The sequence below is a fragment of the Comamonas sp. UBA7840 genome (assembly GCF_002501455.1).
Lineage (GTDB): Bacteria > Pseudomonadota > Gammaproteobacteria > Burkholderiales > Burkholderiaceae_C > Comamonas > Comamonas jiangduensis.
Map to the genome: position 1 here is coordinate 111,757 of NZ_DLTI01000012.1, position 57,671 is coordinate 169,427.

The following is a 57,671-nucleotide window of genomic DNA, read 5'->3' on the forward strand; positions in this document are numbered from 1 at the left end:
ACGTTCTTGGCCACTTCCATGATGCGCACCTTCTCGCCATGCTGGATGGCGGGCTGGCAGCGCTCGATCAGCTTCACGTCCAGCGCCTTGTCCAGCAGGTGGTCCTGCTTGTCGACGTGGAAGCGCGCCACATCGGCCGGCACGACCGGCTGGGCGAACAGGCGGCTGAAGTCCAGGCCCTGGGCCTTCCAGTGCTCCACGCCCTTGCGGGTGTCCAGCAGGTCGGTGCGGCCGATCAGCTCGTCGAACTTGCGGATGCCCAGCTGGGCCATGATCTGACGGACTTCTTCAGCGATGAAGAAGAAGTAGTTCACGACATGCTCGGGCTTGCCGGTGAACTTCTTGCGCAGCACGGGGTCCTGCGTGGCCACGCCCACGGGGCAGGTGTTCAGATGGCACTTGCGCATCATGATGCAGCCCTCGACCACCAGCGGTGCGGTCGCAAAGCCGAATTCGTCCGCGCCCAGCAGCGCGCCGATCACCACGTCACGGCCGGTCTTCATCTGGCCGTCGGCCTGCACGCGGATACGGCCGCGCAGGCGGTTCAGCACCAGGGTCTGCTGGGTTTCGGCCAGGCCGATTTCCCAGGGACCGCCGGCATGCTTGATGGACGACAGGGGCGAAGCGCCCGTGCCGCCGTCATGGCCGGCGATCACCACGTGGTCGCTCTTGCACTTGGCCACGCCGGCCGCAATCGTACCCACACCGACTTCGGACACCAGCTTCACCGAGATGTCGGCGTGCGGGGCCACGTTCTTCAGGTCGTGGATCAGCTGGGCCAGGTCCTCGATCGAGTAGATGTCGTGGTGGGGCGGGGGCGAAATCAGACCCACGCCGGGCACCGAGTAACGCTGCATGCCGATGTAGTCGGTCACCTTGCCGCCAGGCAGCTGGCCACCTTCACCGGGCTTGGCGCCCTGGGCCATCTTGATCTGGATCTGGTCGGAGGACACCAGGTACTCGGCGGTCACCCCGAAGCGGCCGGACGCCACCTGCTTGATGCGCGAGCGCAGGCTGTCACCGTCGCGCAGCACGATGTCGGACTCGACCTGCTCCTTGCCGATGATGGAGGCCAGGGACTCTCCCTGCTGGATCGGGATGCCCTTGAGCTCGTTGCGGTAGCGCTTGGGGTCTTCGCCGCCTTCGCCAGTGTTGCTCTTGCCGCCGATGCGGTTCATGGCCACGGCCAGCGTGGCATGGGCTTCGGTGGAGATCGAACCCAGCGACATGGCGCCGGTGGCGAAGCGCCTGACGATCTCGGCCGCGGGCTCCACCTCGTCCACCGAGATGGCAGTGGCCGGGTCGCTCTTGAACTCGAACAGGCCGCGCAGCGTCATGTGCTGCTTGCTCTGGTCGTTGATCAGCTGCGCGTATTCCTTGTAGGTGCTGAAGTTGTTCGAACGGGTCGAGTGCTGCAGCTTGGCGATCGCGTCGGGCGTCCACATGTGGGCTTCGCCACGGGCACGCCAGGCGTATTCGCCGCCGGCGTCCAGCATGGTTTCCAGCACCGGGTCGTCGTTGAAGGCGTTGACGTGGTTGCGGATGGTTTCTTCCGCGATCTCGAACACGCCGATGCCTTCCACGCGGCTGGCGGTGCCAGTGAAGTACTTGTCCACGGTGGCGCTGTTCAGGCCCACGGCCTCGAACAGCTGCGCGCCGCAGTAGGACATGTAGGTGGACACGCCCATCTTGGACATGATCTTGGACAGGCCCTTGCCGATCGCCTTGACGTAGTGGTAGATGGCCTTCTTGGCATCCACACCGCCCACGGGCTGCTGGTACATGTCGGCCAGGGTTTCCATGGCCAAGTAGGGGTGCACGGCTTCGGCGCCGTAACCCGCCAGCACGGCGAAGTGGTGGATTTCACGGGCCGTGCCGGTTTCCACCACCAGGCCGGTGGTGGTGCGCAGGCCTTCGCGCACCAGGTGCTGGTGGATGGCAGACAGGGCCAGCAGCGCGGGGATGGCCACCTGGGTGGCGCTGACGTTGCGGTCGCTGACGATCAGGATGTTGGCGCCGCCCTTGATCTCGTCCACGGCCTGCGCGCACAGCGAGGCCAGCTTGGCTTCCACGCCTTCACGACCCCAGCTCAGCGGGTAGGTGATGTCGATGGTCGCGCTCTTGAACTTGCCGTGGGTGTGCCGCTCAATCTCACGCAGCTTGGCCATGCCCTCGAAGTCGAGGATGGGCTGCTGCAGCTCGAGGCGCATCGGTGGGTTGACCTGGTTGATGTCCAGCAGGTTGGGCTTGGGGCCCACGAAAGACACCAGCGACATCACGATGGCTTCGCGGATGGGGTCGATCGGCGGGTTGGTCACCTGCGCGAACATCTGGCGGAAGTAGTTGTACAGCGGCTTGTTCTTGTCCGACAACACGGCCAGCGGGCTGTCGTTGCCCATGGAACCCACGCCTTCCTCGCCGTTCTTGGCCATCGGCTCCAGGATGAACTTGATGTCTTCCTGGGTGAAGCCGAAGGCCTGCTGGCGCTCCAGCAGGGGCAGCTCGGCCGCCTTCGCGGGGGCCACGAAGTCAGCGGGCACTTCCACCTGATCCAGCTTGATGCGCAGGTTTTCGATCCACTGCTTGTAGGGCTTGGTGTTGACGATGTTGGCCTTGAGCTCATCGTCCTCGATCATGCGACCCTGCTCCAGGTCGATCAGCAGCATCTTGCCGGGCTGCAGGCGCCACTTGCGCACGATCTTGCTGTCCGGCACGGGCAGCACGCCGGCTTCGGAGGCCAGGATCACCAGATCGTCTTCGGTCACGACGTAGCGCGAGGGGCGCAGGCCGTTGCGGTCCAGCGTGGCGCCGATCTGGCGGCCATCGGTGAACACGATGGAGGCGGGACCGTCCCAGGGTTCCATCATCGCGGCGTGGTACTCATAGAAGGCGCGGCGGCGCTCGTCCATGGCCTCGTGCTGCTCCCAGGGCTCGGGGATCATCATCATCACGGCCTGGCTGATGGGGTAGCCCGCCATCGTCAGCAGTTCCAGGCAGTTGTCGAAGGTGGCCGTGTCGGACTGGCCGGCAAAGCTGATGGGGTAGAGCTTCTTCAGGTCGTCGGCCAGCACGGGCGAGGCCATCACGCCTTCGCGCGCCACCATCCAGTTGTAATTGCCGCGCACGGTGTTGATTTCACCGTTGTGGGCCACATAGCGGTAGGGGTGGGCCAGGGGCCACTCGGGGAAGGTGTTGGTGGAGAAGCGCTGGTGCACCAGGCCGATGGCCGAGACGCAGCGCTGGTCGGCCAGATCCTTGTAGTACACGCCCACCTGGTCGGCCAGCAGCAAGCCCTTGTACACCACGGTACGGCTGCTCATGCTGGGCACGTAGTATTCCTTGCTGTGCTTCAGGCCCAGGTTCTGGATGGCCGCGCTGGCGGTCTTGCGGATCACATACAGCTTACGCTCCAGCGCGTCCTGCACGATCACATCGTTGCCACGGCCGATGAACACCTGGCGCAGGATGGGTTCCTTTTCGCGCACGGTGGGCGACATGGGCATATCGCGGTTCACGGGCACATCGCGCCAGCCCAGCAGCACCTGGCCTTCGGCCTTGATGGCGCGCTCCATCTCCTGCTGGCAGGCCAGACGGGAGGCGTGTTCCTTGGGCAGGAACACCATGCCCACGCCGTATTCGCCGGCGGGGGGCAGCTCCACACCCTGCTTGGCCATCTCTTCGCGGTAGAGCTGGTCGGGAATCTGGATCAGGATGCCTGCGCCATCGCCCATCAGCGGGTCGGCACCCACGGCGCCACGGTGGTCGATGTTCTCGAGGATCTTCAGCGCGCCCAGCACGATGTCGTGGCGCTTTTCACCCTTGATGTGGGCGACAAAGCCCAAACCGCAGGCATCGTGTTCATTGCTCTTGGCGTACAAGCCGTGTTCTTGGAGATGTGCAATTTCTGCAGCCGTAGTCATGGCGCTCATCCTCTAATTTCTATCGCAGGGACTCGCAGATTACGATCAAGCATCAACCTATGCAAGAAAATTTAATTAGGGTCAGATACTTAATTATTTGCACCAAATTTAATCAAACCATTAATTGGGGACATATATAAAAACACTAATAAAATCAAATAACTTTAAAAATCAACCAAAAATAAGCACCAAATCGGTGCTGGAGTCCTGGAGCTTTATTCGGCTTTTTCGCCCTGCGCGCGTGCAGGGCGCCCGGCTTTTTGGCGTTGCAAACGGCGCTCGGTACCGCTTTTCAGCCCTTCGATAAAGCCCTCCGAGCCCAGCACCCACCCTTTGAGTGCGGCCCCCAGCACCACTTCTTGCAGGTCGGCGCTGGCACCACGGTCTAGCATCGTGGCGTAAGCCGCTTCCCGCGCAAAAGGGGTGTCGCCCAAACGCCAGTACGCCGGGTGCAGGCGCACCATGCCATCCACCTGTGCGCCCGCGTTGTGGCGTGCGCTGCTCCAGCCGTAATCTACGGCACGCCCTGTCAGGCCGTGCACTACGGCCTGGTGCTCCAGCACCACCATCGCAGGCAGCAGCCAGGCTTGCGCCTCCAGCACCGTGGCGCGATAGCGCCCTTCCCACAGCGTGCCGCTGCGCCCGTGGCGGTTGTTAAAGGTGCGCACATAGGTGCGCCCGACCGACTGCATGAACTGTGGCAGGCTCTGTGCCGTCTGCGGTGTCAGCAACAGATGCACCTGGTTGGGCAACAAGATAAAAGCGTGAATCTCTACGCCAAAGCGCCGCCCCATTTCGCGCAGCAAATCTTTCATGGTGGCGTAGTCCTGCCCATCCACAAAAATGGCTTGCAAGTTGTTGCCACGCTGCACCACATAGTGCGGCTGGCCGGGAATGGTCAAGCGGGGAAGGCGGGCCATGGAGACATGTTCAAGGGCGGAATGCGCAATTATCGGCGCGCCGTGCGCAGCAGTTGCGACACCCCCTGCGCTGTGCGCAGCAAGGGCGGCACAATGCGCGCCTGCATTTCTTCGGCATTGGTGCGGTTGGCTTGGCCAGACACATTGATGGCCGCCACCACCTGCCCTTGCGCGTTAAACAGCGGCGCTGCCACTGAGATCAAGCCCTCTTCCAGCTCTTGGTTGATCAGCGCCCAGCCTTGGCTGCGCACCTGCGCAATCGCTTGCAGCAGCGCCTCGTCTTCCAGCAGGGTGTAGCGCGTGAAAGCCTCACGCGGGCACATGGCCATCAGCGCCTGCAATTTATCGTCCGGTAACCCTGCCAGCAGCACCCGGCCCATGGAGGTCCAGAACGCGGGCAAACGCGAACCTAAACCCAAGTTGGTGCTCATGATTTTGTGCGTATGCACACGGGCCACATACACCACATCCAAGCCGTCCAGCACCGCCGCAGAGCACGACTCCTGCACCGAATCGGCCAGCGTTTCCATCAGCGGGGTGGCCAGATTCCACAGGGGCTGCGAGCTCAGATAGGCAAAGCCCAAATCCAGAATACGCGGCGTCAGCGCAAAGTATTTGCCATCCCCTTCCACATAGCCCAGCGTTTGCAGCGTCAACAAAATGCGCCGTGCCCCCGCGCGGGTCAGTCCGGTGCGGCTGGCCACTTCACTCAGCGTTTGCGAGGGAGCATCTGCACTGAAAGATCGAATCACCTCCAAGCCGCGCGCGAATGACTGCACATAACTGTCGCCGGGCTTGTTTTCTGTCGATGGCTGCCCTTCTGCTTCGGGGCTCGGGGTTTTCCCTGATGTGGTTTCTACAGCTGATTTTTTTGCGATCCCATTCATATAATTCTCTCAGCGAACATTTGTTCTTATAGCGAACATTTTAGCAAGGCCTTTTGCTTTGCAACAAGTCCCGCAGGAAAGCAAACGCATGATCAACAAAATCACCGACACGGTTGCACAAGCCTTGTCCGGTATTCAAGACGGCGCCACCGTACTCATCGGTGGCTTTGGCACTTCCGGCAACCCGGTGGAACTCATTGACGGCCTGATCGCCCACGGCGCACGCGACCTGACGATTGTGAACAACAACGCGGGCAATGGCGAATCCGGTCTGGCCGCCTTGCTCAAGAGCGGTCAGGTGCGCAAGATCATCTGCAGCTTCCCACGCCAGGTCGACAGCTGGGTGTTTGACGAGCTGTACCGCAGCGGCAAGATCGAGCTGGAGCTGGTGCCCCAGGGCAATCTGGCCGAGCGCATGCGCGCCGCAGGCGCTGGCATTGGCGCGTTCTTCTGCCCCACGGCCTACGGCACGGAATTGGCGGAAGGCAAGGAAACCCGCGAAATCAACGGCAAGCACTATGTGCTGGAGTACCCCATCTACGGCGACGTGGCCCTCATCAAGGCCGAGCAAGGCGACCGCTGGGGCAACCTGACCTACCGCAAATCGGCGCGCAACTTTGGCCCCGTGATGGCCACCGCGGCCAAGTTCACCGTAGCCACCGTGCACGAAGTGGTGGAACTGGGCCAGCTGGATCCCGAAGCCATCGTCACCCCCGGCATCTATGTCAGCAAGGTGGTGCCGATTGAACGTGTTGCCACGCAAGCTGGCGGCTTTAAGAAATCTGCCTAAAAACAGTTCAAGCGCAGGAGTATCAAGCGTGAGCAGCTATCAAAAGCGTACCAAAGACGAACTGGCACAACGCATTGCCCAAGACATTCCCGACGGCTCCTATGTGAACCTCGGCATTGGCATGCCCACCAAGGTGGCCAACCACATTCCCGCTGACCGCGAAATCGTGCTGCAGTCGGAAAACGGCATTCTGGGCATGGGCCCCGCCCCCGAAGCCGGCCAGGAAGACTACGACCTGACCAACGCCGGCAAGCAGCCCGTGACGCTGCTGCCCGGTGGCAGCTATTTCCACCACGCCGACAGCTTTGCCATGATGCGCGGCGGCCACCTGGACATTTGCGTGCTGGGCGCCTTCCAGGTATCGGCCACGGGCGATCTGGCCAACTGGAGCACGGGTGAGCCCGGCGCCATCCCCGCAGTGGGCGGCGCCATGGACTTGGCCGTGGGCGCCAAGAGCACCTGGGTGATGATGGATTTGATGACCAAGACCGGCGAATGCAAGGTCGTAAAGCAGTGCAGCTACCCGCTGACCGGCTTGGCCTGCGTCAAACGCATCTACACCGAGTTGTGCACCTTGGAGTGCACGCCCCAGGGTCTGCGCCTGATCGACATCGTGGATGGCCTGAGCCATGCCGAGCTGGAAAGCATGGTCGGTCTGCCCATCGCCACCGCACTGTAAATATCAATGAAATATGGCTCTAGCGCTTATGCATGAAGCGCCAGCAGCTCCTCTTTTTAAAACGCTGGGTATCTGCCCAGCGCGACCCGGAGACACACCATGAGCACTGCACCCGAAGCTTTCATCTGCGACGCCATCCGCACCCCCTTTGGCCGCTACGGCGGCGCGCTGTCCAGCGTGCGCGCGGACGACCTGGGCGCGCTGCCCATCAAGGCCCTGATGGAGCGCAACCCCGGCGTGGACTGGGCCGCTGTGGATGATGTGCTGTACGGCAACGCCAACCAAGCCGGTGAAGACAACCGCAACGTGGCCCGCATGTCCAGCCTGCTGGCCGGCCTGCCGATTGACGTGCCCGGTGCCACCATCAACCGCCTGTGCGGCTCGGGTCTGGACGCCGTCGGCTCCGCCGCGCGCGCCATCAAATCCGGTGAAGCGCGCCTGATGATTGCCGGCGGTGTGGAATCCATGAGCCGCGCCCCGTTTGTCATGCCCAAGGCCGAAACCGCCTTCAGCCGCAACAACGCGGTGTACGACACCACCATCGGCTGGCGCTTTGTGAACAAGCTGATGAAGCAGCAGTACGGCGTGGACTCCATGCCCGAAACGGCCGAGAACGTGGCCGACGACTTCAAGATCGAGCGCGAAGCGCAAGACCGCATGGCACTGGCTTCCCAGCAAAAGGCGGCGGCTGCGATTGCGGCCGGTTATTTGGCCAAGGAAATCGTCAACGTCACCATCCCTCAAAAGAAGGGTGACGCGATTGTGGTGAGCCAAGACGAGCACCCCCGTGCCACCACCATCGAGGCACTGGCCAAGCTCAAAGGTGTGGTACGCCCTGACGGCACCGTGACCGCTGGCAATGCTTCTGGCGTGAACGACGGCGCCTGCGCCCTGCTGCTGGCCAATGCCGAAGCCGCCCAGCAGTACAACCTGGTGCCCCGCGCCCGCGTGGTGGGCATGGCGACTGCCGGTGTGGCGCCCCGCATCATGGGCTTTGGCCCGGCACCCGCCGTACGCAAGGTGCTGGCCCAGACCGGCCTGAGCCTGGCCGACATGGACGTGATCGAGCTGAACGAAGCCTTTGCCGCCCAAGGCCTGGCCGTGCTGCGCGACCTGGGCATTGCCGACAACGACCCGCGCGTGAACCAGTGGGGCGGCGCCATCGCTCTGGGCCACCCCTTGGGTGCCTCGGGTGCGCGCCTGGCCACCACGGCCGTGAACCAGCTGCACACGCTGGGTGGCCGCTACGCGCTGTGCACCATGTGCATCGGCGTGGGCCAGGGCATTGCCGTGATCCTCGAAAAGGTCTGAAAACCTTTTCACCAGCAGGTGTAGGGGCCCAGGCCTCTACCTACTTCGCTGCCTCGGATGGCCGTGCCACGCATGCCCGGCCACCAACACACCCCGGACTCCTACAACGCGCACCTGCAGGGTGTGCACGGGTGTGGCTTCACCACCAAACATCTATTTTTAAGGAGACGTTGATGTTGACTCTCAAGACATTCACTCGCCGCACTGGTATCAAAACTTTGGCCGCTGCCGCATTGCTGGCCACCGGCATGGGCGCCGCCGTGGCCCAAGACGGCTACCCCAACAAGCCTTTGACCATGGTGGTGCCCTTCTCTGCAGGAGGCACCACGGACATCCTTGCACGCATCGTGGGCCAAGCACTGGGCCAAGAGCTGGGCCAGACCATCATCATTGAGAACAAGCCCGGTGCAGGCGGCAACATTGGCGCGCAGCAAGCAGCCCGCGCCAAGGCTGATGGCTACACCTTGTTCATGGGCACCGTGGGCACGCACGCCATCAACCAGGCGCTGTACAAAAAGCTGCCTTACGATCCCATCAAGGATTTCACACCACTGAGCCGTGTGGCGAATGTGCCCAACCTGCTGGTGGCGCACCCCAGCCGCCCGTACAAGACCGTCAAGGAGATGATCGAGTACGGCAAGAAGCACCCCAATGAGATCACGTACGGCTCCCCCGGTTCTGGCGCATCGCCCCACGTATCGGGCGCGCTGTTCCAGAGCATGACCGGCGTTGAGCTGACCCACGTGCCTTACAAGGGCAGCGCTCCGGCTATTTCTGACCTGCTGGGCAACCAGATCGCCATCATGTTTGACAACATGCCTTCGGCCATCCAGCACGTGCGCTCGGGCAAGTTGCGCCCGATTGCGGTGACCACGGCCAAGCGCTCGCCCGAGCTGCCCGATGTGCCCACCATCGCAGAAGCGGGTGTTCCCGGTTATGAAGCCACTTCGTGGTTTGGCCTGTGGTCGGTAGCCGGCACGCCCCAACCCGTTCTGGACAAGCTGCACGCCAGCCTGACCAAGGTGCTCAAGGACCCCGCCGTATCCAAGAAGATTGCGGACCAAGGTGGTGAAGTGGTCATCGAAACGCCCGCCCAATTTGACGCTTTCATCAAGTCGGAAGCCGCCAAGTGGGGCAAGGTGGTGAAAGAGTCTGGCGCAGAGGTTTAAGCGCCCGGCCGGCGGCCAGCAGGCCGTCGTTGAATCTCCTCCCTTTTGATCGCCGATGTGCCTTGCGCCATCGGCGTTTTTTATGTGATAGCTGCCAGCGCTTGGCTATTCAGTGTTTCAGATATGAATCCATCTGAAATGCTTTCTGCACCAGCGCCAGCAGCTATCTTTTTACCCAGCCATCACCAGCAAACTAGCGCCCTTGAAGCGCAACCAATCTGCGGCATTGGACGGCACAGCGTCGGTAATCAACACGCTGGCGTGCTGGTCTTGCGCCGTGCTCAGCATGGCTTCGAGCAAATGCCGCCCCCCCATGTTGGCCATGGCTTGCTCCGCAAAAAGCCCGCCCAGCTTCACATACTGCAGCTGTAACTTGGGCAGTTGCACCAGCGCCTTGGGTGCCTGATCCAGGCGGCGCAGCCCCACACCGGCACCGGCCTGGGTGACCACTTCGCAAAATTGCAGTGCCTTGAGCGGGGCCACTTCCAGCGCAAAAGCATCCAACTCCAAAGTCAGCTGCGGCAATACCTCGCACCAACCTTTCGCCTGCAGTTGAGCGCTGAGCCGCTCCAAGAAATCGCCCTGCTCCAGCGACGGCTGTGAAATACGCACCACCAAATGGTGCTTGGGCTGCAATGCCAGCCACTGCAAGCCCAGTTGCACCGCTTTCAAGTCGTATTCCGCCGACAAGCCCAAACGCACCGCCGCAGGCAAGAACAATGCGGCACCCATCGTTTTGCCACCCGCCTCATGCAGCTCCAGCCCCGCTTCATGCAGCACCCGTGTATCCACCAGCGATGCATAGGTCGCAGCCTGCACCGCCACGCTCAACCGATCGGCGTGCTGCAAAGCTTGGCCCAACATCGTTTGCCACTGACCTTCTCCTGGCTGGTAGATGGCGTGGCCCGCTACGCTGGGTTCGGCATATTCCACCTCGCCATGCCCTGCACTTTCGGCCTGCATCAGGCCTTGGTCCAGCCGCGACAGCACATCCCCGATGTGGTCACCATCCGTATAGGCAGTGAGCGAAAAAGCGTTGCGCGACCACTGACCATCGTCAAGACGCAAGCGCAGTGACTGCAGCAGTTGGCGCAGTTGCTGCACCTCTTGCATCACCGACATGCCCGTCATTTGCGAGAACAGCACGGCAAAGTCACTGCCGTTCAAGCGGGCAATTTGCACCTGCTGCAGTCCACGTGTGCGCAGCTGTTCGCACAATTGCTGCGCAATACCGTGCAGCCATTCGTCGACTTGCTCTCTGGGGCGCGTGCTGTTGAGCGCCTGCAGGTCACGCAGCCGCATCAGCAACACATGACCATGCGTCTGCCCGCCCTGTTGCAAGGCTTTTTTCAGCTCGTTCACAAAGTATTTCCGGTTGGGCAACTGGGTGATGGCGTCGGAATTGGTCTCCAACTCCAGGCTTTCAATGCGATCTCGCTGTGCCCTGTCCTTCTGTTGCACACGTGAGCGTGCATCGTGAATCGCCGTAGCAACGCCCGCCAGTTCAGGCACCTGCGGCACTTGCACTGCAGCATCGGCCTCGTCCGCCCCAATGCGCATCACTTCGCTCTCCACGGAGTCTTTGAGCACACGCTTGAACCAACGCAGCAGCAGCCCGACAAAGCAAGCCCACGCCAACCCTGCACCCACGATCAGCGCCGTCATCTTCAAGCTGCTGTGCCACAGCACTTGCTGAGCCACTTGGTTGTCCACCGTGACCGCGACCCGACCCAGCTGGTTCCAACCATTGCTGACCGTGCGCTCCGAATGAGCGCGTGGTACAGGCATAAGGCGCTGAAACCAGCCAGGCACCTGGGCCGCAGCGCTGGATGCGGCCTGCTGGCGTTCAAACACCAGCACGCCCTCTGGCGAGAGCATGCGCACAGACTCAAATTGTCCCGTATCAAACAACGCAGACATCAGCAGCTCCTGCATAGCAGGGTCTTGGCTGGCAGGCTGTGACAAAGACAGTGCCAAGGCAGTGATCGCGTTCTCACTTTGACTTTGCAATTGCTCGCTCAGATAACTCCGTGCACCGCTCAAGTTCAGCGCCAACGTACCCGCCAAAATACCCAGCAAAGCGAGCGACAGGCTGAGCAACAATTGCCGCAGCAACGACATGGACTTCATCTTCATATTTCAAACCCTTCTTGGCGCATGCGCACCAACAGGTTTTGCCAACGGTTGATACGCTCGGAAGAAGCCGAACGCGCGCCGTTGACGTAGACCGCTTCAGCATCAAAACTAAAAACAGGAGTCAGGTCTGTCCGCTGGCTGGCTTTTTGAATGCCAGGCACCAAGTTATCCAGCACCAAGGGATCCGCCTGCGGGGTGGCATAAAAACCGAGCACCATGTGCGCAACGCTTTGCGTGCTACCCAGCCCGCCAACACGTGCACGCACATAAATGAAGCGCATCTGCCGCCCTGGCATCCCCAGCCGAATCAAAGAGAAGTACTTGCCAATGACGAAATCCTCACAGTCACCACTTCCTTTGCCCAAGCTCTCCAGCGGCGTTGCCCAGTAATCGGCTTCATGCCAGATGTTCTGATCCACCCCCGCCAGAACATTCACATTCCAGAAGTCATTGATCGCCACCAACTGCTGGGGCGGGTTTTCTGCTTGCTGCGCCTGCAAGAGCCGCAGCCAGGCTTGCAACCGCCGCACACCAGCCTCGCCATAGCGCGATGCCATCTGGCTGTGCAGCAGGGATTCATCCCAGGCCTGCGCGCCGCGCAATGCCCAACAGCCCACCATCGCTACTGCACATGCAAGCAGCGACCTCCGACGCAGGCTATGGATATTGCTAGAAGAACGCTCAGGCACCATGGAACCTCTTATTTCACGTAGCCGCCATTGTGCATGGCCCGATTGCTCATGAAAAAAGGGCGCGTGCCAAAGCATGCGCCCGGGATGATGAGGAGCGCTTTCGCGCTCCTCACGGTCTACCCGCTTCATTGATGCACAGTCGGCTTACGCTCTGCAATCCAATTGGCGCCTAATCAGCTGTGATCGAGCTTGAGTTTGCCTTGGTCGATCAGATCTTTGATCATGGTGTTTTGGTCATGGCTTGTCCCTGTCAAGTCCACCCCCTCCACCACAATCTGCTGGTTGTAGCCACTACCGTCTGCAGCCAAACTCCCAGAAGTCGAGACCTTGATCACTGTATTCACAGTGCCTGCTGTACCAGCCTGCGTCTCAAAATGCAAGAATTTGCTCAAGTCACTGGTGTGCTCTTCGCCTTGCAACAAATCACCCAATACCAGCTTATCGTTGCCAGCACTGCCGAAACCCTTCACGACATCAACCGAGGCGCTCTGAGTCCCCGAATGCCAGGTGAAAAGATCATCACCCGCGGTGCCCACCAAGGTGTCCAGACCCGTAGATGCAAGAATTTCATGCCCTGGCAGTGGTGTAGGGGTAACGGGTGTTTCTGGTGCGCTTCCAGGCAATACACCTTCCCCGCTGGCGCTCACCGTAATAACCAAATTGGCTGTCGCAGTATCACCATCGGCCTGCTTCAATTGGTACTCAAAGACATCCTTTTGCGTCTCATGGTACGAGTCTCCGCTTGCTGGTGACTTAGTCGTATAGGTGTAGCTGCCGTCGGCATTAAGGTGCAACGTACCATAGCTTCCAACTAGATCCAGGCCTGCCGCGCCCACCTTGGTACTACCCACATACAAACTTGCACCTTCAGAGCCAGGAAGATCATTAGCCAGCACATTCCCCGATGCGTTAGCGACTGACGTAGCAACAATCGAAGTAGTGTCGGCATTTTTCAAGCCGAAATCATCCAAATTGACGTAGTAATTACCACCGCTACTCGTACCGTCGTGCGCCGTCACGACCAAGCGGTAAGTGGCGTCTTGTTCAAGCACCCCTGTCTGGATATTTCCTGTCCCTGTTCCTTGGGCATTGCTAGTAAGCGAAGTGTTCAAAACTGCCTGCTCTACGACAGCCCATGTGGTAACACCACCAACTGTTGTTGCCTTGTAAAGCGCCCAGCTCACTGTATCTGCGGTATTACTGTAGTTCCCGGAAGTCAGGCTGAAGGTGAATTTCTGACCAGCCTGAGTGGTTGTGAACTGCGGCGTAATTAACTGAGCATCTCCGTTGGAGTTGCCATTGTTGTCTGTCAAACGCAAAACACTATTTGAACTCCGTGGCTGAGCATCAAGCGTATTATCGTTATACGAGGTGACCAGCCATTTAGCCCCATTACCGTTCAACGTGGCATCTTGGTTATAAGCATTAATAATGCTTCGATTTTGATCCACCACCCTATTGTTACCACCACTGCTGGTATTGAAGGCCCAAGCGCCATTTGTATTGGTATTAAAACTCTGTGCATAGGGTGTAGTGCCCCCCTCATTAGTCTGCGTGGAGAAAGTCACTGACGCTTGGCCAGTATTTGAGTCATCGGTGGCAGACACCTCACTGCGATCTGTCAAGGTAAAGACCAACTTGGCAGGATTAGAGACAGAGCCATCTACGTCCTTCAGGGTATAGGTGAGTGCAGCAGACAGCGCAGCGTTTACATCCGTAGCGTTGTTTGCTGTAAAGGTATATGTGCCATCCCCTTTGAAGATCACCTTACCAACTGCTCCCAGATCAAAGGTAAAGGTATCAGTTGCACTGGTGAATGTATGGCTTTGCGCACCAAAGGTGACCACACCAACGACAGCACCTCCAGTGGAGTTCCACCCATCACCTGACGTATTACCCCCTTCAACTTTCAGGTCTCCAGTCAATACAGCGCCGGGAGACAGTACCGTCTGCAAAAGCGCATCCTTGAGTGCGGTCACATCGCTGAGGATGACGTGATCATCTTGGGCTGCAGTCGTATTGGTGCCCTGTACTTCACCCGCCTTCCAAGCAATGGGCTCCAAGTTATTGGCGTTTGTAGAAGTCACTCCGCCAAAACCAATTGCGTACGCATCACTAAAGTTTTTGGAGTTAAGCCAATTAATCCATTGGGTTTCTTTGGTAGTTCCAACCGCGCCATTCAAGGGCTCCCCATCGGACATGAAGACAGAAACATTTTTCCCCGCTCCGCCAGGGAAAGCTCCCGCAGCATTTACATAATTCATCACACTGGTTAGTGCGCCATCGTAGTTGGTACCACCATTTGCACTCAGTGCATTCACAGCCAAAATAGCTTGCTGCAACTGTGCAGCGGTGTACCACTGACCGCCATTCAAAGCGTTATTGTTGGTGGCATACCCACTGGATGAAAACGTAGTAATGAATACGGCATTCACGCTGCCGGAATTCAGAAGCTCTGAAACGGCCTCTTTGACCAAGTCAAGCCGAGTCTTACCAGGAACCCCGGATGAGTAATCCATGCTACCGGAAAGATCAATTGTAAGAACCACATTGCTCTTAGTCTCTGTACGACTGCTCTCCGGTGCAGAATGTTCGATGTCATTGACTACGGGCGTTTGGTTCACATCGGCCACGTTGATGGTCAGCGTGGTCGACTTCAGATCGCCGTCCGCATCCTTGACGGTGTACGTGAAGATGTCCTGCACATTGCTCGTGATGGCATCTGCGTTGGCCTTGTAGGTGTAGCTGCCGTCCGCTTGCAGCGTCAACGTGCCGTACTGACCCAGGATCGCTGTGTTCACCCCGGTTTGAGTGTCCACACTGGTATTGCTGCCCTTGACCACGCCCACCACAGCGCCTGTGCTCTCCCATCCGTCCGCTCCCGACTTGTCGTTGCTCAGCACACCTTGTGCCGCAGTCTTCGTCAGCAGCGCACCCTCCGTCACACTGCCCGTATCCACTGCCGCCACCGGCACGTCGTCCACGATGGTGATGGTCACGGTGTTGATCACGGAGTTGCCATTGGCATCCTTGGCCGTATAGCTGAAGCTGTCTGTCTCAACGCCTGCACCGTCTTGGGTACGCTGGGTCAAGGTGTAGCTGTAGGTCCCGTTGGCATTGACCGTGAAGGTGCCATACGTGCCGCTGCCCGTTTGCGCCTGCGCCGTCCAGCCCGCAGCCAAGTTCAGTACCTGCCCCGTTAGCACATTGGTGCCCGTGCCTGTCGCCGTACCATCGAAGGTGCCAGTGGCTGCGTTTGCCGCCAGCCCGCTCTCAGAGACCTGCCCCCCCGTTGTGGGCGTGGGCGTGCCTGTCACGTTCGCCACATCAATGGTCAGCGTGGTCGACTTCNNTCACACTGCCCGTATCCACTGCCGCCACCGGCACGTCGTCCACGATGGTGATCACGATGCTTCCGCTTGCCGTGCTGCCTGAGCTGCCCGTCACTGTGACTTCTACCGGGTCCTCCAGGGTGTTGTTGCCTGCCCCCGGTGCATGCGGCTGTGCCTCATTCAGTGTGTATTCGTAGCTGACCGTGCCTGCTTGGTTGTTGGCCCCCGGGGTGTATCCCGTGATTCGAAGAGTTCCTTCACCCGTATTCACGGATGGCAGCAAACCGACATCTCCCAACAGCTGGGCCAAGGTGAAGCTCACGCCACCAATCGTGATGGAGCTGATGCCATCGCTGGCACTCACGGCGATGCTACCGCTGGTGGTTTCAGTGGTGGCCTCTTGATTCAAACCTGCTTCATAGACAGACTTGGCATCACCACCGACCCCAGCCTGGGGCGCAGGTGCTTCGGGCTCAATCACCCCACCGGAAATGAAATCTGCTGTTTGTGCCGCCACAGAGCGTGGATATTGCAGTGCAAGGGGCGTTGTGTTCTCAATCACACTGGACAGGCGCACATAAGTGCTGCCCGCGCCATCCCCGCCAGCCAGAGTTGCTGCAGTGGGATCCAACTGAGCCAGGGGATCCTGGCCCTGATTCAATGCTGTGATCAATGCATTGACGTCCGCATCCGCAGGATTTGTTAGTGCGGATTCAGTAGGATCTGCGGTTTTAAACAGATCCTCAGTCAATTTCAGCTGCTGGCTTTCAGCGACTTGCAAGGTTCCGTTTTCTCCACCTTGCAAAGCCAGTTTCGCCCCCGCAGCAGTGATGATTTCTGCGTCCATCGGGATACGCATTCCGACCCGCAGAGGCTGCAGATTGCCGTCAGCGTCACGAATCCAAGCTTGCCCTTCCAGCTTGGTGATCAATGCAAAAGTATTGGCCATGACATTTCTCCAAAAATATCGAGATCACTGACGCGGATGCGCCATCCTTGGAGAAATACTAAGAACCAAACACTTGCAAAGCTATTGGCCGTGAAGCCAATACACCATCCGGCTTGATGCCAACGCACACGAGTTCAGGTAGTTTCGGCAGCGCATTCCAAACACTAGCCAATTAAAACCAGCACTTATCCTACAAGTCCATCAAAGTACTAACGGCGAATACCGTGGACCTTGAGTGCCAATTGGAGACGATCATCCACCTGCAGCTTAACAAACACTGCCGACAAATGAGCACGCACGGTTCTCTCGGTGATCAATAGCTTTTGGGCGATTTCCGCGTTGCTGTGCCCCATAGCAGCCAATCGAGCCACTTCTGCCTCTCGAGCGGAAAGTGGTTGTGCCCAATGATTGTCCGTAGCCACTGGCAAGCGTTGGTCAATATCGTGAAGCATCTTCTGCAGCAAGCTGCGCCCTAACCAGATGGCGCCACTCTCCAAGCTGCTAACAATCAGTGCTAAAGACTCCATAGGCGAGTGACTATGGGCATAGCCACTAGCCCCCTTGGCTAGCACCAACTGCCCTTCAGCGTCGCACATATGAGCACTCAGCACCAGCACACAAAGCCCATCAAAGTACGTCGACCATTGTTCCTCCGCGCAGCCTTGCTTCAGGAGCGCCATATCCACAATCACCAGCCGATGCCCTCGATTTTTCCAATTGAGCATGTCTTGCATGCCCACTCCGCGATATGGCGTCTTGCCAGATTGCGCCAATAACTGCCAGCTCTGCCATAAACCAGCGTCCTGTGTCACCACCAAAATAGGCTGTACTTGCATCTTTTCCTCGCGTGCTTGAAGAGCAAGCTCAACGCTCTGTGAAAGCATTTGCTTTGGCCCGCAAAATAGGTTTAAGCAGGTACTGCATCAGGGTGCGCTGCCCTGTCAGGATATGAACTTCCGCCTGCATGCCCGGAATGATCGGCCGCGAGTCGTCACCCACATGGGCACGATCAGTTCGCACCTTCACGATATAAAAAGAGTTGCCTTTCTCGTCGGTGATCGTGTTGGCAGCAATTTGCTCCACTTTGCCTGCCAGCCCCCCGTAAATTGCAAAGTCATAAGCTGTGAACTTGACTTCTGCCTTCTGACCAAAATGCAGAAAACCGATATCTTTCGGATTGATCTGCACTTCCAGCAGCAAGGTGTCATCCATCGGAACAATATCCAGAATATCCTTGCCAGGCTGCACCACCCCACCGACGGTGTTGGCCATCAGGTTGTTGACCGTGCCCCGCACCGGAGAGCGCACTTCCGCCAGCTTGACACGATCCTGCAGCGCCAACTGCCCCTGCTCCAAAGACGAAAGCTTGCCCCGGGTCTCCGAGAGTTCCACTCTGGCGAGGTTGCGTGCGTTTAGCTCTGACTCTTGCACCTTGCGCTCGGCCTCCTGGATCGCTGCTTGGATGCGGCCGATCTGCGCACCTGCAGCCTTGGCCTCACCACAAAAACGTGCGACATCACGCTGCAAGCGCAGCAGATCAACTTCCGACACGGCGCCGCTGCTCAGCAAAGGCTTGGTCACCCGCAACTCTTCAGAAGTCAAGCTGCAGCTGGATGCAGCCTGATCACGGTTGGCCATGGTTTCGCGCAACTCCTGCTGTCGCTGATTGAATTGGTCTCGTGCAATGCTGACTGCAGTCTGCAATTCTTGGTTTTTGCTTTCCCACACCCGCCGTTCCATCTCGACCACATGCGGGGCCTGCTTGAGCACATCGTCAGGGACCTTGAAAGGTTCTCCAGTGGCCAGAGCCTCCAGGCGTGCGGCCTTCGCTTTCAGCGCCAGGGTCTCCGCCCTGTTTTCCCCCAGCGAAGCCGTCGAGCGCGTAGGATCCAACCGGAGCAATACCTGCCCAGCGTCCACCCTTTGACCGGGCCGCACCAGAATTTCCTCTACGACCCCCCCATCTAGGCTTTGCACCACCTGCACTTGCCGCGATGGCACCACCTTACCCTGACCACGCACCACTTCATCGATAGAGCCCAGGCTGGCCCAGATCAACAGCACAAGCACACAAAGCAGGGAGCTCCACAGCAAGATGCGCGACCCCTTGGCCTGCTGCTGGCTGGCGGCCCACTGCGCATCAGCCGCCAGATCAGACGCCGCCAATGTGTCTTTTTTGGCATCGCCTTCCACCAGCCAGTTCTCCCAGCGCTGCTTCCAGCTGTTTGACTTGCTCTCAGGCTGTTTCATGTACGCCCCCCTGCTCGAGCAATCCGACCCGATTTGAGTGCTTGGATCACCTGCTCCTTGGCACCATCTGCCACGATTTTTCCGCAATCGATCACAATCAGACGGTCAACCAACTCCAGCAGCGCGGTTCTGTGCGTGACCAAAATGATCGTCTTGTCTGCACTGGCACGCTGCAAACGTTGTCTTAGCAAGGCTTCGCTTTGGTTGTCCAAATTGCTGCTGGGCTCATCCAGCAACAGGATTGGAGGGTCCTGAATCAATGCACGGGCCACAGCGATCGACTGGCGCTGCCCCCCGGACAACGATTCGCCACGCTCGCCAATCGCCATGTCATAGCCTTTCGGATGCTCGGCAGCGAACTCATCCACGCCGGCGATCTGTGCGGCATGCAGCATGTCACTTTCAGAGGCATAGGGAGCACCCACCAACAGGTTGTGCTTGAGGCTGCCGTAAAAGAGCATCGGGTCCTGAGGCACATGGCCGATGGAACGCCGCAAATCAATTGGATCCATCTGGCGCACATCCACGCCATCAACCAGGATCACGCCCTCCGTGGGTTGGTACAACCCCAGAATGAGCTTTTCCAGAGTGGTTTTTCCGGAGCCTATGCGGCCAATCACCCCTACTTTTTCACCAGGGCGAACCTGAAAGCTCACACCTGTCAGAGCAGGCTGCGCCTGCCCGGGATAGGTAAAGCTGACTTGGCGAAACTCAATCCCACCCTTGATGACGGGACGTGCCACAAACTCTTTGTCGGCACCATGCTCCACGGGCATCTTCATGTAATTGTCGATAGAAGCCAGCGAAGTGCGCGCATTGTGGTACTGCATCATCAAGCCTGCGACCTGCCCCAGTGGAGAAATGCAACGCCCGGCAATCATTGAGGCGGCAATGATCCCACCCATCGACAACTGGGCCCCTTGCACCAGATACACACCGATGACCACGACCGCCACCGTTACCAGTTGCTGCATCACCTGTACGAAATTCACATTAGCAGAGGAAATCAGCTTGATCTTGCCCCCTATCAGGGCAATGTACTGCGATGCACTCTCCCACAGCCGCTGCACGCCGCCTTGGGCATTCAAGGTCTTGACGGCATCCAGATTGGTCAGTGCTTCCACCAGCAGCGCATTCCGTTGTGAAGTGGCCTGGAACGTCTTGACCGTCAAGCTCTCCAAGCTGGATTGCGCAAAGAATGACACCAGCAAAACCAACCCAATCGCCACAACTGGGGGCAGCACCATCCAGGGTGAAATCCAGGCTAATGCCACCAAGAACAGCAGCACAAACGGCAGATCCACCAAGGTGGTGAGGCTGGCTGAGGCGATGAAGTCGCGCACGGATTCAAACGACCGCAAGTTGGCTGCAAAGGAGCCCACCGATGCGGGGCGACTTTCCATGCGCAAATCCAGAACACGCTCCATGATTTGCGCTGAAAGCTGCACGTCGATGCGCTTGCTCGCGGTATCAACCACATAGGCCCGGGCCGTCGCAAGCACAAAGTTGAAGAACAGGATCAAACCCACACCGATGGCCAGCACCCACAGGGTCTCCACCGCATTGTTGGGAACCACGCGGTCATACACATTCATGCTGAACAAGGGAATCGCCAGCGCAAACAGATTAATGAGCACTGCCGCCAACAGTGCATCCCGGTATAGACGCTTGTTGTCCAGCACCGCGGACCAGAACCAGTGCCCTTGCTTTCCTTCCACCACTTGCGACGCCCGCTTTTCAAAGCGGAACTGAGGCCGAACAAAGCAAAGATAGCCGGTGTAGATGGCCTGCAGTTCTTCCGCCGGCATCTCGACCGGGCTGCTGACCTCAGGGAACTGCAGCAGGAACGAACCATCTTCGCGTTCTTCCAGCAAGATGGCGGCGCGGCGGTCATGCAGCAACACAATCGCTGGCAGCAATCCGGTCGGTATGCCCTGCAGCGCTCGCCGCAGAATGCGGGAGCTGAACTTGGCGCGGGCGGCTGCACGCTCCAGCAGAGATGGCGTGAGGCGGTTGTTTTCCAACGGCAAGCCATTGCTCAACGCCTGTGCGGTGTACGGCGCGCCATGAATGCGGGTGACTTCCACCAGGCAATCCAGCAAAGGATCGTCTTGGGTGCTGTGCGGGGGGAGCCGGTCTGCGGCATGTACCGTATCAGGGGCCGACAGGGTCTCTTGGGAGGTATCCATAGGAGGGTATCTGTCGTGTTAAATCAAACCGTCGTCATCGGGCAGTAAGTCCAGCGAATTGCGTAAACGCTCACGCACTTGCTTGCGGCGATTGAGCTTTTCCAGCGCCTGGGGCGGTAGATCCGTCAATCGCAGCGTGCCATTGCTCAGCAAAGCATCCACCAAATCCTCCAACACCCGGATGAAATCATCATCCAGCGCTGAAAAGTCTTGCCGGCCTTTACGAGGCCTATCGTTTACATCTTTTGTTGCCATAGTGCCCTCCCTCGCTTGGGCGCTGTATGCCCCCCTGCAGCGGAGGGGGGCACGTCATCAGTTAGCTGTGCGCGGCGCGGTCGAACCGGTCTGCTGCAGTGCCACGGGGGTCAAATTACTTGTGTCAGGCAGCACATCGGAGCAAGCCATCACAGGATCGTCCGGCAAGACCAGGTTTTGCTGTTCATCTGGCTGCTTGTCGTTGTAGGGCTGTGCCAAGCCCAAGGTCTGCAGCACCTGGCTTGACAGCGTCAACCAGTAGTACTCAGCCTTCTTCAGGTCGTACTCCGCGTTCAGCAGCGCGCGGCGGGCATCAAACAGCTCGTTCTCGGTGTCCAGCAAGTCCAGCAGCGAACGCTGACCAATGCTGAATTGCTGCTGGTAAGCCACGCGCACTTTGGAGGTCGACAACTCATGCTCGCGCAGGAAAGGCAACTGCTGGCGCAAACGCTGGATGTTGTTCCAGGCAATCGAAAGCTCTTGCTGCACATTGCGGCAGGTGTAGTCACGCACATCCCGAGCAGCATAGTTTTGCGCAGCAGTCTGGCGCAGGCGTGCGGAGTCTGCACCACCACGGTACAGGGGATACGTCAGCATCAGCTGCACGCGGGAGCTTTGCACGTCGCGGTACAAGGCACCGGGCTGCTCGCGATCACGGCCGGTGGAAGCGCGCAGATCTACGGTAGGGGCAAACGCAGCTTTGGCGACCTTTTCACCAGCCTCGGCCGCCTGCACCAAGGCCTGCTTGGACAGGATGGTCGGATTGGCGCGCAAGGCATCCTCAAAGTTCTTGGTCTGGCCAACCACCGGCAACCCGGTTACCGCAGCGGGTACGGGCTCCATCTGTGCTGGCGGGTAATCACCGACCAGACGGCGGTAGCGCTGGGTGACGTCATTGAGGTTGTTGCTCTCGGTCATCAGATTGGTTTGCGCCAGCGACAGGCGACCGCTGGCCTGTTCCATGTCTACACCACGCCCGACGCCCGACTGCTGTCGCTCACGCAGTTGGTTGAGTGTCGTCTGGTGCATGGAAAAGTTCTCCTGCGCCAGGGTCTGCATGTTGCGATAACGCTGTACATCGAGGTAAGCCGCCACAGCCTCATTGGCCAAGGCGTTGGTGGTGGAGCGCAGGTCGTAGTACTTGGACAGCTTCTCGAAGCCGAACTGGCGAATGCGGTTGGTGGTAGCCCCTGCATCAAAAATCAGCTGGCGCAACTCGAGATTCCAGCCGGGACGATTCCAGTCGTAGGAAGACACATTTTCAATGTTGCTGCGCCATTCCTTGCCCACCCAGCCCGAAGCGGTCACCTGCGGACGCCAGCCAGCGCGTGCAATGTTCTGATCTTCCAGCGAAGACACAAAATCATGGTACCGGGCCATGATCTCGGGGTGGGATGTGATAGCACGATCCACGATCTGGTTGAGTTGTGGCTGCGCTACAGGTAAAGCTTGTGCCACCGCTGCGGGAGCGGCCTGCTGGGCCCAGGCACCTACGGCCAGGGAGGTTAAGCCCAAGGAAGCTATCAGGCGCGGAAGTTGACGCATTTTCATAAGAGTGCTCTCTAGTGAGTTGCAACGGCCCCGCCTGATTGAAAAAACCAATCAGAAAAAGGCTTAGATTTAAATTTACATAAACTGTAATTTACTTACGAAAAAAAATACATCCATCTCCAAGCCGCTTATCTAGGTCACATCCTTTCTCTTAGGCTGATGCAGGAAAAACCCTACACAAACAAAAAAGCTATCACTACACACAATCGATAGTGAAAATCCCAAGTAAAACATTGCCTTTGTGGTCGAAGAATTTTTATCAAATTCATTTTTGATAGCAAAAAGCGCTTGAATTTAAAGAGATTCAACAATCTTTCATGTTGAAACCCTTTAAATTCAAGCGCTTCTTGCTATTTTTTTAGGAATTAAATAAATTTCCAGCACGCCAGACGAGTGTATGTAAAAAACTACACTTCGACCGGTGCTGCGTTCCTGGGCAACTCCACTTTGAAGCGCTGCTGCGCCAGGGATTCCAGCCCGAACTCAGTCAGGAGCTGTTGCAGGCGCTCGGCTGCGCTGCGTTTCTTGTGGCCGGTGTAGCGCGCCACGATCAGTTCGTTCTTCATGCTGTGCTCCCAGCCCACCAGTTCGGTCACTGTTACTTGGTAGCCACTGGCCTCCAGGTACAGGCAGCGCAGCACGTTGGTGATCTGGCTGCCCATTTCCCGCGTGTGGATGGGGTGGCGCCACAGCTCGGCCAAAGGGGTGCGCGACAGGCTCATGGCCTTGGTCTGGCGCAGGCAGGCGGCAACTTCTGCCTGGCAGCAGGGCACCAGCACCATGGCCTTGGCCTTCTTTTCCAGCCCAAACGCAATCGCATCGTCTGTGGCGGTGTCGCAGGCATGCAGCGCTGTGACCACGTCAAAGCGCTCGGGCATGGCGTCGGCACGCGTGGATTCGGCCACCGACATGTTCAGGAAATGCATGCGGTCAAAGCCCAGCTCGGCCGCCAGCTTCTGCGACGCCTCAACCAAGGGCGCGCGGGTTTCAATACCGTAGATATGGCCCTGCGCCTGGGCCTTGAAGTACAGGTCATACAGGATGAAGCCCAGGTAGGATTTGCCAGCGCCATGGTCCGCCAGTGTGAGGGGCTGGCCGCCCTGCCCCAGGTCCTGCAGGATGGGTTCAATGAATTGGTAGAGGTGATAGACCTGCTTGAGCTTGCGGCGCGAGTCCTGGTTGAGCTTGCCGTCGCGCGTCAGGATGTGCAGCGCCTTGAGCAGTTCAATACTTTGTCCGGGCTTCAAATCCAACTGCGCTGCAATATCTTGCGCCGCTGGTTTGGCTGCTTTGCCTCCGGCTGCAGATCCCGTTCCTTGGGCCATTTTGTGGTTCTTAGCCATTACTTCTTCTCTTGCGCAGCAGCGCCCACATCCCGTGCAGCTATGGGGCAGCGTGCGCCCACATCCAGATCCAGCCAGCCTTCGATACCCATATCTTGCAGCACCTGCATATTGCGCTCGTAAATCATCTCGGCTTCAGGGAAGGCTTCTACAGCCTTGTCGATGCTGTCTTCCCGGATCAGATGCAATGTGGGGTAAGGCGCGCGATTGGTGCAGTTGGTCACATCGTCCACATCGGTGCCTTCAAACTGGAACATGGGGTGGAACGATGCCACCTGCAAAATACCGCCCAAATCCAGCTCTTCGACCAAATCATCCGCCAGCTCGGTGAAGTCATTAAAGTCCAGAAAATCTTGCAACGCATGAGGCAAGATGAGCAAGGTGGTGTCTCGCTTTTCGGGCGAAATTTCAGCCAGCGCCTCCAGCTCGCGGTGCAGATCTATGGCCACACCTTCAGCGTCAGTTGCCTGGCTCACCACGTAGTGGATTTGGCCTTTCACATGCACACTTTTGGCAAAGGGGCACAGGTTCAAGCCAATCACGGCCTTTTCCAGCCAACACACCGTGTCAGCGATCACGATGTCTTCAGGGTAGGAAAGTTCGGTGGTGGTATCGGTCATGTGTCGCCCTTAAAAACAAATGGGGGCACCATGCCCCCTCTTGTGTTATGGCCCGGATTCTAGCCATCCCATGGCTTGGCTGCAGGCCACAGTGTGATTGGCGCTTGCGCCAGCGCAAGCTTGGCTGCAGGCCACAGTGTGATTGGCGCTTGCGCCAGCGCAAGTTCTCTAATTCATCGCAGCAGGCAGCAGTTGCTGCCCGGTGATGCGCGCATGCTCTTTGGCTGCGTAGCGGTCTGTCATGCCAGCCACAAAATCTGCGACTGCACGTGCTCGCGCAGCGGGGCTTGCGGCCTGTTGTGCTCGCCAGGCGAACCGGGGTTTCATCATGGAAGGCTGCGCCATGTACGCATCAAACAGTTCGCGCACCATTTGGCGCGCGGCATCCATGGTGTGCATCACCTGCTCGTGGCGGTACAAATGATGAAATAGAAAGTGCTTGAGCGCTTGGGACTGCGTCTGCATCGCATCGCTAAAGCGCACCAGTCGTTGCCCGTATGCACGCACATCATCCACATGCTGCACACCAGCCTGGGCAATGTGCAGGCGCGTGGTATGAATCACGTCATACACCTGTGCACTCAGCATGCGGCGAATGGTTTCGTAGAGCAGTCGGCGCTGGGCGTGGGGCTGTGCCAGTTGGGGGTATTCAGCCAGCGTCTGCGTATAAAAGTGGGCAAACAAGGGCACCGATTGCAGTTGCTCCAAGCTGATGAGGCCGGAGCGCACACCATCGTCCACGTCGTGGGCGTTGTAGGCGATGGCATCGGCCAAATTCGCCAGTTGCCCTTCCAGAGAAGTTTGCTGTCCTGTCAAAAAGCGTGCAGCTACGCCGTGGGGCTCTTGCGCCTCCAGCTTGAGGGCATTGGCACGCGAGCAGTGCTTCAAGATGCCTTCGCGCGTTTCAAAGGTCAGGTTCAGACCGTCGTATTGCGGATAGCGCTCTTCCAAGTAATCCACCACCCGCAGACTTTGCAGGTTGTGCTCAAACCCACCAAAGTCTTGCATGCAGGCATTGAGTTCATCTTGGCCAGCGTGCCCGAAAGGAGTGTGCCCCAGGTCGTGGGCCAGGCAAATCGCTTCCACCAAGTCTTCGTTCAAACCCAAGGGCCGCGCGATGGAGCGACCCAGCTGCGCAACCTCCAGTGAGTGGGTCAGGCGCGTACGGAACAAGTCACCCTCATGGTTCACAAACACCTGGGTTTTGTACACCAAGCGCCGAAAGGCGCTGGAGTGCACGATGCGATCGCGATCACGTTGGTGCTCTGTGCGCGTGGGGGCAGCGCTGTCTGCATACCTACGCCCCCGTGTGGCTTGCGGCAGACTGGCCCAAGGAGACAACAACGATGCAACCATCCACCCTCCGAATTTCAAGCCAAATCATGCGCTAACGCTTACTGGACGAGCGCTAGCAGCTATCAACTATGCAGTCTGGATACCCACCCCTTGGGCACAGCAGGTATCAATCACTTGCCGCACCAGATGGTCTGGGGCGGAACGCATGGTGGCCTTGCCCGGGCCATCAATCAGCACAAAGCGGATCTCACCAGCTTCTGCTTTTTTGTCCACACGCATGTGCTGCAGGTAGGCGCCCGCGTTGTCTTTGGCATCCAACACAGCGCCGCGGGTAGGCAAGCCGGCGCGTTCAATCAAGCGGGTCAAGCGCGCCACAAAATGCGCGTCCACCAAGCCCAGTTGGAGCGATAAATGGGCGGCCATCACCATGCCAGCCCCCACCCCCTCGCCATGCAGCCAGTTGCCATAGCCCATGCCTGCTTCTATGGCATGCCCAAAGGTGTGACCAAAATTCAAAATAGCCCGCAACCCCGCTTCTTTTTCATCCTGCCCCACCACCCAGGCTTTGATTTCTACGCTGCGCTGCACAGCATGCAGCAGTGCTTGGCGATCGCGCTGGCGCAGCGCATCCATATGCGTCTCCAGCCACTCAAAGAACGCCATGTCCGCAATCGGCCCATATTTGATGATTTCTGCCAGCCCTGCAGACACCTCCCGATCGGGCAAAGTATCCAGCGAGGCCAAGTCACACACCACCAGCTGCGGCTGGTAGAACGCACCAATCATGTTCTTGCCCAGCGGGTGGTTGATGGCGGTTTTACCGCCAACGCTGGAATCCACCTGCGAGAGCAGCGTCGTAGGTACCTGCACAAAGGGCACACCGCGCATATAGCTCGCAGCCGCAAAGCCCGTCATATCGCCGATCACACCGCCGCCCAGTGCGAATAACACCGTTTTACGATCGCAACCATTGGCCAGCAAACCATCAAAAATCACATTCAAGGTTTGCCAGTCTTTGTGTGCCTCTCCATCAGGCAGCACCACCGTATGCACCTTGGCATATTTCGACGCCAAAGCAGCCTGCAGCCGCTGTGCATACAAAGGCTGTACGGTGTCATTGGTCACAATGACTGCTTGCGCAGCAGGCGGACAGTGCGAAAAAGTGGCTGGCGCCCCGATCAGATCGCTGGCAATCACGATGGGGTAGGAGCGGTCTCCCAAATCAATACAAACGGTCTGGCTCTGAGGGGTCACGGCAAGCTTCTTTGTCAACAAACCAAGCCGTATGCGGCCTGGTGAATGGGGGGGTCACTGCTTAAAGCACTAAGCGCTGCGTCTGTTTATACCTTCAATCCGCCACTTCTTCGCTGCAGCCGGGACCGCCCAGCAACCCTGCCAGTTCTGCTTGCATACAAATTTTGCGACTCACTTGCGCGGTATTTTGCCGCGCTGCATCCACCACATAATGCGCGGTTTCCAAGTACAGCGGGCCACGCACCTGCAATAAATCACGCAACCGCTTGAGTGGATCTTCCCCCTGCATCAAAGGCCGCGAGGTATCGGTGCGCAGCCGCCGTGCAATATCTTCGGGCAGCGATTGCAAATAAAACACCGTGCTCAATGCACGCAGCGCCACGCGGTTTTCTGGCCGCAAGACAGCCCCGCCCCCGGTCGAAATCACCGATGCTGTCTTTTCTTGCAAAAGCTCAACCAAAACCTTCGCTTCGACCTCTCGAAACGCGGCCTCGCCTTGGGCAGTAAAAAAGTCTTTGATGCTGCAGCATAGGCGTTGCTCAATCACATGGTCGGTATCAACAAACCGCAGTTTCCATAACCGCGCAAGCTGGCGACCTATGGTGGATTTGCCTGAACCAGGCAAACCGATGAGAGAGATATGCACGAAATTTTCCTGATTCACAGATGCACAAAGACCGCCAGCGGCGGTCTTTGATTGTTACCGATAGCCACAGGCTTCAGTTACGAGCAATCGCATCGGTCACCATTCGGGGGGTGATAAATACCAGCATTTCGCGCTTGGTCGACTCGCGTGTGCGGCTCTTGAACAGATTGCCAACTCCTGGAATATCCCCCAACACCGGCACCTTGTTGACCTGGTTGGTTTCTTCCATTTCAAAGATACCGCCAATTACCACCGTGCCGCCGTTCTCTACCAGCACCTGGGTCTTGATGTGCTTGGTATCAATCGCGACACCCTGCAAGGTGGTTTCACCACGTGAGTCCTTGTTCAAGTCCAAGTCCATGATGATGTTGCCTTCAGGGGTGATTTGCGGCACCACTTCAAGTTTCAGTACCGCCTTCTTGAAAGCCACGGTGGTTGCGCCATTGGGGGCTGTCTGGGTGTAGGGGTACTCCGTACCTTGCTCAATCACGGCTTGCGTCTGATCCGCCGTCAGCAAGCGCGGGCTGGAGATCACCTTACCCACGCCTTCTGCTTCCATGGCTGACAGCTCCAAGGATAAGAAGCGGGTGAGCCCCGAGTTAAAAATACTCAAGGCCAACGTTCCTGCAGTGCCACCGGTCGACAACCCAGCAGGCAAGTTCACAAACGGCGAGTTGGTCGTAGTTCCAAAACTGTCGTAACCACTCCCTATGCTGCCACGACCTGCCCTGTCATAACCACCGCCAAACTTCACACCCAGCGATCGACCAAACGTATCTCGCGCCTCGACAATCCGCGCTTCAATCAGCACTTGTCGCACTGGCACATCCAGCTTTTTCAACAAATTGGTAATTTCTTCCAGCTTGCTGGACGTATCAGTCACAAATAACTGGTTGGTACGTGGCTCGGCAATCGCTGAGCCTCGCGTTGACAAGAATCTCGTGCTGGCCTCGCTATTGCCACTGTTGTCCGCAATTTGCTTTTTCAACTCTTCCGCCTTGGCGTAATTGATCTGGAAACCTTGGGTACGCAAAGGTTCCAGTTGCTCAATATTGCGTGCGGCTTCAAAGTCTCGTTTGGTACGTTCGTCGATCTCATCTTTGGGGGCGATCCACAGCACGTTGCCGTTTTTCTTCATCCCCAAGCCTTTGGCCTCCATGATGATGTTCAAAGCTTGGTCCCAAGGCACATCTTTCAAGCGCAGGGTCAAAGAACCACCTACCGTATCGGAAGTCACGATATTGAAATTCGTGAAATCCGCAATCACTTGCAGCAGCGAGCGCACTTCAATATTTTGAAAGTTCAACGACAGGCGCTCCCCAGTAAAGCCAGGGCCTCTCGTCAGCTTCGTAGGGTCTGTCTTTTTAGGGCGCACTTCCAGCACAAACTGGCTATCACTCTGGTAAGCGCTATGCTCCCACTCACCGGTAGCTTCTACCTGCAGACGCACCCGGTCAGCCTGCTGGCTTGCCGTGATACTTTGTACTGACGTTGCAAAGTCCACGACATCCAAACGGCGGCGCAAGCCTTCCGGCAAACTCGTCTTCAAGAGATCAATGGTGAGGCCTTTACCCTCGGTACGTACATCGGCACTCACCATGGACGAACCCAGGTTGACGATCAATCGCCCCGCCCCATCTGCTCCTCGTCGAAAATCCACGTCTTTCAGCGCAGCCGCCCCATCTTGAGGCGCCGATGGTGCCAATGCACGCCGACTGGACGAGCTAGCTGGCTGTATCGCCGCCGCTTGCTGCACCGGATCCAGAAACACCAAAACCGTGTTTCCGCTCACTTCCGTGCGGTAGGTGGTGGCAGCTTTCAGGTTCAACACAAGACGTGTTCGCCCAGAGGCTTCAACGACATTCGCAGTATTCAAATTTCCCTGTTGAATATCCACCAATGAATGCCCCATCGCATTGCTTGTGTCAGGAAAATCCAGTGCGATCCGCGCTGGAGACTGGATAGAAAAACCAGTTACGGGCTGGGCCAAAGGCTCGGAAAGCTCAATGCGCACCACCTCCCCACCGCCTTGCATGGAGCCAGTTACAGACTGCACACTGGCAGCCCAAGCATGCGCCGTCGCTAAAGCAGTCATAGAGACAACGAACCAGCGGAAAGGTACCAAACTTTTCTTGTGTTGCATTATTTGCTTCCCTCTTGCAGATCAAGCGTTGTCATTCTCTCCACCCAATCACCCGTGGCATCTTGAACGATTTCTCTCAGCTTGATACTGTGCTCCCCGATTTGCAAAATACGACCGTAGTTTTGCCCGAGATAATTACCAGTCTTCACCTGATAAATCAGCTGATTAACGCGCAATAAAGCAGTGTCTTGCCCATCTTTACGCATACTACCAACCATCGACATGCTATCTAACGGATAGCTTTCCAACTCTTCTTTGCGACGATTTTTCTCTGCCAGCAAAAGTGCCATATTAGACGTATTTTGAGCAGATTCTCTGCTTAAAACTTGCGTAAGCTTGAGCATATTAAAGGGATCCATCCCCTGAGATGCCGTATAAGCCTGTGGCGTAAAAACAGAGGGTTCTTTCAGTGGTTGAACCCTTGGCTTGGTCACGGCTTTTTGCGATGCGATCCACTCTCGTAAATCACCATGCTCCTCACCCCAGCACCCCGTTAACAAAAGCAATGCTGCACACTGAGAGATCATGAGTTTTTTATATATCATTTCCCTCAAGCCCCTTTACCCTTTTTCTTTTGAGCCTGCGTCTTACGCTGTGCGCTCACCTCTTCTGCATCTAGATACCTGTAGGTTCTAGCTGTTGCATCCAGCACCAATACACCATCCGCTCCTTTAGGAGCTATAGAAATATTGTTTAGCGTCACAATACGCGGCAAGTGTGCAATATCCGAGGCAAACAATCCCATATCATGAAAGCCCCCTGAAATTTTCACTGAAATCGGCAACTCTGCATAATAGTCATTAATTGCTTCTGAGCCAGGCTTGAATAATTCAAACTGCAAGCTACGTCCTAAGCCAGCTTGATTAATGTCTGAGAGCAACGCAGCCATTTCTGATTTGCTTGGCAATTGCTTCTCTAACTGAAGCACATACTGCTGCACTTGCTCTCTCTGTCTTTTCAAGCCATCCAAGCTGACTGCCTTTAACAGCTTTTTTTCATAATCTGCTCGCAAACTCACTTCGGAAGAACGGGCCGCTTCCAGATCTTGTTCATAGCTGCTCAAATAAAGATACCAAGCTATTCCAATAGTAAAAATCGCGATACCAACACAGAGAAAAAATTTTGGCAGAAATGGCCATAGCGAAGGATCTTTAGGATCCAAATTCTGAAACTGCGTTTTTAGCTCTTGAAAATGCAATTTAATATCAACAGAGCTTTTCCGAGATGATTTGATCATGGATTCCCACCTCCATTTGCATCTGCGGGAAGAATCAGAGAAAACGTCAAATTAAAATTTACCACCTTGCGTTGATCCTTCGGTGACAACGCCACGCTCCCTGCGACGATTTCCTTAAGATTGGGCTTGGTAAACCAAGGCGTTCCTCCTGACAGGTTTCGTAAAACCTCTGAAACACGCTCATTGGACTGCGCAACCCCTTTCATTTCGACCATTAATCCTGTTTGCTTTAAAGAGGTGATATAAACCCCTTCTGGGAGCTGGCGCACCAACTCCATCAATAAATGCACAGGTAAATTTCGATTTGCTTGCAAATCCTCCACGGCCTTTTGTCGCTCTCTTAAGGCAGTGATTTCCCCTTCAAGACCTTCAATTTCTTTGATCTGCTGATTGAGAACTGCAATTTCTGACTGTAGAAATGCATTTCGGTCCTGCTGCTCTTGAATGCGGATCTGGAACCACCAATAGATCAGCCCAACCACCAAAATCCCTGCAATCACCGACATAAACATCGTGATCTGAAACGCTTCTTTGCGCCGCTTGCGTGCAGCTTCACGATGAGGCAGGAGGTTAATCAAAATCATGACAAGAACCTCCGCATGGCCAAACCACATGCTGTGAGGTACATCGGTGCATCATTTTTCAATTTGCTTTGATGCACAGTGGCTGCAAACGACATCTTCTCAAAAGGATTCAGCAAATGAACGGGTAGTTTTATCTGCTCTTGCACCGCTTGCACCAACCCTTGCACCCCTGCACTTCCTCCAAACATCGCAATGTGCTGAACGCTGTGGTAAGGAGTGCTCGTGAAGAAAAACTGCAACGCACGCATGATGTCTTGCGCCATACCAGATACAAACGGATGCAGCACCGCCTCTGCATAATCAGCAGGCAACTCTCCCGTCCTCTTTTTGAGCTCAGCCTCCTCAAGGCTTATGCCATATTGACGTGCAATCAGCTGTGTCAGTTGCGCGCCTCCCAAGCCTTGCTCGCTGTCATGCAAGACCTCGTCGTTGCGCACAATCTGCAAACTGAAATTTCGTGCACCCACTTTGATGAGGGCAATCAAATCCCCCTCGCCTGCATTCGGCAGTTGCGCAATCCAGCGACCCGCAGCTAGACGTGATGCGTACGACTCCACGTCCACCACAACAGGCTTTAATCCAACTAAGACAGCCAAATTGTTAACTTCTTCGACCTTCTCTTTGCGCGTGGCGGCCAAGATGACATCAACGTCCGAAGGATTTTTGAGGTTGCGCCCAATGACGCAGAAATCCAAGCTCACTTCATCCAAAGGGAAGGGAATGTATTGACTGGCCTCTGACTCCACCTGCACTTCGAGCTCTTGCTCACTCAACGCACCTGGAAGAATGATTTTTTTTGTAATGACTGATGAGTGCGACAAGGCTAGCGCGACGTGTTTTGCACGTGTCCCACTTTTTCTCAGCAGCCGCTTCAGTGCATCCGCAACCTCATCAAATTTTTCGATATTGCCGTCGACCACCCAATCACTATCCAAAGCCTCCGAAGCACAGCGCTCCAAGATCCAAGCGCCTTGACCATCTTGATTGAGTTCGACGAGCTTGATTGCTGATGAGCTGATATCCAGACCAATAAGCGGATCAGGTTTCCGCTTAAAAAGGGATCCCATAGAGATCACAGGCCCCTCCCTTCCCGTTTCATTTTGATGAATAGAAAATCACAATTCGAATGCATGCTATCAGCAAGGGTATAAATCGACCAAGTGCCCATCATCGTCCTCCGATGCAGCACCGTTGCCAAAAGCACACGCTTTGATCCTTATCAGCCTAGCTTCGCTGCCAAAGGTTGGTTCTGCACGACACATCCCTTGAGATCACCCGCCTAGAGTGTTTTTCTATAATGCTTTTCCCCATTTGAGTGGAGCGACATGCCTACCTCTCCCGAATCCGGCAAACAGCCATCTTCAACACAAAAAAACGCCCCAAAACCTCGCACGCACTGGCTGGTGCGTGCATTGATTTGGCTCTTTGGCCTCGCTGTTGCAGGCGCACTGGCTCTTGGCATGGTGATTGCTGTTGCACTGGCAATGGCATACCCCAACCTGCCGGATGTTTCTGAGCTTGCAGACTACCGCCCCAAGCTGCCGCTGCGGGTCTACTCTGCAGAAGGCGCCTTGATTGGCGAATTTGGCGAAGAGCGACGAACGCTCACACCTATTGACGAAATCCCCAAAGTCATGGTGGATGCAGTCCTTGCGATCGAAGACACCCGCTTTTTTGAACACGGTGGCGTTGACTACAAGGGCATGCTGCGCGCGGCTTTGGCCAACTTGGGCAAAGTGAAAAGCCAAGGAGCCTCAACCATCACCATGCAGGTCGCACGGAATGTGTACCTGTCCACGGAAAAGACCTACACCCGCAAGATCTATGAAGTGCTTCTCACTTTCAAACTGGAGCACCTTCTGACCAAGGAGAAAATTCTTGAGATCTATATGAACCAGATCTTTTTAGGTCATCGCGCTTATGGCTTCGCAGCAGCCAGTGAGGTGTATTTTGGCAAGCCACTGAAAGACGTGACCGTGGCAGAAGCAGCGATGCTGGCCGGCCTGCCTAAAGCACCTTCTGCCTACAACCCCATCAGCAACCCCAAGCGCGCCCGCATCCGCCAGCTGTACATCATTGAACGCATGGAGGAAAACGGGTTCATTACTGCTGAGCAGGCCCGCATCGCGCGTGAAGAACCTCTGCAACTGCGCAACGCCGGCCGCAGTGGCGGAGTCAATGCAGACTATGTTGCAGAAATGGCGCGCCAGCTGGTCTATGCACAATATGGCGATGAAGCCTATACCCGCGGCTTGAATGTCTACACGACGCTCAATGCAGGTGAGCAAGAAGTCGCGTATACCGCTTTGCGCAAAGGCATCATGGACTACGAGCGCCGCCAGCGCTATCGTGGCCCCGAGAAATTCATTGCGCTACCTAATGACAAGGCCGCACTTGAAGATGTGATTGATGACACCCTGGCACAGCACCCTGACAACGGGGATGTTCTTGCTGCCGTAGTTTTGCAAGTCGCAAACCGCTCTGTAACCGTGCAACGCCCTGATGGCCAAACATTGGTCATTAGCGGGGATGGGGTGAAGCCTGTCGAATCCGGTCTGAGCGATAAAGCTGCGCCCAACATCAAAATTCGCCCTGGCGCTGTGATACGCATTATCGAAACGAGCAAAGGCAAGTGGTCTGCCACGCAGCTCCCTGAAGTTGAAGGTGCATTTGTTGCGGTAGACCCTCGCACAGGTGCCATCCGCGCCTTGGTGGGCGGCTTCGACTTCCAGAAGAACAAGTTCAACCACGTCACACAGGCGTGGCGCCAGCCCGGCTCCACCTTCAAGCCGTTCATATTCTCTTCTGCGCTTGAAAAAGGCCTGAGCCCAGCGACGCTCATCAACGACGCGCCCTTGGTCTATGGTGCCAGCGTCACCGGTGGTCAGCCTTGGGAGCCTCGCAATTACGACGGCAAGTTTGAAGGCCCCATGACCGCGCGCACCGCATTAGCCAAGTCACGCAACATTCCTTCGATTCGTGTACTGGACTTCACCACACCGAAGTTCACACAAGAATGGATTACCCGGTTCGGGTTTGATGCCAGCCGACACCCCGCCTATCTGACCATGGCACTGGGTGCTGGCTCGGTCACGCCCATGCAGATGGCAACCGCTTTCTCGGTCTTTGCCAATGGTGGCTACCGCATCAACCCCTGGCTGATTGCCAAAATCACCGACCACAAAGGACGTGTGCTTTCCGAATTCACCCCAAAGCCTCTGGAGCAGCAAGAGCGAGCAATTGACGCACGCAACGCATTCGTGATGAACAGCATGCTGCAAACCGTCGCCAAATCAGGCACCGCAGCGCGGGCACAAGCCACGCTCAAACGGCCTGATTTGTACGGAAAAACAGGCACTACCAATGATGCTGTGGATGCCTGGTTTGCGGGCTACCAGCCTACGTTGGCTGCCATCACATGGATTGGCTACGACAACCCACGCAATCTGGGCTCGCGCGAAACCGGGGGTGGCCTGAGCCTGCCTATCTGGATCAGCTTTATGCAACATGCGCTCAAAGACGTGCCCGTTGCCAGCTATCCAGTGCCTGAGGGATTGACCAACATGGGAGGTGAATGGTTCTTCGATGAGTTCATTGGCTCTGCAGGTGTCACCAGCCTCGGCATGGATGCGGGCTACCGCAGCCCCGATGAACCCACGGAAGCGCCCCCCCCCGAAGAGCGCAATCGCATCCTTGATTTATTCCGCAATTAGCGCGTGTCAACAAAAAAGCCCAGTGTGAACACACTGGGCTTTTTTCATAGGTGCGCTGCGCTTTTAGCTACGCCAGCGTCGCAGAAAAGGTCAGCGACAAGCCCGATTGCTCACTGGCAAAGCGGCTCAGATTGGCAAAAAATTCGCCACTGCCCTTGGTACCTTGCCACTGCGCGCCGTCGAACTTATAGTGAAAGCCACCCGCTTTGGCTGCCAGCCAAATTTCATGCAGTGGCTTTTGCTGGTTGATCACAATTTGCGTACGGTTAGCAAACACCAAAGTCACCATACCGCCTACACGCTGTGCATCAATGTCTGCATCCACATCGTCATTAAGGCGGTCACAAGACTGTTCAACTGCCATCAACAGTTGTTCCGCTTTATCTAAATATTCAAGGTCGGTCATTACAATTCACTCATGTTGAATGCTTACCAAATTTTAGTCAGGTGCATTGTCCTTGCCGTTTGTACGGCAGCACTAGGGGCTTGTGGGCAGCGTGGAGATCTGTATCTACCAACAGAGCCTGCCGCCCAAGGGCGTGCCTCTTTGCCTGATGCCGTGGTTCCCACTATGCCCGCACGTGGAACCACTACCCAACCCTAAGCCTTGCCCCGCTACCGCAGCAAGGCCAGCTGCTTGCGCTGCATCAAGCGTTAAAACGACTGGATCTCCTAGAGTAAACACCTTTCACTCTTTGCCCCAGTTCCATGGCCATTGAACTCTACCGCGACAAAACCCACGCTTGCCTGATGTTCACGGACCTGATGGAAGAAGATGGTCAGGCCGTTCAGTGCAACCAGTTTTTGATTGTCGACCACGGTACTGGAGCCATCATCGATCCGGGCGGCAATTTGGCTTTCAATGAGCTGTTCATGGGCATGACGCGGCACTTCCCACCGCAAAAGCTTTCCTATGTGATTGCATCCCATGCTGACCCAGACATCATCGCGTCTTTGGATCGCTGGATGACCAGTACCAAGGCATCGCTGGTCATCTCGCGCGTCTGGGAGCGTTTTGCCCCGCACTTCACCAAAGTTGGCAAAACCGAAGACCGTGTAATTGGCGTGCCAGACAGTGGGGCCCGTCTGCCTCTGGGCCAAAGCGAACTCATTTTGCTGCCTGCGCACTTTATGCATTCGGAAGGCAACTTCCACTTCTACGATCCCATCAGTCGCATCTTGTTCACAGGCGACTTGGCGGTCTCAATGACCTCTGGCGCTGAAGCGCGCAAGCCCGTGGTGAATGTCCAAGCACACATTCCACGCATGGATGCGTTCCACCGACGCTACATGGTTTCCAACAAAATTTTGCGTCTCTGGACCAAGATGGCGCGGCAGTTGGACGTACAAATGCTGGTGCCGCAGCATGGTGCCCCCATCATGGGCAAACGTGCGGTTGAAGACTTTTATTGCTGGATTGAGAACTTGGAATGCGGCATTGATGTGTTCAATGAAAGCAACTACCAAATCCCCGGCGCCTATATTGACCCCGTGACACGCCAAATCCGCGCAGCGCCACTCGCAGCGATGACCGAAGCTTCCTGAGGAGATAATGCCGCCCATGGCATTGTTGGCAGAAGGCATCCTCAAGCTGCACTGGGATCAATCCATTCCCGTAAACGTAGCGCACATCGTCAAGCAAATGCGGGTGCGCCTACAGCTGCAACCCGATCTGCCTGCCAGTGCCGTGTTGTCGATTGCTACCGACAATCAGGCGCACATCACCCTGCAGTCCAGCCTGCCCAGCGTGCACCAGCGTTATGTCGTGGCCCACGCGCTGGCACACGTCGCGCTGCACCATTTGCGCCCCGGCATGACCCAGGCCATCCATATCAGCACAGACTTTCGCCTGGACTTTGGCCTGCGCCACATGGCTGAAGCCAACGACTTTGCGCTACGCTTGCTCTTGCCCGAAGTGGCCTTGCGTTACGCCGTGCAAACCATGCAAGCCCGCGATTGGGAAGAGCTGGCCCATGCCTTCGCGGTGCCCACCTTGTTTATCAAGCAGCGCATGGCGGATGTACAGCTGGATCTGCCCCGCGCCACCCCGCGCCACTTGCGCGGCTTTACCATCGACTTGGAACCCTGAGCCACGCAGCTTCGTAGCGATTGGCCGTGCCATGTGCTCTGTGCCATGGGGCCAACAATCGCCACGCAGCTAACTTAACACCTGCGCACCGGATCAGGCCAGCGCCCGCTGAATCAGAATTTTCTGCACATCGCTGGTGCCCTCATAGATCTGGCACACCCGCACATCGCGGTAAATGCGCTCCACGGGGAAGTCGCTCACCACGCCATAGCCGCCCAGTGTCTGGATCGCAGCGCTGCACACACGCTCGGCCATCTCACTGGCAAACAGCTTGGCCATAGCAGCCTCTTTGAGGCAGGGCTGCCCTGCATCGCGCAGGCTGGCGGCGTGCCAGATCAGCTGGCGGGCCGCTTCAATCTGCGTGGCGCAATCGGCCAGCCTGAAACCCACGGCCTGGTGGTTGAAGATCGGCTGGCCAAAGCTCTCGCGTTCTTTGCTGTACTGCAGCGCGCATTCAAACGCCGCACGCGCCATGCCCACGCTTTGGGCAGCAATGCCAATGCGCCCCCCTTCCAGCGCGCTCAACGCAATCTTGTAGCCGTCGCCTTCGGCTCCGATGAGGTTCTCGGCCGGAATGCGGCAGTGGTCCAAGTTGATTTGCGCCGTGTCGCTGCTGTGTTGACCCAGTTTGTCTTCCAGACGCGCCACCACATAGCCGGGGTTGGAGGTGGGCACCAGGAAGGCACTCATGCCTTTCTTGCCTGCCGCTTTGTCCGTCACCGCAATCACAATCGCTACGTCACCGTTTTGGCCGCTGGTAATGAACTGTTTGACGCCGTGAATGACGTAGCCCCCCCCCTCTTTGGTGGCGGTGGTGCGCAATGCCGAGGCATCGGAGCCCACATGCGGCTCCGTCAGGCAAAACGCGCCCAGCATTTCGCCCCGGGCCAACGGGGTCAGCCACTGCTGTTTTTGCGCTTCGCTGCCATAGCGCATAAGGATGGCGTTGACCGGGCAATTGGTCACGCTGATCACGGTGCTGGTGCCGCCATCGCCAGCGGCAATTTCTTCCAGCACCACGGCCAGGGTGACGTAATCCAAGCCCGCGCCACCGTACTGCTCCGGCACGCACAGGCCATAGCAGCCCAGCGCGGCCAAGCCTTGGTGCACATCTTTCGGGAAATGATGCTCTTTGTCCCAGCGGGCAGCGTGCGGCGTGATTTCTGCCTGCACAAAGCTGCGCACGGCATCGCGGATCATTTGTTGGTCTTCGCTCAACAGCATCTTGTCTCCTTGTCTTTTTAAAAAAGAGAGCTGCTTGTGCGCTGTGTGTTTAGCTTTTTATGCAAAAACACTTTGAAATCTTTATAAATCAAGCGCAAGCAGCTATGGTTTTAATTACCAGTCTTCCCAGCGGTGGCCGTCATAGCGCACCAAGGCACCTTTGTCGGCCTCATCCAACTGCGCCACCGTGGCCAGCATGCCGTGCACGCATTCCTCCACGGTGATGAGTGCGCCTGGGCCGCCCATGTCGGTCTGCACCCAACCCGGGTCCATCGCCACCACCCGTGTGCTTTTCCATGCATCTTGGGCGCAGGCCACCACCATGTTGAGCGCTGCTTTGCTGGTGCGGTACAACCAGGCGCCGCTTTCAGCCTGTGACAGGCGCGACATCATGCTGCTGATGCACACCATGGTGCCGCCAGCGGCTTCCACACACGGCATGACTTGCGGCAGCACCTGCATCAAGCCCAGCACATTGGTGTGCATGACGCGGTCAAAATCTTGCTGCGTGGGCGGGGTGTGGGCGCTGGCGCCATCCCAGGCACCGGCCACGTACCACGCCTGATCCAGCTCCACCCCATCCAGCAGCCAGGCCAGCCCGCTGACACTGGCGGGCTGCGCCACATCCACCACCAGCACTTCGGCGCCTGCAGCACGCAAGGTCTGCGCATCGTCGGCTTTGCGCACGGTGGCAATCACGCGATCGCCCCGCTCCAGACAGGCTTGCACCACGCCACGCCCAATGCCGCGCGATGCCCCGATGACCAAGACCGTTGCCATGCCGACTCCTTTTGGTACGAAATAGGCTTCTAGCGCTGGATGAATAAGCGCCAGAAGCTCTCTTTTTACAGCAGCTCAATCGCCATGGCGGTGCCTTCGCCCCCGCCAATGCACAGCGTGGCCAGGCCTTTTTTCTTACCATGGCGCTGCAGGGCATGAATCAGTGTGACCAGAATGCGCGCACCGCTGGCGCCAATCGGGTGGCCCAGCGCGCAGGCGCCGCCGTGCACGTTGACCTTGTCGTGCGACACCTTCAGCTCGGCCATCAGCGCCATGGGTACCACGGCAAAGGCTTCGTTCACTTCCCACAGGTCGACGTCTTCCACAGTCCATCCCGCCTTCTTTAGCGCCTTTTCGGTCGCGCCCACGGGGGCGGTGGTGAACCACTCGGGGGCCTGGGCGTGCGTGCCGTGGCCGACGATCTTGGCCAGCGGCTTGCAGCCCAGCGCCTGGGCGGTGGATGCACGCATCAGCACCATGGCGGCCGCGCCGTCGTTGATGCTGGAGCTCGACGCTGCAGTGATGGTGCCGTCCTTCTTGAACGCAGGTTTCAGGCTGGTGATCTTGTCCAGCTTGGCCTTGGCGGGGCCTTCGTCCACGCTGATGGTGACTTCGCCCTTGCGGGTTTTGACGGTGACAGGGGTGATTTCGGCATCAAACGCGCCGCTTTGGGCAGCGGCCTGTGCACGCTGCACGCTGGCAATCGCGTAGGCATCTTGCTGCTCGCGCGTGAACTGGTATTTGGCGGCGCAGTCTTCGCCAAAGGTGCCCATGCTGCGGCCAGCTTCGTACGCGTCTTCCAGGCCATCGAGCATCATGTGGTCGTACACCTTGTCGTGGCCCATGCGGTAGCCCGCACGGCCCTTCTTCAGCAGGTAAGGCGCGTTGGTCATGCTTTCCATGCCGCCGGCAATCATCACATCACGGCTGCCCGCAATCAGCTGGTCGTGGGCGAGGATGGTGGCTTCCATGCCTGCGCCGCACATCTTGGACAGCGTCACGGCGCCCGTGCTCTGCGGCAGCCCGCCCTTAAAGCCGGCCTGGCGCGCTGGGGCCTGGCCCTGGCCTGCCATCAGGCAGTTGCCAAACAGCACTTCTTCGACTTGCTCGGGGGCAATGCCGGCGCGCGCTACCGCGGCCTGGATGGCTGCACCGCCCAAGTCATGGGCGGCCAGATCGGAAAAATCGCCCTGGAAAGCGCCCATGGGCGTGCGCGCGGCGCTGACGATAACAACGGGGTCTTGGTGTTGGGGCATATCAAAGTCTCCTTGTGGTGTAAATCTGTGCCAATCCATCAAACAACGTACCGCGGGTGATGCGCTAATGCACCACGTCGGGCAGCAGCCGCCGGCTGCGCTCATAGGGGAAAACATCGTGCACATGGCCTTGCGCAATGCGCGCCTGGTGTGCCTTCCAGAAATCGGGGGTGAGCAAATCGGCGTGGTAGCGCATGAACACATCGCGCACCGCCGGATGGGCCAGCAAAAATGGCTCCATCGTCTCGGGAAAGACATCCTTGGGGCCCACGCGCCACCAGATTTCGCTGCTCATTTCTTCTTGCTCGTTGCGCGGCTGGGGCACCGCACGGAAGTTGCAGTCGCTCAGGTATTCAATCTCGTCGTAGTCGTAGAACACCACCTTGCCGCCACGGGTCACGCCAAAGTTTTTCCACAGCATATCGCCCGGAAAGATGTTGGCGGCCACCAAATCTTTGATGGCATTGCCGTACTCCAGCACCGCACGCTCCAGCGCTGCACGTGGTGCGGCATGCTCCAGGCCCGCATCCATGCACTCTTTGAGGAACATGTTCAGCGGCAGCAAGCGGCGCTCGATATAGAGGTGGTCGATGATGACTTCCAGCTGCCCATCGCCATCGCGGTCACTGATTTCCACGTGCTTGCCCGCCTGGGTTTGCAGCGCCTGCAACAGTTCGGGCGCAAAGCGCTCCAGCGGCAGGGCTACCAGGCTGTATTCCATGGTGTCGGCCATGCGGCCGACGCGGTCGTGCAGCTTGACCAGGCGGTACTTGGCCTGCACCTCCTGGCGCGTGGTTTCCTTGGGCGCGGGAAATTGGTCCTTGATGAGCTTGAACACGTAGGGAAAGCTGGGCAAGTCAAACACCAGCATCACCAGGCCCTGAATACCCGGAGCAATGCGAAACTTGTCCGTGCTGTGCCGCAGGTGGTGCAGCAAATCACGGTAAAACATGGTTTTGCCCTGTTTGGCCAAGCCTAGGGCGCTATAAATTTCGCCGCGCGGCTTGCGTGGCATCAGGTGGTGCAAAAACTCGACATAGGCACTGGGCACGGCCATGTCCACCATGAAATACGCACGCGCAAAGCTGAACAGGCCGTGCAAGTCTTCCTCATCGAACAACACGGCGTGCAGCACCAGCCCACGGCCATCGCTGGTGTGCAAGATGGGAATGGCCAGCGCAATCTCGGTGTAGCCGGTGATGATCTTGCCCACCACATAGGCGCCCTTGTTGCGAAAAAACAAGCTGCTGAGCACCTGAATCTGCAAATTGGCGCGCAGCGTCAGGCCTTGCAGCCGCTGGCGAATGCGTGCGGCCAGCAAGGTCACATCACGCCCCAAGTTTTCAAACTTGGCGTGCAGCGCAAAGTGCCCCATCACGCTGTGCAACGTAGGCACCAACGCATCCAGGCTGCCTGGGTAAAACGCCCGAAAGGCAGGGGCACCGGGCACATCCAGATACTCGGTACTGACCACGGGCCGCACAAAAATAAAGTCGTTGTGAAAGTGTGTGCGGTGCAGAATTTTGGTGGTGACCGAGTTGAAGAAGGTCTCTGCCAGCTCGGGCTGCAAGTGCCCCACCATCAGGCCAATGTAATGCAGCTTGACCTGCTGCCACACGGCCATGGGCTGGGTGTCGGCCGCAAAGGTCTGGGTCAGGTGCTGCACACACTCCTGCACCCGCTGGTCGTAAAAAGCCATGCGCTCGCGCTGGGCGCGCTGCTGCGCCACCCAGTCGGCCTGCTCAAAGTAGCCTTTGGCCGCCTGGGTGGCTGCCCGAAACCGCTGATAGTGGCGGTTGACGCCATCCATCATCGCTTGGGCGATGTCATAGGCCTGTGGAGCATCCAGTCGCTGGGGAAACATGGTGAAATTTCTTGCTGCTACAGGCTATGGCATGCGCTGCGACCTCAGCCGCGCTGTCGCTCTGCGACTTTTTTCACTGCTTCTTGGTGGATTTCATGCAAGCCACCGACGCCGGGGACTGTCATCTCCAAGTTGGTGATCAAGCCGTTTTTCAGGCTGTAGCACCAGCCATGCAGCGACACCTGCTGACCACGCGCCCAAGCGTCACGCATCACCGTGCTTTGTGCAACGTTCACCACCTGTTCAATGGCGTTGAGCTCGCACAGCACATCGTGGCGGTGCTGCACCGGCGTGGCCATGATCAGTTCGTAGTGCTTGTCACGCACATCGCGCACATGGCGGGTCCAGTTGTCCACCAGACCCAGGCGCATGCCTTCCAGCGCCGCCAGCACGCCGCCACAGCCATAGTGGCCCACCACCATCAGGTGCTCCACCTTCAGGTGATCGACCGAGTACTGGATGGTAGACAGGCAATTCAAGTCACTGGGCACTACCACATTGGCCACATTGCGGTGCACAAAGATTTCCCCGGGCTCCAAACCCGTGATCTGGTTGGCTGGCACGCGGCTGTCAGAGCAGCCAATCCACATGTATTTAGGTTTTTGCTGCGCCATCAACCCGGTAAAGAAACCGGGGCGATCGCATTCCATCTGCGCTGCCCATTCTTTGTTGTGGACAAACAGCTGTTCGATGGAGTTAGTGGTCATGTGAAGGTCCTTTTTCTGTCGAAAAACACAAGGCTGGACAGCAGGTTTCCTTAGCAAGTTTCCGCAAACAACTCACGGCCAATCAGCATGCGACGGATCTCACTGGTGCCAGCGCCAATCTCGTAGAGTTTCGCATCTCGCCACAAACGGCCCAATGGGTATTCGTTGATATACCCATTGCCACCATAGATTTGGATGCCCTCACCGGCCATCCAGGTGGCCTTTTCCGCACACCACAAAATCACGCTGGCGCAGTCTTTGCGCACCTGACGCACGTGGTCGGTGCCCAGCATGTCGAGATTTTTGGCCACGGTATACGCAAACGAGCGGCCCGCCTGCAGCACGGTGTACATATCGGCCACCTTGCCTTGGATGAGCTGGAACTCCCCAATGCTTTGGCCAAACTGCTTGCGGTCGTGGATATAGGGCACCACGTTGTCCATCACGCTTTGCATGATGCCCAGCGGCCCGCCCGTGAGCACGGCACGCTCGTAGTCCAGCCCGCTCATGAGCACCTTGGCACCGTTGTTCAAGCCACCCAAAATGTTTTCCGCAGGCACTTCGACGTTGTGGAAGACCAGCTCGCCCGTGTGGCTGCCGCGCATGCCCAGCTTGTCGAGCTTTTGCGCAATGCTGAAGCCCGGCATGCCCTTTTCAATCAGGAAGGCAGTCACGCCGCGTGCGCCCATTTCAGGCTCACTCTTGGCATACACGACCAAGGTGTCGGCATCGGGGCCATTGGTGATCCACATCTTGCTGCCGTTGAGCAGGTAGTAGCCGCCCTTGTCCTCGGCCTTGAGCTTCATGCTGATCACGTCCGAGCCGGCGCCGGGCTCGCTCATGGCCAGTGCGCCCACGTGCTCGCCCGAAATCAGTTTGGGCAGGTATTTTTGCTTTTGCGCTTCGGTGCCGTTGCGGTTGATCTGGTTCACGCACAGGTTGGAGTGCGCGCCGTAGCTCAGACCCACCGAGGCGCTGGCGCGCGAGATTTCCTCCATGGCCACCATGTGCGCCAAATAGCCCATGTTGGCGCCGCCATACTGCTCCGGCACGGTGATACCCAGCACACCCAGCTCACCAAATTTTTGCCAGACATCCATGGGAAATTGGTCGCTGCGGTCAATCTCCCCCGCGCGCGGCGCAATCTCGGTTTGCGCAAATTCCCGCACGGCATCGCGCAGCGCGTCAATGTCTTCACCCAGCTGAAAGTTCAGGCCCGGCAGATTGTTCATGGTCTTGTCTCCTTGTGTGCTAATGGGTGGGCGGCGGCTGTCTGTGCAGCGCTTTATTTGCCCGCGATACCTTCGCGCCCGTGCACCGCCATGAGCGTGCACTGCATGGTGGCGCAGAGTTTTTCTTGGCCGTTGTCGATGGCATAGGCGCGCCCTTCTGCCACCACGATGGTGCGACCGGGTTTGAGCACCCGGCCTTCGCAGCGAAAACGCTGGCCCTGCGCCGGCGCCAGCAGGTTGATCTTGAATTCGATGGTCAACACACCGGCGTCCTCGGGCATCAGACTGAATCCCGCGTAGCCGCAGGCCGAGTCCAGCGCGGCTGACAGCATGCCTGCGTGGATAAAGCCATGCTGCTGCGTCAGCCCCGGCGCCCAGTCAAAACCAATGTCCACCGCGCCTGCCGCCAGGTGCGTGATCTGGGCGCCCAGCGTCTGCATGGCACCTTGCAAAGCAAAGCTCTCTTGCACACGCTGCAAAGCGTCAAAACCGGCCATGTTGTCTCCTTGCCGTTATGGAATTTTGGCGTTACGCCTTTTACGTTAACGTCAATTATGCAGCTTTTGGCTTGGTAAGTTTGCGCAGCAGTGCTTTGGCTTCTTTTTCTTGCGCACGCACCTCTTCCAGCGTAGCTTGCAGGTCTTCCATGCGCTCTTCCATTTGCTGGCGGTGTTTGCCCAGCACTTGCAAAAAACGCTCCAGCTGCACGCTGGTGTCGCGCGGGCTGTCGTACATGTCGATGATTTCTTTGGCTTCCACCAGCGACAGCCCCAGCCGCTTGCCCCGCAAAACCAGGCGCAAGCGCGTGCGATCACGCGGGCTGTACACGCGGGTGCGCCCACCGGCACCTTGGCGCGTGGGCTCCAGCAGGCCCATGTCTTCATAAAAGCGGATGGCGCGGGTCGTCAGGTCAAACTCTTGCGCCAAATCGCTGATGGAATAGGTCTGGGGGGCGGGGGTCGTCTTGCTCATGGCCGCGATTATTGACGTAAACGTCAACCTCGCCCAGCCCCTGTCGCCACAGGCGGTCATTTTTTGGCACAGAATCAGGCTCGCCCTGCTTTTCATACACTCCCCCATGCTTTTGCCGCCCAGCGCCGCTTGCCCTTGCGGACGCACCCACCCCAAAGGCCACGTCTTGGCCTACGCAGATTGCTGCGCACGCTTTGTGGAGCACTTTGACACCACGCCCGCCCCCGATGCCGAGCACTTGATGCGCTCGCGCTACAGCGCTTTTGTGCTGGAGCATGCGCCTTATCTGCTTGCAACATGGCATGCCAGCCAGCGCCCTGCAGCGCTGGACTTTGAAGCTGGAGCCAAGTGGCTGGGCCTGCAAGTCAAAGACTTCCGGGCAACGGGTGCCGACACCGCAGAAGTGGAGTTTGTGGCGTGTTTTCGGATTGCTGGCCGTGCGGTGCGCCTGCATGAGCGCAGCCGCTTTGTGCGCGAAGACGGCCGCTGGTTCTATGTAGACGGCGATCAGTTTTAAGAATTTTTAACCTCTAGCGCTTGCCCATCTTGCGCTGATAGCTATGCAATTTAAAGCCATCTTGTTCGACTGCGACGGCGTGCTGGTGGACAGCGAACTCATTACCAACCGCGTGCTGCACGGCATGCTCAACGAATCGGGCTGGGTACTGTCTGAAGACGACTGCATGCGCATCTTCATCGGTAAAACCGTGCGCAGCGAAACTGCACGCATCGAAACCGAAACCGGCCAACCTTTGACCGATGCCTGGATGGCCGAGTTTTACGAACGCCGCAATGCCCGCCTGCGCGCGGAGCTGGTGGCCATTGAGGGCGCGCTGGATGCTGTCCAAACCGTGCACCAGCAACTGAATGGAAAGATCGCCGTGGCCAGCGGCGCGGACAAGCCCAAAGTCATCATGCAGCTCGACAAAGTGGGCATGCTGCCTTTCTTCGGCGCGCATGTGTTCAGCGGCCATGATCTGCCCCGCACCAAGCCCTGGCCCGATGTGTACCTGGCTGCCGCAGCGTCGCTGGACATCGCGCCGCAGCGCTGTCTGGTGATTGAAGACTCGGTGCCCGGCCTGACCGCGGGCGTGCGTGCGGGTGCCACCGTCTGGGGCTACTGCCCCCAGGTCAATGCCCACTCCACCCCTGAGCAGCTACTGCAAGCCGGTGCCACCCACGTTTTTGACAACATGGCCGACCTACCACGCTTGCTGGCACAAGCCAACCAATAGCCTTTTTCTAGAAACAGGAGCGGGCAGCGCATTGATTGCAAGCTTTTCACATGCTTTTGATACGCAAGTGCTTGTTTTAACTGCGCTAGCTGCTCCTTTTTTCTAGCTAAGACCGCACCCGCAGATGGCGGCTTTGCTGCCCATGCCTGCAGAGCACAGAGTGCAAATATAAAATCTGCGCCAGATCAAGGTTTTGCCCAATAGCCACCCCCAAGGTGCCGTGCAAATCTGTGGCCTGTACCGGCTGAACGATCACCCCAGCCACCCTTGCGCCAGACAAGGAGGCTCGCCCGCTTTGCGGGCCATTCGGAGACTTCTGCTCTGACACCCCTTGTGCATACGGGTTGCCAGATCTTCGTCGGACATGTTTCAGCCATTGCTTGAGGAGTGCTGATGGGCGAACAGCCTCTTTACGATTTAGCGCCACTGCTGGAGTTGATGGCCTTGGGCGCCGTCATCGCCCTGGCCCCGCTGCTATGGGTGTGGCGGCGCAACCGCGGTGCAGGCAGCGCACGCCGCTTGCAGGCGCTGGGCCTGCTTACCCTGTTTCTGACGTTTGACCTGGTCATGTTTGGTGCCTTCACCCGCCTGACCGACTCCGGCCTGGGCTGCCCCGACTGGCCCGGCTGCTACGGCAACGCCAGCCCCTTGGGCGCCAGCCACGAAATCGCGATGGCCGAAGCGGCCATGCCTACCGGCCCTGTCACGCTGAGCAAAGCTTGGGTGGAGATGATTCACCGCTACCTGGCCACCATGGTGGGGGTACTCATCATCGCGCTGACCGTGCTGGCCTGGCGCGAGCACCGCCAAACCCCGCTGCGCGGCGCGCGCCATCCTGCATGGGCCACTTTCACGCTGTTCTGGGTCTTGGTGCAAGGCGCGTTTGGCGCCCTCACCGTCACCATGAAACTGTTTCCGGCGATTGTGACTTTGCACCTGCTGGGCGGCCTGTTCCTGCTGGTGCTGCTGTGCGTGCAGGCCGTGGGCCACCAGCAGGCGGTACTGCAGCAGCCTGCCACCGCGATTTCGCGCCCCCTGCGCGCAGGCCTGTGGGCCGTGCTGGCACTGCTGTTTGCCCAAGTCGCACTGGGCGGCTGGGTCAGCACCAACTATGCCGTGCTGGCCTGCAGCACTTTTCCCGACTGCAATGGCAGCTGGTGGCCTGAGATGAACTTTGCCCAGGCTGCAGACATCTGGCGCCCGCTGGGCCTGCTGTCTGATGGCACCACCATCAGCTTTGCGGCGCTAACTGCCATCCATTACATCCACCGCCTGGCCGCCTATGCGGTGATTGCCGCGGTGCTGCTGCTGGTCTATGCGCTGCGCAAACAGCCCGCACTGGCCAGCCAGCGCAAGTGGCTGCTGGGCCTGATTGCACTGCAATTTGCCACCGGCCTGTCTAACGTGGTGTTGGACTGGCCTTTGCTGGCCGCGGTATTGCACACCGGCGGTGCAGCCGCCCTGGTCACCGTGATGACCTGGGCCTTGGCTGCCACACGTACCCGCAGCGCCCTAGCGCTGCAAGAAGATCACAATGCGCCCCACGGCGCGCGGAGCATTGCTGCATGAACGCACAAACTTTGACCGATACCCAAGGCTCGCGCTGGAGCCAGTTCTACGCCCTGACCAAACCCCGCGTGGTACAGCTGATTGTGTTTTGCGCCTTGATTGGCATGGTGCTGGCCGTGCCCGGTGTGCCCACCCTGGCGCAATTGGGCGACATGGCCGTGGCCTGCCTGGGCATCTGGTTCGTCTCGGCCGCCGCGGCAGCATTTAACTGCCTGGTAGAGCGCCACATTGATGCCAAGATGAAGCGCACCAGCTGGCGCCCCACGGCCAAGGGCGAGCTGTCTCCCCAGCAGGCGCTGGCGTTCTCCGCCATTTTGTGCATCACCGGCGCCGCCATTTTGTTGGCCTTTACCAACCCGCTAACCATGTGGCTGACGCTGGCCACCTTCATTGGCTATGCCGTGATCTACACCGTGGTGCTCAAGCCTGCCACGCCGCAAAACATTGTGATTGGCGGTGCATCGGGCGCCATGCCGCCCGTGCTGGGCTGGGCGGCCATGACCGGCAATGTAGGCCCCGAAGCACTGATTCTGTTCTTGATCATTTTCCTGTGGACCCCACCCCACTTCTGGGCGCTGGCGCTGTACCGCGTGGAAGATTACAAAAAATCGGGCCTGCCCATGCTGCCCGTGACCCACGGCCCCAAGTACACGCAGTTGCAAATCCTGCTGTACACCCTGGTGCTGTTTGCCGGCTGCCTGCTGCCCGTGATCTTCGGCATGAGCGGCTGGTTCTACCTGGCCGTGGCATCGGCCCTGTGCCTGGGCTTTAGCTGGTATGCCCTGCGCCTGTGGCTGAACTACTCGGACGCCCTGGCCCGCACCACCTTCCGCTTCTCGCTGATTCACCTGAGCGGCGTATTCGCAGCTCTGCTGATTGACCATTACATCGCTTTTTAAAGCGATTCGGCACCAGCAGTTTCAAGCACAAAATCAGGCTCTAGCGCTTATCCATCAAGCGCTAGCAGCTATAAAAAAGCTATAAAAACTATCTAAACTTATCAAAGCCATCAGCTGCTGTCAGCTGCTACTCGCATCTCTTAACAAAAAAAGGCCGCATATGCGGCCTTTTTGATGTGTGCGAGCAAGCAGTCCTGCGGGAACCCCTTGCACGGCGCTGACTGTGCGCTTATGGCATGCGTTTGCGCCGCTCGTGGCGCACCACCAGCCACGCAGCGACCAGCACCATCAGCGCCAAGCCGTACCACGTCAACGCATAGACCGCATGGGTGTTAGTGAACTGGATCACCGTCAACCCCGCGCGCGGCCACGTCTGTTCCGTGGTTTGCCCGGGTATCCCTTGGTCCACAAAAAACGGGGCGACCTGCTTGAGCCCCTTGGCCTTGGCAATGGCGGACACATCGCGCGAATGCCAGCGGTCTTCCTCTGGGGCGTTGTCACGCATGAAGCCACCTTGGGGCTCGCTAAAGCGCAGCAAGCCCACCACCTGCACCTCATCGCCCGCCGCAGACTTGGGGGCCACCGCAATGCGCTGTTGCCATGCTTTGCGCTGCTCGGCAGGGATATAGCCACGGTTGACCAGCAGTTGCGTGCCATCGGCTTGCAGCAGTGGCATCACCAGCCAAAAGCCCGCGCCCAGTTCTGTCACTGCCTGCGTCAGCACGCTGCGCCCTTCCATCCACTGGCCTTGCGCTTGCACGGCCAGGTATTCGTGGGTTGCGGGCTTGACCTGGGGCCACACAGGCTGTGCAGGCACGGCGACGGGCTGGCTGTGTACCCGCTCGTTCACCCGTTCAATCAAGTCCAGCTTCCAGGCGCGGCGCTGTACCTGCCAGGTGCCCAAACTGATGAACGCAAAAAAAAGGGCGATGCCCGCTACTGCGAGGATCGCCTTCGTGAAGGTGGAGCGGGAGGGCTGCCGCCCTCCCGGGGTTTGCACCGTCATTCTTTGCTGCTGTGACCGGGGTGAGCGGCCTCAGCCGGTTGCTGCTGTGCCGCAGGGGATGCAGCATCCACCGCAGGCGCTGCTTCGGTAGCTTCAACGGCAGCAGTGGCTGCAGGCGCCACTTCCACCGCAGGAGCGGCGGCTGGTGCAGCAGGCTGTGCCAGCACAGGTAACTCCGTGTGCTTGGGCATCATGTTGGTGTTCATGTGGAACATCACCCAGAGCGTGCCCGCCAAGGTAATGGCCACGAAGACCACCGCAAAGATGGTGGACATCATGGTCCAGCCACCTTGGATCTTGCCGTTCATGTGCAAGAAGAAGTACATGTGTACCACCACTTGAACCACGGCAAACAAGCCCAGCACCATCACGGCAGTGGAACGGTCTTGGATCACGTCACCCATCACCAACCAGAAAGGAATCACGGTCAGGATGACAGCCAGGATGAAGCCCGTCACATAGCCACCGGTGGTGACGTGCACTTCCTCTTCACCATGGTGATCGTGGTGATCCGCATGCATATTGTGTGCACTCATTTACAGCACCCCCATCAGATACACAAAGGTGAACACGCCGATCCACACCACGTCCAAGAAGTGCCAGAACATGGACAGGCACATCAGACGGCGGGTGTTTTCACGGGTGATACCGTGCTTGTTCAACTGGATCATCAGCACGATCAGCCAGATCAAACCAAAGGTCACGTGCAGACCGTGCGTACCTACCAGCGTGAAGAACGATGACAGGAAGGCGCTGGTCTGGATGGTCGCACCCAGGTGGTACAGGTGATAGAACTCATAGATTTCTACCGCCAGGAACGACAGGCCGAACAAGAAGGTGATGCCCAGCCACAGCTGGGTACCGCCCAAATTGCCCTTTTGGCGCTGAATCAACGCGAAGCCAAACGTGATGGACGACAGCAGCAGGAAGGCTGTGTTGATAGCCACCAGCTTCAGGTCAAACAGCTCAGCACCGGTGGGGCCACCGGCGTAGCTGCGGCCCAGCACGCCATACGTGGCAAACAGTGCCGCGAAGATGAGACAGTCGCTCATCAGGTACAGCCAGAAGCCCAGCGAGGTGCCGTTTTCTGGATGGGGTTCGTGCGCGGGATGGTACTCGCGCTGGCCCACAGAGATAGTGTGATTAGACATGGCGTGCAAGCTGCTCAGTACGTGCGTCTTCTGTCGCCTGCACTTCAGCTGCAGGGATGTAGTAGTCGCGGTTGTAGTTGAAGGTGTGAATGATCGTGGACAAGATCACGCCAGCGAACGACACAATGGCCAGCCACCAGATGTGCCAGATCAAGGCGAAACCCAGGACCATGGCAATCATGGATATCACAAAGCCAGCGCCGGTGTTCTTGGGCATGTGCAGGTCTTCAAAGCCCGATGTGGGGCGCTGATAACCGTGCTTCTTCATGTCCCACCATGCGTCCACATCATGCACCACCGGTGTCTTGGCGAAGTTGTACACAGGAGGTGGCGAAGAAGTTGCCCACTCCAGCGTACGGCCAGAACCCCATGCATCGCCCGTGACGTCACGGTTGGCATTGCGCTGGAAGTACGACACCACCAATTGCAGCAAGAACGCACCGATACCGCAGGCAATGATGGCCACACCGACGGCAGCGATCACAAACCAGATTTGCAGCGATTGGTCATCAAAGTGGTTGGCGCGGCGTGTAACGCCCATCAGACCCAGGATATACAGCGGCGTGAAGGCCACCCAGAAGCCCACCAACCAGCACCAGAAGGACACCTTGCCCCAGAACTCGTTGAGCTTGTAGCCAAATGCCTTGGGGAACCAGTAGTTGATACCAGCCAGCAAACCAAACACCACGCCACCAATGATCACGTTGTGAAAGTGCGCAATCAGGAACAGCGAGTTGTGCAGCACAAAGTCCGCAGGAGGCACGGCCAGCAACACGCCCGTCATACCGCCAATCGCAAAAGTGCACATGAAGCCAATGGTCCACAGCATCGGAGGCTTGAACTCAATGCGGCCCTTGTACATGGTGAACAGCCAGTTGAAAATCTTCGCGCCCGTAGGGATCGAGATGATCATCGTGGTGATACCAAAGAAGGTATTGACTGCTGCACCCGAGCCCATTGTGAAGAAGTGGTGCAACCACACCAGCCACGACAGCACCGTGATACACACAGTCGCGTACACCATGGAGGTGTAGCCGAACAGGCGCTTCTTGGAGTAGGTGGCCACGATTTCGGAGAAGATGCCGAACACGGGCAAGATCAGGATGTAGACCTCAGGGTGGCCCCAGATCCAGATCAGGTTCACGTACAGCATGGGGTTGCCGCCCAGCTCATTCGTGAAGAAGTTGGTGCCGAAGTAGCGGTCCATGGACATCAGCACCAAAGCGGCGGTCAAGATCGGGAACGAAGCCACGATCAGCGCGTTGGTACACAGCGAAGTCCACACGAACACGGGCATCTTCATCAGATTCATGCCAGGGGCACGCATCTTGATGATGGTGACGATCAGGTTGATACCCGACAGCGTCGTACCCACGCCCGACAACTGCAGCGCCCAGATGTAGTAATCCAGACCCACACCCGGGTTTTGGTTGCCCAAGTTAGACAGCGCCAACCAGCCAGAGGTCGAGAACTCACCCAGGAACAGCGACACCATCACCAAGATGGCGCCGGTGGCGGTCATCCAGAAGGAGAAGTTGTTCAGGAAGGGGAAGGAAACGTCACGTGCGCCGATCTGCAGCGGGATCAGGTAGTTCATGAAACCCGTGACCAAAGGCATGGCCACAAAGAAAATCATGATCACGCCGTGGGCCGTGAAGATCTGGTCGTAGTGGTGCGGAGGCAGGTAGCCCAGGTTGTCACCAAAGGCCATGGCCTGCTGGATACGCATCATCACAGCGTCGGCAAAGCCGCGCAGCAACATGACGATACCCAGAATGATGTACATGATGCCGATCTTCTTGTGGTCGATCGAGCAGATCCAGTCATGCCACAGGGGGCCCCACAGCTTGAACTTGGTCAGTGCGGCCATCACTACGAGGCCGCCGAGCACCACGGCAATAAAGGTCCACAGCACGATGGGCTCATGCGCCATCGGTATGGAGTCCCAGCTGATCCGCCCAATCAGCGGATCGTGGGGCAGCGTTGTTTGTCCAGACATAGTTGTGTCTCTTTCAGTGGCCGCCTGACGCGCCGAAGCGCCTCAAGGCCGCCGTCCTTGCTTATTGCTGTGCCACAGCACCCTGGGAATCGCGCTGGTCCAGGAGGGCCACCACGCGGTCTGCGTTTTCCACCGAGCACACATCGTCAGGCAGGTTCAGGCCCACCTTCTTCATGTAAGCCGCGCCGCCTGCAGCGTCGATGGCCATCATGTGGTGCATGCACATCTTTCCTTCTTCCACGCACATGTTCAGCACGCGGTCGTACAAACCTTCTTGCACGGAAGAGAAACGGGTGACGGGATGGCGCTCGCTGGGCTTGACCAGATCCAGGTAAGACACACGGTTGAGCTCCTGGCCTTCGTCCTTGGCCTTTTGCACCCAAGCGTCAAAGCCTTCGTTGCTCAGGCCATGGAACTTGAAAGTCATGCCCGAGAAGCCAGCACCGCTGTAGTGCGAGTTCAAACCCTTGAAGACGCCTTCTTGGTTGATCACGGCATTCAGCTCGGTCTGCATGCCGGGCATGGCATAGATCATGCCGGCCAGATCAGGCACGTAGAACGCACTCATAGTGTGCGAGGCGGTCAGCTTGAAGCGGATCGGACGATCCACAGGAGCAGCCAGTTCATTGACCGTAGCAATTCCTTGCTCGGGGTAAATGAACATCCACTTCCAGTCCAGTGCCACGACTTGCACTTCCAGCGGCTTGACGTTGGGGTCCAACGGCTTGCTCGCAGAAATACGGTCCAGCGGACGATAAGGATCCAACTTGTGCGTGCTGATCCACGTCAGTGCGCCCAGCGCAATGATGATGATCAGGGGCACACTCCAAATGACCAGCTCCAAGGCGGTCGAGTGGTGCCACTCAGGGTCGTACTCGGCCTCGGCATTCGTCTGGCGATACTTCCAAGCGAACAGCAAAGTCAGCAGGATCACAGGGACGATGATGATCAGCATCAGCAAGGTGGCAGTCACCACCAAGTCGCCGGACTGAGCAGCAACATCCCCAGCGGGATTAAGCACGACGGCCTTGCTGCAACCGGTGAGGGTGGCAAGCAGTGCCGCGGCAGCGAGCCAAACTGGCCCGCGAGTTTCCGTGGATTTAGGCATGCTTTGAACGCGAAAAACGCGCGTTGTTAGGTGTAAACGCGGATTACAAAACCTGCTGAATTTACTCCGGTCCACCATCTTCTTGCTTCTTGACGCTGGTCAACGCAGTGCCGTGTGATGTCTTTACGTAGGAAACCAGCACCCCAAGCTGTCAATAGACCTCTGTCAAAGAATGTCTAAATCCTTGATTTTTCAGGACATACTGAAATAAGAAAAAGCTCTTGATAAATGTCAAGACCACCCCCAACTTGGGGCAATCCAGCCACACCCAACACCCCGCTTTGGCCGGGGTCTTTGCGCCTTTAGGGTCGCTTTGCCGTAGCAACAAACCCTTCTCCTACAGAGGCCCCGGATAAAACTCGCTTGTTGACCTGCATCAAGCGGCGTACAAGTGGTGCATTGTTTCCCCAGGAGCGATGCATCTATGACTAGCTTTGCACACACCCCCCATCCTATGGATGCGGCATCCATGGACCGGCAGCTTGCTGCGGCGAACCACAGCGAAGACATCACCCCAGGAGAAATCGCCGCCGGCGTCATCATCGGACGAGCCTCTGAGTACTTTGATTTTTTCGTCTTCGGGATTGCCTGCGTGCTGGTGTTTCCTTATGTGTACTTCCCGTTCTTGTCCCCGCTGGAAGGAATGCTGGCAGCTTTTTCGGTTTTCGCACTGGCTTTCATCGCCCGCCCGGTCGGCACCTTCATTGGCATGGAAATACAGCGCCGCTGGAGCATGGCCGCCAAACTCACGATTGCGCTTTTTTTGCTCGGCAGCGCGACGGTAGGCATTGCCCTGCTGCCCAGCTATGACAGCATTGGCGTGCAGGCCATCTGGTGGTTGATGGGCCTGCGTATAGCCCAAGGCCTGGCCGTGGGTGGCTCCTGGGAAGGTTTGCCCTCCCTCCTGGCGCTGCACGCGCCCACAGAAAAACGCGGCTGGTGGGCCATGATTGGTCAACTCGGCGCTCCGATTGGTTTTATCGTCGCCGCAGGGGTGTTTGGCTTTATCTACAGCCAACTCTCGCACGAAGAATTCATCAGCTGGGGCTGGCGCTACCCGTTCTGCGTCGCTTTTGCCATCAACGTTGTGGCCTTGTTTGCCCGCCTGCGGTTGGTGGCCGATGACGCCTACACCCAGCAGTTCCAGTCCATGGAACTGACGCCTTCCGCACCGTTTGAAATGGTTCGCAGCGGCGAAGGTCGCAATGTCTTTCTGGGCGCCTTGGCAGCCCTGGCCAGTTTTGCGCTCTTTCACCTGGTGACGGTCTTTCCCCTGTCCTGGATGATGCTGTACGGCGAGGCCTCGGTCACGCAGATTTTGGGGGTACAGGTGCTCGGTGCGTTGATTGCCTGCGCTGCCATCGTGCTCTCAGGCTGGATGGCTGACCGTTTTGGCCGCCGCAATACCTTGGGCGCCATGGCGGTGCTCATCGGCCTCTTCAGCTTTGCCACCCCCATGCTGCTACATGGCGGCACCGCAGGGCAAAACGTGTTCATCCTGGTTGGCTTCACGCTGCTGGGCTTGTCGTACGGGCAATCTTCGGGGACGGTCACTGCCAACTTTTCACGCAAATACCGCTTTGTCGGCGCAGCCTATTCCGCCGATGTCGCCTGGTTGCTCGGCGCGGCTTTCGCTCCTTTGGTTGCGTTGTATCTGTCTTCGCGCTTTGGCCCCATGGCAGTTGGCGGGTACTTGCTCTCAGGAGCCATTTGCACCTTGCTGGCACTCGGCCTGAACCGGGCGCTGGAAACCAAGCGCAAATAATTTGCACCGCTGCGGAGCAGCTCCCACGCAAGGGCTTGCCTGCCACGGCAAGCCCTTTTTGTTTACCAGCAAAAACTGCATGCGCATTCACCATGCCAGCCGCCTTGCGACGGCTGCCTGCCTAGAATGATTGGCCGCTTTGTTTTTGCTTCTCCTACGCACACCATGACCCAAGGCCAGATTCGCATCCGTGGCGCCCGCCAGCACAACCTGCAAAACGTGGACCTCGACATCAACACGGGCGAATTGACCGTCGTCACCGGCCCAAGCGGCTCGGGCAAGTCCAGCCTGGTGTTCGACACCCTGTTTGCCGAAGGCCAGCGCCGCTACGTGGAAACTTTCAGTGCCTACGCGCGCCAGTTCCTAGACCGTATGGACAAACCGGCCGTGGACAAGGTCGAAGGCGTGCCCCCGGCGATTGCGATTGACCAGACCAACCCGGTGCGCAACTCCCGCTCCACCGTGGGCACGATGACGGAGCTGAACGACCACCTCAAGCTGCTGTTCGCGCGCGCTGCCCATTTGTTCGACCGCCAGACCACACTGCCCGTCCAGCACGACACGCATGAAACAATTTTGGCAGCCCTGCAACAGCGCTGTGAACAGGCCGGTGATCCGCGCATTGCATTAACTTTCCCGGTCGAGTTGCCCGCCAACACCTCGCAGGAAGAAGTGGAGCAATGGCTGTCGGCCAGCGGTTTCACCAAGGTGCAGGCCGAGCGTGAAGTCGAACGTGCCGTGCCCGTGGAAGAACCTGCTAAGGGCAAGAAGGCCAAGTCCGCGCCCCCCGAAAGCATCAAGGTGCTGGACGTGGTGGCCGACCGCTTCCGCTTCAGCCGCGTGGAGCGCGCCCGGGCCATGGAGGCCATCGAGGTCGCCCTCAAGCGCGGCAACGGCCACCTGACCGTGTACGTCATGCCCGAAGAGGGCCAGGCTTACGAATGGAAGT

General features: G+C 57.9%; 49 protein-coding genes and 1 pseudogene (2 of these 50 only partly in view). 14 read left to right on the forward strand and 36 right to left on the reverse strand.

The genetic code is table 11. The annotated features are described in order from the left end of the window. The 3 genes from B3R00_RS02795 to B3R00_RS02805 all read right to left on the reverse strand — a co-directional run. On the reverse strand, nucleotides 1-3,920 hold the 5' portion of the coding sequence (locus B3R00_RS02795; RefSeq protein WP_286997296.1) for a glutamate synthase-related protein. It extends 817 nt beyond the left edge of the window; 3,920 of the gene's 4,737 nt are visible here — the first part of the coding sequence; the start codon lies at nucleotides 3,918-3,920; its stop codon lies off the left edge, out of view. 215 nt (nucleotides 3,921-4,135) lie between these two features. After that, on the reverse strand, nucleotides 4,136-4,840 hold the full coding sequence (locus tag B3R00_RS02800; RefSeq protein WP_286997298.1) for a transposase: 705 nt from the start codon (nucleotides 4,838-4,840) through the stop codon (nucleotides 4,136-4,138). A gap of 29 nt (nucleotides 4,841-4,869) precedes the next feature. Then, nucleotides 4,870-5,718: an IclR family transcriptional regulator gene (locus B3R00_RS02805; RefSeq protein ID WP_376747642.1), complete on the reverse strand. Its 849-nt coding sequence runs from the start codon at nucleotides 5,716-5,718 to the stop codon at nucleotides 4,870-4,872. A 97-nt stretch (nucleotides 5,719-5,815) separates the two neighbouring features. Between B3R00_RS02805 and B3R00_RS02810 the strand changes: the two genes are divergently transcribed. The 4 genes from B3R00_RS02810 (at nucleotide 5,816) to B3R00_RS02825 (ending at nucleotide 9,676) form a co-directional block, all read left to right on the forward strand. After that, entirely contained in the window at nucleotides 5,816-6,517 is a 702-nt protein-coding gene (locus tag B3R00_RS02810) for a 3-oxoacid CoA-transferase subunit A (protein WP_174862945.1), read from the forward strand. A gap of 28 nt (nucleotides 6,518-6,545) precedes the next feature. Next, nucleotides 6,546-7,196 (forward strand): 3-oxoacid CoA-transferase subunit B, encoded by a 651-nt coding sequence (locus tag B3R00_RS02815; RefSeq protein ID WP_286997303.1) that lies wholly within the window; start codon nucleotides 6,546-6,548, stop codon nucleotides 7,194-7,196. A gap of 99 nt (nucleotides 7,197-7,295) precedes the next feature. Further along, entirely contained in the window at nucleotides 7,296-8,507 is a 1,212-nt protein-coding gene (gene pcaF / locus B3R00_RS02820; RefSeq protein ID WP_286997305.1) for a 3-oxoadipyl-CoA thiolase, read from the forward strand. Between the two features lie 173 nt (nucleotides 8,508-8,680). Next, a complete protein-coding gene (locus tag B3R00_RS02825; protein ID WP_286997306.1) occupies nucleotides 8,681-9,676 on the forward strand; it encodes a Bug family tripartite tricarboxylate transporter substrate binding protein in 996 nt (331 codons plus the stop codon). 171 nt (nucleotides 9,677-9,847) lie between these two features. Here B3R00_RS02825 and B3R00_RS02830 read toward each other — a convergent pair whose 3' ends face one another. The 19 genes from B3R00_RS02830 to B3R00_RS02920 all read right to left on the reverse strand — a co-directional run bounded on the left by B3R00_RS02830 (nucleotide 9,848) and on the right by B3R00_RS02920 (nucleotide 33,229). Then, nucleotides 9,848-11,812, reverse strand: a complete 1,965-nt coding sequence (locus B3R00_RS02830) for a bifunctional diguanylate cyclase/phosphodiesterase (RefSeq protein ID WP_286997308.1) — start codon at nucleotides 11,810-11,812, stop codon at nucleotides 9,848-9,850. Further along, on the reverse strand, nucleotides 11,809-12,432 hold the full coding sequence (locus B3R00_RS02835; RefSeq protein ID WP_219163698.1) for a transglutaminase-like cysteine peptidase: 624 nt from the start codon (nucleotides 12,430-12,432) through the stop codon (nucleotides 11,809-11,811). The genes B3R00_RS02830 and B3R00_RS02835 overlap by 4 nt, the downstream gene beginning before the upstream one ends. A 245-nt stretch (nucleotides 12,433-12,677) precedes the next feature. Continuing rightward, complete coding sequence (locus B3R00_RS02840; protein ID WP_286997309.1) at nucleotides 12,678-15,830, reverse strand: Ig-like domain-containing protein; 3,153 nt, start codon at nucleotides 15,828-15,830, stop codon at nucleotides 12,678-12,680. Nucleotide 15,831: 1 nt separating this feature from the next. Then, nucleotides 15,832-16,785, reverse strand: a complete 954-nt coding sequence (locus B3R00_RS02845) for a retention module-containing protein (RefSeq protein ID WP_286997310.1) — start codon at nucleotides 16,783-16,785, stop codon at nucleotides 15,832-15,834. A 209-nt stretch (nucleotides 16,786-16,994) separates the two neighbouring features. After that, nucleotides 16,995-17,669 (reverse strand): helix-turn-helix transcriptional regulator, encoded by a 675-nt coding sequence (locus tag B3R00_RS02850; RefSeq protein ID WP_286997312.1) that lies wholly within the window; start codon nucleotides 17,667-17,669, stop codon nucleotides 16,995-16,997. Next, nucleotides 17,650-19,035, reverse strand: coding sequence for an HlyD family type I secretion periplasmic adaptor subunit (locus B3R00_RS02855; protein WP_286997313.1), 1,386 nt, complete (start codon nucleotides 19,033-19,035; stop codon nucleotides 17,650-17,652). The genes B3R00_RS02850 and B3R00_RS02855 overlap by 20 nt, the downstream gene beginning before the upstream one ends. Continuing rightward, nucleotides 19,032-21,224: a type I secretion system permease/ATPase gene (locus B3R00_RS02860; protein WP_286997315.1), complete on the reverse strand. Its 2,193-nt coding sequence runs from the start codon at nucleotides 21,222-21,224 to the stop codon at nucleotides 19,032-19,034. Before B3R00_RS02860 ends, B3R00_RS02855 begins: the two co-directional genes overlap by 4 nt. A gap of 18 nt (nucleotides 21,225-21,242) precedes the next feature. Then, nucleotides 21,243-21,479 (reverse strand): hypothetical protein, encoded by a 237-nt coding sequence (locus B3R00_RS02865; RefSeq protein ID WP_286997317.1) that lies wholly within the window; start codon nucleotides 21,477-21,479, stop codon nucleotides 21,243-21,245. A 57-nt stretch (nucleotides 21,480-21,536) separates the two neighbouring features. Next, entirely contained in the window at nucleotides 21,537-23,030 is a 1,494-nt protein-coding gene (locus B3R00_RS02870; protein ID WP_286997318.1) for a TolC family outer membrane protein, read from the reverse strand. Nucleotides 23,031-23,437: 407 nt separating this feature from the next. After that, on the reverse strand, nucleotides 23,438-24,373 hold the full coding sequence (locus B3R00_RS02875; protein WP_376747637.1) for a class I SAM-dependent methyltransferase: 936 nt from the start codon (nucleotides 24,371-24,373) through the stop codon (nucleotides 23,438-23,440). Then, on the reverse strand, nucleotides 24,373-24,993 hold the full coding sequence (locus B3R00_RS02880; protein ID WP_286997320.1) for a DUF1415 domain-containing protein: 621 nt from the start codon (nucleotides 24,991-24,993) through the stop codon (nucleotides 24,373-24,375). The genes B3R00_RS02875 and B3R00_RS02880 overlap by 1 nt, the downstream gene beginning before the upstream one ends. A gap of 168 nt (nucleotides 24,994-25,161) precedes the next feature. After that, nucleotides 25,162-26,349 (reverse strand): deoxyguanosinetriphosphate triphosphohydrolase, encoded by a 1,188-nt coding sequence (locus B3R00_RS02885; protein WP_286997321.1) that lies wholly within the window; start codon nucleotides 26,347-26,349, stop codon nucleotides 25,162-25,164. Nucleotides 26,350-26,415: 66 nt separating this feature from the next. Further along, entirely contained in the window at nucleotides 26,416-27,543 is a 1,128-nt protein-coding gene (gene aroB / locus B3R00_RS02890) for a 3-dehydroquinate synthase (protein ID WP_286997322.1), read from the reverse strand. Between the two features lie 94 nt (nucleotides 27,544-27,637). Continuing rightward, entirely contained in the window at nucleotides 27,638-28,189 is a 552-nt protein-coding gene (locus tag B3R00_RS02895; protein WP_286997324.1) for a shikimate kinase, read from the reverse strand. A gap of 73 nt (nucleotides 28,190-28,262) precedes the next feature. Next, on the reverse strand, nucleotides 28,263-30,332 hold the full coding sequence (gene pilQ, locus B3R00_RS02900) for a type IV pilus secretin PilQ (RefSeq protein WP_376747636.1): 2,070 nt from the start codon (nucleotides 30,330-30,332) through the stop codon (nucleotides 28,263-28,265). Next, nucleotides 30,332-30,859: a pilus assembly protein PilP gene (locus B3R00_RS02905; RefSeq protein WP_286997325.1), complete on the reverse strand. Its 528-nt coding sequence runs from the start codon at nucleotides 30,857-30,859 to the stop codon at nucleotides 30,332-30,334. The genes pilQ and B3R00_RS02905 overlap by 1 nt, the downstream gene beginning before the upstream one ends. A gap of 23 nt (nucleotides 30,860-30,882) precedes the next feature. After that, complete coding sequence (locus tag B3R00_RS02910) at nucleotides 30,883-31,569, reverse strand: type 4a pilus biogenesis protein PilO (protein WP_286997327.1); 687 nt, start codon at nucleotides 31,567-31,569, stop codon at nucleotides 30,883-30,885. After that, nucleotides 31,566-32,153, reverse strand: coding sequence for a PilN domain-containing protein (locus B3R00_RS02915; RefSeq protein WP_286997328.1), 588 nt, complete (start codon nucleotides 32,151-32,153; stop codon nucleotides 31,566-31,568). Before B3R00_RS02915 ends, B3R00_RS02910 begins: the two co-directional genes overlap by 4 nt. Beyond that, nucleotides 32,150-33,229 carry a pilus assembly protein PilM gene (locus B3R00_RS02920; RefSeq protein WP_286997329.1) on the reverse strand — a complete coding sequence of 360 codons (1,080 nt, stop codon included), beginning with the start codon at nucleotides 33,227-33,229 and terminating at the stop codon, nucleotides 32,150-32,152. Before B3R00_RS02920 ends, B3R00_RS02915 begins: the two co-directional genes overlap by 4 nt. 249 nt (nucleotides 33,230-33,478) lie before the next feature. Here B3R00_RS02920 and B3R00_RS02925 point away from each other — a divergent pair, with 249 nt between their 5' ends. Further along, nucleotides 33,479-35,866: a penicillin-binding protein 1A gene (locus tag B3R00_RS02925; RefSeq protein WP_376747635.1), complete on the forward strand. Its 2,388-nt coding sequence runs from the start codon at nucleotides 33,479-33,481 to the stop codon at nucleotides 35,864-35,866. 67 nt (nucleotides 35,867-35,933) lie between these two features. On the opposite strand, the gene cyaY is transcribed toward B3R00_RS02925, so the two are convergent. Continuing rightward, a complete protein-coding gene (gene cyaY / locus B3R00_RS02930) occupies nucleotides 35,934-36,272 on the reverse strand; it encodes an iron donor protein CyaY (RefSeq protein WP_286997331.1) in 339 nt (112 codons plus the stop codon). A gap of 12 nt (nucleotides 36,273-36,284) precedes the next feature. Here cyaY and lptM point away from each other — a divergent pair, with 12 nt between their 5' ends. The 3 genes from lptM (at nucleotide 36,285) to B3R00_RS02945 (ending at nucleotide 37,955) form a co-directional block, all read left to right on the forward strand. Beyond that, nucleotides 36,285-36,470, forward strand: coding sequence for an LPS translocon maturation chaperone LptM (gene lptM / locus B3R00_RS16325; RefSeq protein ID WP_312425427.1), 186 nt, complete (start codon nucleotides 36,285-36,287; stop codon nucleotides 36,468-36,470). A gap of 104 nt (nucleotides 36,471-36,574) precedes the next feature. Continuing rightward, nucleotides 36,575-37,411, forward strand: coding sequence for an MBL fold metallo-hydrolase (locus B3R00_RS02940; protein WP_284214735.1), 837 nt, complete (start codon nucleotides 36,575-36,577; stop codon nucleotides 37,409-37,411). A gap of 16 nt (nucleotides 37,412-37,427) precedes the next feature. Further along, nucleotides 37,428-37,955, forward strand: a complete 528-nt coding sequence (locus tag B3R00_RS02945) for an ImmA/IrrE family metallo-endopeptidase (protein ID WP_286997333.1) — start codon at nucleotides 37,428-37,430, stop codon at nucleotides 37,953-37,955. Between the two features lie 93 nt (nucleotides 37,956-38,048). Here the strand turns inward: B3R00_RS02945 and B3R00_RS02950 are convergent, their stop codons facing one another. From B3R00_RS02950 to B3R00_RS02985, 8 genes are all read right to left on the reverse strand, one after another. Further along, the gene (locus B3R00_RS02950; RefSeq protein WP_286997334.1) at nucleotides 38,049-39,179 is read right to left on the reverse strand and encodes an acyl-CoA dehydrogenase family protein; all 1,131 of its coding nucleotides are present in this window, start codon (nucleotides 39,177-39,179) and stop codon (nucleotides 38,049-38,051) included. Nucleotides 39,180-39,293: 114 nt separating this feature from the next. After that, nucleotides 39,294-39,959 carry an SDR family oxidoreductase gene (locus tag B3R00_RS02955; RefSeq protein WP_286997335.1) on the reverse strand — a complete coding sequence of 222 codons (666 nt, stop codon included), beginning with the start codon at nucleotides 39,957-39,959 and terminating at the stop codon, nucleotides 39,294-39,296. 65 nt (nucleotides 39,960-40,024) lie between these two features. After that, a complete protein-coding gene (locus tag B3R00_RS02960) occupies nucleotides 40,025-41,215 on the reverse strand; it encodes an acetyl-CoA C-acyltransferase (protein WP_286997337.1) in 1,191 nt (396 codons plus the stop codon). A gap of 64 nt (nucleotides 41,216-41,279) precedes the next feature. Further along, a complete protein-coding gene (aceK, locus tag B3R00_RS02965; protein WP_286997339.1) occupies nucleotides 41,280-43,079 on the reverse strand; it encodes a bifunctional isocitrate dehydrogenase kinase/phosphatase in 1,800 nt (599 codons plus the stop codon). Nucleotides 43,080-43,123: 44 nt separating this feature from the next. Then, a complete protein-coding gene (gene can, locus B3R00_RS02970; RefSeq protein WP_286997340.1) occupies nucleotides 43,124-43,786 on the reverse strand; it encodes a carbonate dehydratase in 663 nt (220 codons plus the stop codon). A 50-nt stretch (nucleotides 43,787-43,836) separates the two neighbouring features. Continuing rightward, nucleotides 43,837-45,018: an isovaleryl-CoA dehydrogenase gene (locus tag B3R00_RS02975; RefSeq protein ID WP_219163674.1), complete on the reverse strand. Its 1,182-nt coding sequence runs from the start codon at nucleotides 45,016-45,018 to the stop codon at nucleotides 43,837-43,839. Between the two features lie 53 nt (nucleotides 45,019-45,071). Next, the gene (locus B3R00_RS02980) at nucleotides 45,072-45,515 is read right to left on the reverse strand and encodes a PaaI family thioesterase (protein ID WP_286997341.1); all 444 of its coding nucleotides are present in this window, start codon (nucleotides 45,513-45,515) and stop codon (nucleotides 45,072-45,074) included. 55 nt (nucleotides 45,516-45,570) lie between these two features. After that, entirely contained in the window at nucleotides 45,571-45,990 is a 420-nt protein-coding gene (locus B3R00_RS02985) for a MerR family transcriptional regulator (RefSeq protein ID WP_286997343.1), read from the reverse strand. Nucleotides 45,991-46,096: 106 nt separating this feature from the next. Here B3R00_RS02985 and B3R00_RS02990 point away from each other — a divergent pair, with 106 nt between their 5' ends. From B3R00_RS02990 to cyoE, 4 genes are all read left to right on the forward strand, one after another. Further along, complete coding sequence (locus B3R00_RS02990; protein ID WP_286997344.1) at nucleotides 46,097-46,507, forward strand: YchJ family protein; 411 nt, start codon at nucleotides 46,097-46,099, stop codon at nucleotides 46,505-46,507. A 43-nt stretch (nucleotides 46,508-46,550) separates the two neighbouring features. Beyond that, nucleotides 46,551-47,225, forward strand: coding sequence for an HAD family hydrolase (locus B3R00_RS02995; RefSeq protein WP_286997345.1), 675 nt, complete (start codon nucleotides 46,551-46,553; stop codon nucleotides 47,223-47,225). Between the two features lie 393 nt (nucleotides 47,226-47,618). Next, nucleotides 47,619-48,794, forward strand: a complete 1,176-nt coding sequence (locus B3R00_RS03000) for a COX15/CtaA family protein (RefSeq protein WP_286997346.1) — start codon at nucleotides 47,619-47,621, stop codon at nucleotides 48,792-48,794. After that, nucleotides 48,704-49,693 (forward strand): heme o synthase, encoded by a 990-nt coding sequence (gene cyoE, locus B3R00_RS03005; RefSeq protein WP_370893569.1) that lies wholly within the window; start codon nucleotides 48,704-48,706, stop codon nucleotides 49,691-49,693. Before B3R00_RS03000 ends, cyoE begins: the two co-directional genes overlap by 91 nt. Before the next feature lie 229 nt (nucleotides 49,694-49,922). On the opposite strand, the gene B3R00_RS03010 is transcribed toward cyoE, so the two are convergent. From B3R00_RS03010 to cyoA, 5 genes and pseudogenes are all read right to left on the reverse strand, one after another. Continuing rightward, nucleotides 49,923-50,699, reverse strand: a complete 777-nt coding sequence (locus B3R00_RS03010; protein ID WP_286997347.1) for an SURF1 family protein — start codon at nucleotides 50,697-50,699, stop codon at nucleotides 49,923-49,925. Nucleotides 50,700-50,824: 125 nt separating this feature from the next. After that, a pseudogene (gene cyoD, locus B3R00_RS03015) lies at nucleotides 50,825-51,235 on the reverse strand (cytochrome o ubiquinol oxidase subunit IV); the annotation flags it as partial. Next, nucleotides 51,236-51,850, reverse strand: a complete 615-nt coding sequence (gene cyoC, locus B3R00_RS03020; protein ID WP_284214749.1) for a cytochrome o ubiquinol oxidase subunit III — start codon at nucleotides 51,848-51,850, stop codon at nucleotides 51,236-51,238. Beyond that, nucleotides 51,843-53,783 carry a cytochrome o ubiquinol oxidase subunit I gene (gene cyoB, locus B3R00_RS03025; protein WP_376747641.1) on the reverse strand — a complete coding sequence of 647 codons (1,941 nt, stop codon included), beginning with the start codon at nucleotides 53,781-53,783 and terminating at the stop codon, nucleotides 51,843-51,845. The genes cyoC and cyoB overlap by 8 nt, the downstream gene beginning before the upstream one ends. A 127-nt stretch (nucleotides 53,784-53,910) precedes the next feature. Further along, nucleotides 53,911-54,957: a ubiquinol oxidase subunit II gene (cyoA, locus tag B3R00_RS03030; protein ID WP_219163664.1), complete on the reverse strand. Its 1,047-nt coding sequence runs from the start codon at nucleotides 54,955-54,957 to the stop codon at nucleotides 53,911-53,913. Between the two features lie 424 nt (nucleotides 54,958-55,381). Here cyoA and B3R00_RS03035 point away from each other — a divergent pair, with 424 nt between their 5' ends. Both B3R00_RS03035 and uvrA read left to right on the forward strand, forming a co-directional pair. Further along, entirely contained in the window at nucleotides 55,382-56,722 is a 1,341-nt protein-coding gene (locus B3R00_RS03035; protein ID WP_286997351.1) for an MFS transporter, read from the forward strand. Between the two features lie 165 nt (nucleotides 56,723-56,887). Beyond that, on the forward strand, nucleotides 56,888-57,671 hold the 5' end (the start) of the coding sequence (gene uvrA / locus B3R00_RS03040) for an excinuclease ABC subunit UvrA (RefSeq protein ID WP_286997352.1). It continues 5,150 nt past the right edge of the window; the window shows 784 of its 5,934 coding nt (coding positions 1-784); its start codon is at nucleotides 56,888-56,890; the stop codon falls past the right edge of the window.

What these genes read in the sequence shown, in the direction of transcription:
- B3R00_RS02800 (WP_286997298.1), bottom strand. Translation starts at nt 4,840, where the DNA reads ATGGCCCGCCTTCCCCGCTTGACCATTCCCGGCCAGCCGCACTATGTG.
- B3R00_RS02810 (WP_174862945.1), top strand. Translation starts at nt 5,816, where the DNA reads ATGATCAACAAAATCACCGACACGGTTGCACAAGCCTTGTCCGGTATT.
- pcaF (WP_286997305.1), top strand. Translation starts at nt 7,296, where the DNA reads ATGAGCACTGCACCCGAAGCTTTCATCTGCGACGCCATCCGCACCCCC.
- B3R00_RS02825 (WP_286997306.1), top strand. Translation starts at nt 8,681, where the DNA reads ATGTTGACTCTCAAGACATTCACTCGCCGCACTGGTATCAAAACTTTG.
- B3R00_RS02830 (WP_286997308.1), bottom strand. Translation starts at nt 11,812, where the DNA reads ATGAAGATGAAGTCCATGTCGTTGCTGCGGCAATTGTTGCTCAGCCTG.
- B3R00_RS02835 (WP_219163698.1), bottom strand. Translation starts at nt 12,432, where the DNA reads ATGGTGGGCTGTTGGGCATTGCGCGGCGCGCAGGCCTGGGATGAATCC.
- B3R00_RS02850 (WP_286997312.1), bottom strand. Translation starts at nt 17,669, where the DNA reads ATGCTTTCACAGAGCGTTGAGCTTGCTCTTCAAGCACGCGAGGAAAAG.
- B3R00_RS02855 (WP_286997313.1), bottom strand. Translation starts at nt 19,035, where the DNA reads ATGAAACAGCCTGAGAGCAAGTCAAACAGCTGGAAGCAGCGCTGGGAG.
- B3R00_RS02860 (WP_286997315.1), bottom strand. Translation starts at nt 21,224, where the DNA reads ATGGATACCTCCCAAGAGACCCTGTCGGCCCCTGATACGGTACATGCC.
- B3R00_RS02865 (WP_286997317.1), bottom strand. Translation starts at nt 21,479, where the DNA reads ATGGCAACAAAAGATGTAAACGATAGGCCTCGTAAAGGCCGGCAAGAC.
- B3R00_RS02870 (WP_286997318.1), bottom strand. Translation starts at nt 23,030, where the DNA reads ATGAAAATGCGTCAACTTCCGCGCCTGATAGCTTCCTTGGGCTTAACC.
- B3R00_RS02875 (WP_376747637.1), bottom strand. Translation starts at nt 24,373, where the DNA reads ATGGCTAAGAACCACAAAATGGCCCAAGGAACGGGATCTGCAGCCGGA.
- B3R00_RS02880 (WP_286997320.1), bottom strand. Translation starts at nt 24,993, where the DNA reads ATGACCGATACCACCACCGAACTTTCCTACCCTGAAGACATCGTGATC.
- B3R00_RS02885 (WP_286997321.1), bottom strand. Translation starts at nt 26,349, where the DNA reads ATGGTTGCATCGTTGTTGTCTCCTTGGGCCAGTCTGCCGCAAGCCACA.
- pilQ (WP_376747636.1), bottom strand. Translation starts at nt 30,332, where the DNA reads ATGCAACACAAGAAAAGTTTGGTACCTTTCCGCTGGTTCGTTGTCTCT.
- B3R00_RS02905 (WP_286997325.1), bottom strand. Translation starts at nt 30,859, where the DNA reads ATGATCTCTCAGTGTGCAGCATTGCTTTTGTTAACGGGGTGCTGGGGT.
- B3R00_RS02910 (WP_286997327.1), bottom strand. Translation starts at nt 31,569, where the DNA reads ATGATCAAATCATCTCGGAAAAGCTCTGTTGATATTAAATTGCATTTT.
- B3R00_RS02915 (WP_286997328.1), bottom strand. Translation starts at nt 32,153, where the DNA reads ATGATTTTGATTAACCTCCTGCCTCATCGTGAAGCTGCACGCAAGCGG.
- B3R00_RS02925 (WP_376747635.1), top strand. Translation starts at nt 33,479, where the DNA reads ATGCCTACCTCTCCCGAATCCGGCAAACAGCCATCTTCAACACAAAAA.
- cyaY (WP_286997331.1), bottom strand. Translation starts at nt 36,272, where the DNA reads ATGACCGACCTTGAATATTTAGATAAAGCGGAACAACTGTTGATGGCA.
- lptM (WP_312425427.1), top strand. Translation starts at nt 36,285, where the DNA reads ATGTTGAATGCTTACCAAATTTTAGTCAGGTGCATTGTCCTTGCCGTT.
- B3R00_RS02940 (WP_284214735.1), top strand. Translation starts at nt 36,575, where the DNA reads ATGGCCATTGAACTCTACCGCGACAAAACCCACGCTTGCCTGATGTTC.
- B3R00_RS02945 (WP_286997333.1), top strand. Translation starts at nt 37,428, where the DNA reads ATGGCATTGTTGGCAGAAGGCATCCTCAAGCTGCACTGGGATCAATCC.
- B3R00_RS02950 (WP_286997334.1), bottom strand. Translation starts at nt 39,179, where the DNA reads ATGCTGTTGAGCGAAGACCAACAAATGATCCGCGATGCCGTGCGCAGC.
- B3R00_RS02955 (WP_286997335.1), bottom strand. Translation starts at nt 39,959, where the DNA reads ATGGCAACGGTCTTGGTCATCGGGGCATCGCGCGGCATTGGGCGTGGC.
- B3R00_RS02960 (WP_286997337.1), bottom strand. Translation starts at nt 41,215, where the DNA reads ATGCCCCAACACCAAGACCCCGTTGTTATCGTCAGCGCCGCGCGCACG.
- aceK (WP_286997339.1), bottom strand. Translation starts at nt 43,079, where the DNA reads ATGTTTCCCCAGCGACTGGATGCTCCACAGGCCTATGACATCGCCCAA.
- can (WP_286997340.1), bottom strand. Translation starts at nt 43,786, where the DNA reads ATGACCACTAACTCCATCGAACAGCTGTTTGTCCACAACAAAGAATGG.
- B3R00_RS02975 (WP_219163674.1), bottom strand. Translation starts at nt 45,018, where the DNA reads ATGAACAATCTGCCGGGCCTGAACTTTCAGCTGGGTGAAGACATTGAC.
- B3R00_RS02980 (WP_286997341.1), bottom strand. Translation starts at nt 45,515, where the DNA reads ATGGCCGGTTTTGACGCTTTGCAGCGTGTGCAAGAGAGCTTTGCTTTG.
- B3R00_RS02985 (WP_286997343.1), bottom strand. Translation starts at nt 45,990, where the DNA reads ATGAGCAAGACGACCCCCGCCCCCCAGACCTATTCCATCAGCGATTTG.
- B3R00_RS02990 (WP_286997344.1), top strand. Translation starts at nt 46,097, where the DNA reads ATGCTTTTGCCGCCCAGCGCCGCTTGCCCTTGCGGACGCACCCACCCC.
- B3R00_RS02995 (WP_286997345.1), top strand. Translation starts at nt 46,551, where the DNA reads ATGCAATTTAAAGCCATCTTGTTCGACTGCGACGGCGTGCTGGTGGAC.
- B3R00_RS03000 (WP_286997346.1), top strand. Translation starts at nt 47,619, where the DNA reads ATGGGCGAACAGCCTCTTTACGATTTAGCGCCACTGCTGGAGTTGATG.
- B3R00_RS03010 (WP_286997347.1), bottom strand. Translation starts at nt 50,699, where the DNA reads ATGACGGTGCAAACCCCGGGAGGGCGGCAGCCCTCCCGCTCCACCTTC.
- cyoC (WP_284214749.1), bottom strand. Translation starts at nt 51,850, where the DNA reads ATGTCTAATCACACTATCTCTGTGGGCCAGCGCGAGTACCATCCCGCG.
- cyoB (WP_376747641.1), bottom strand. Translation starts at nt 53,783, where the DNA reads ATGGCGCATGAGCCCATCGTGCTGTGGACCTTTATTGCCGTGGTGCTC.
- cyoA (WP_219163664.1), bottom strand. Translation starts at nt 54,957, where the DNA reads ATGCCTAAATCCACGGAAACTCGCGGGCCAGTTTGGCTCGCTGCCGCG.
- B3R00_RS03035 (WP_286997351.1), top strand. Translation starts at nt 55,382, where the DNA reads ATGACTAGCTTTGCACACACCCCCCATCCTATGGATGCGGCATCCATG.